The sequence below is a fragment of the Streptomyces sp. NPDC037100 genome (assembly GCF_055606225.1).
On the sequence record NZ_JBVJSX010000002.1, the window covers coordinates 566,839 to 612,430 of the forward strand.

At 71.0% G+C, this 45,592-nt stretch carries 44 protein-coding genes, 2 pseudogenes and 1 riboswitch (1 of these 47 cut by a window edge); of the genes and pseudogenes, 22 read left to right on the top strand and 24 right to left on the bottom strand.

Going from position 1 to position 45,592, the window contains the following annotated elements; all coding sequences use genetic code 11:
- Positions 1-1,234: the 5' portion of an acyl-CoA mutase large subunit family protein gene (locus ACZ7EG_RS07715; protein ID WP_471073773.1), read on the bottom strand. The gene continues 347 nt to the left of window position 1, outside the view; only the first 1,234 of its 1,581 coding nucleotides appear in the window; its start codon is at positions 1,232-1,234; its stop codon lies off the left edge, out of view.
- A gap of 140 nt (positions 1,235-1,374) precedes the next feature.
- On the opposite strand from ACZ7EG_RS07715, the gene ACZ7EG_RS07720 reads away from it, so the two are divergent.
- On the top strand, positions 1,375-2,223 hold the full coding sequence (locus ACZ7EG_RS07720; RefSeq protein ID WP_471073776.1) for a L,D-transpeptidase family protein: 849 nt from the start codon (positions 1,375-1,377) through the stop codon (positions 2,221-2,223).
- A 201-nt stretch (positions 2,224-2,424) separates the two neighbouring features.
- On the opposite strand, the gene ACZ7EG_RS07725 is transcribed toward ACZ7EG_RS07720, so the two are convergent.
- The 4 genes from ACZ7EG_RS07725 to ACZ7EG_RS07740 all read right to left on the bottom strand — a co-directional run bounded on the left by ACZ7EG_RS07725 (position 2,425) and on the right by ACZ7EG_RS07740 (position 6,198).
- Positions 2,425-3,588: a hypothetical protein gene (locus ACZ7EG_RS07725; protein WP_471073779.1), complete on the bottom strand. Its 1,164-nt coding sequence runs from the start codon at positions 3,586-3,588 to the stop codon at positions 2,425-2,427.
- Positions 3,588-4,262: an RNA polymerase sigma factor gene (locus tag ACZ7EG_RS07730; protein WP_471073782.1), complete on the bottom strand. Its 675-nt coding sequence runs from the start codon at positions 4,260-4,262 to the stop codon at positions 3,588-3,590. Before ACZ7EG_RS07730 ends, ACZ7EG_RS07725 begins: the two co-directional genes overlap by 1 nt.
- 380 nt (positions 4,263-4,642) lie before the next feature.
- Positions 4,643-5,440 (bottom strand): hypothetical protein, encoded by a 798-nt coding sequence (locus ACZ7EG_RS07735; RefSeq protein ID WP_471073785.1) that lies wholly within the window; start codon positions 5,438-5,440, stop codon positions 4,643-4,645.
- Positions 5,441-5,580: 140 nt separating this feature from the next.
- Positions 5,581-6,198 (bottom strand): RNA polymerase sigma factor, encoded by a 618-nt coding sequence (locus ACZ7EG_RS07740; RefSeq protein WP_471073788.1) that lies wholly within the window; start codon positions 6,196-6,198, stop codon positions 5,581-5,583.
- 215 nt (positions 6,199-6,413) lie between these two features.
- On the opposite strand from ACZ7EG_RS07740, the gene ACZ7EG_RS07745 reads away from it, so the two are divergent.
- The gene (locus ACZ7EG_RS07745; RefSeq protein WP_471073791.1) at positions 6,414-7,736 is read left to right on the top strand and encodes a peptidoglycan recognition protein family protein; all 1,323 of its coding nucleotides are present in this window, start codon (positions 6,414-6,416) and stop codon (positions 7,734-7,736) included.
- Between the two features lie 2 nt (positions 7,737-7,738).
- Here the strand turns inward: ACZ7EG_RS07745 and ACZ7EG_RS07750 are convergent, their stop codons facing one another.
- The 4 genes from ACZ7EG_RS07750 to ACZ7EG_RS07765 form a co-directional block, all read right to left on the bottom strand.
- The gene (locus ACZ7EG_RS07750) at positions 7,739-8,134 is read right to left on the bottom strand and encodes a hypothetical protein (RefSeq protein ID WP_104777767.1); all 396 of its coding nucleotides are present in this window, start codon (positions 8,132-8,134) and stop codon (positions 7,739-7,741) included.
- Positions 8,135-8,285: 151 nt separating this feature from the next.
- Positions 8,286-8,840: a hypothetical protein gene (locus tag ACZ7EG_RS07755; protein ID WP_471073794.1), complete on the bottom strand. Its 555-nt coding sequence runs from the start codon at positions 8,838-8,840 to the stop codon at positions 8,286-8,288.
- Positions 8,841-8,948: 108 nt separating this feature from the next.
- A complete protein-coding gene (locus ACZ7EG_RS07760) occupies positions 8,949-9,491 on the bottom strand; it encodes a hypothetical protein (RefSeq protein ID WP_471073797.1) in 543 nt (180 codons plus the stop codon).
- Positions 9,492-9,587: 96 nt separating this feature from the next.
- Positions 9,588-11,183 carry a beta-N-acetylhexosaminidase gene (locus ACZ7EG_RS07765; protein WP_471074859.1) on the bottom strand — a complete coding sequence of 532 codons (1,596 nt, stop codon included), beginning with the start codon at positions 11,181-11,183 and terminating at the stop codon, positions 9,588-9,590.
- Positions 11,184-11,473: 290 nt separating this feature from the next.
- Here ACZ7EG_RS07765 and ACZ7EG_RS07770 point away from each other — a divergent pair, with 290 nt between their 5' ends.
- The 8 genes and pseudogenes from ACZ7EG_RS07770 to ACZ7EG_RS07805 all read left to right on the top strand — a co-directional run bounded on the left by ACZ7EG_RS07770 (position 11,474) and on the right by ACZ7EG_RS07805 (position 18,168).
- A complete protein-coding gene (locus ACZ7EG_RS07770) occupies positions 11,474-11,947 on the top strand; it encodes a 2-oxo-4-hydroxy-4-carboxy-5-ureidoimidazoline decarboxylase (RefSeq protein ID WP_471073800.1) in 474 nt (157 codons plus the stop codon).
- 220 nt (positions 11,948-12,167) lie between these two features.
- Positions 12,168-12,548, top strand: coding sequence for a succinate dehydrogenase, cytochrome b556 subunit (gene sdhC, locus ACZ7EG_RS07775; protein ID WP_031107855.1), 381 nt, complete (start codon positions 12,168-12,170; stop codon positions 12,546-12,548).
- A gap of 5 nt (positions 12,549-12,553) precedes the next feature.
- Positions 12,554-13,036 (top strand): succinate dehydrogenase hydrophobic membrane anchor subunit, encoded by a 483-nt coding sequence (locus ACZ7EG_RS07780; protein ID WP_471073803.1) that lies wholly within the window; start codon positions 12,554-12,556, stop codon positions 13,034-13,036.
- A 19-nt stretch (positions 13,037-13,055) separates the two neighbouring features.
- Positions 13,056-14,810 (top strand): succinate dehydrogenase flavoprotein subunit, encoded by a 1,755-nt coding sequence (gene sdhA, locus ACZ7EG_RS07785; protein WP_471073806.1) that lies wholly within the window; start codon positions 13,056-13,058, stop codon positions 14,808-14,810.
- On the top strand, positions 14,810-15,589 hold the full coding sequence (locus ACZ7EG_RS07790; protein WP_031107859.1) for a succinate dehydrogenase iron-sulfur subunit: 780 nt from the start codon (positions 14,810-14,812) through the stop codon (positions 15,587-15,589). Before sdhA ends, ACZ7EG_RS07790 begins: the two co-directional genes overlap by 1 nt.
- A gap of 153 nt (positions 15,590-15,742) precedes the next feature.
- Complete coding sequence (locus ACZ7EG_RS07795) at positions 15,743-16,363, top strand: Uma2 family endonuclease (RefSeq protein WP_471073809.1); 621 nt, start codon at positions 15,743-15,745, stop codon at positions 16,361-16,363.
- Positions 16,364-16,966: 603 nt separating this feature from the next.
- A pseudogene (locus ACZ7EG_RS07800) lies at positions 16,967-17,359 on the top strand (tyrosine-type recombinase/integrase); the annotation flags it as partial.
- 122 nt (positions 17,360-17,481) lie between these two features.
- Positions 17,482-18,168, top strand: a complete 687-nt coding sequence (locus tag ACZ7EG_RS07805; protein WP_471073812.1) for a hypothetical protein — start codon at positions 17,482-17,484, stop codon at positions 18,166-18,168.
- A 60-nt stretch (positions 18,169-18,228) separates the two neighbouring features.
- Here the strand turns inward: ACZ7EG_RS07805 and ACZ7EG_RS07810 are convergent, their stop codons facing one another.
- On the bottom strand, positions 18,229-21,753 hold the full coding sequence (locus ACZ7EG_RS07810; RefSeq protein ID WP_471073815.1) for a polymorphic toxin-type HINT domain-containing protein: 3,525 nt from the start codon (positions 21,751-21,753) through the stop codon (positions 18,229-18,231).
- A 66-nt stretch (positions 21,754-21,819) separates the two neighbouring features.
- On the bottom strand, positions 21,820-22,479 hold the full coding sequence (locus ACZ7EG_RS07815) for a hypothetical protein (protein WP_471073818.1): 660 nt from the start codon (positions 22,477-22,479) through the stop codon (positions 21,820-21,822).
- A gap of 3 nt (positions 22,480-22,482) precedes the next feature.
- Between ACZ7EG_RS07815 and ACZ7EG_RS07820 the strand changes: the two genes are divergently transcribed.
- On the top strand, positions 22,483-22,647 hold the full coding sequence (locus ACZ7EG_RS07820) for a hypothetical protein (RefSeq protein WP_471073821.1): 165 nt from the start codon (positions 22,483-22,485) through the stop codon (positions 22,645-22,647).
- A gap of 55 nt (positions 22,648-22,702) precedes the next feature.
- Here the strand turns inward: ACZ7EG_RS07820 and ACZ7EG_RS07825 are convergent, their stop codons facing one another.
- A complete protein-coding gene (locus ACZ7EG_RS07825) occupies positions 22,703-22,861 on the bottom strand; it encodes a hypothetical protein (protein ID WP_471073823.1) in 159 nt (52 codons plus the stop codon).
- Positions 22,862-23,008: 147 nt separating this feature from the next.
- Between ACZ7EG_RS07825 and ACZ7EG_RS07830 the strand changes: the two genes are divergently transcribed.
- Genes ACZ7EG_RS07830 through ACZ7EG_RS07840 form a run of 3 tightly spaced genes read left to right on the top strand, consistent with a single transcriptional unit; the run spans position 23,009 to position 24,819 of the window.
- Positions 23,009-23,416, top strand: a complete 408-nt coding sequence (locus tag ACZ7EG_RS07830; protein WP_471073826.1) for a hypothetical protein — start codon at positions 23,009-23,011, stop codon at positions 23,414-23,416.
- 12 nt (positions 23,417-23,428) lie between these two features.
- Complete coding sequence (locus tag ACZ7EG_RS07835; RefSeq protein WP_471073829.1) at positions 23,429-24,028, top strand: thiol-disulfide oxidoreductase DCC family protein; 600 nt, start codon at positions 23,429-23,431, stop codon at positions 24,026-24,028.
- 44 nt (positions 24,029-24,072) lie between these two features.
- Positions 24,073-24,819, top strand: coding sequence for a TetR/AcrR family transcriptional regulator (locus ACZ7EG_RS07840; RefSeq protein WP_471073832.1), 747 nt, complete (start codon positions 24,073-24,075; stop codon positions 24,817-24,819).
- 15 nt (positions 24,820-24,834) lie between these two features.
- On the opposite strand, the gene ACZ7EG_RS07845 is transcribed toward ACZ7EG_RS07840, so the two are convergent.
- From ACZ7EG_RS07845 to ACZ7EG_RS07855, 3 genes are all read right to left on the bottom strand, one after another.
- Entirely contained in the window at positions 24,835-26,388 is a 1,554-nt protein-coding gene (locus tag ACZ7EG_RS07845; RefSeq protein WP_471073835.1) for an ABC transporter substrate-binding protein, read from the bottom strand.
- Positions 26,389-26,564: 176 nt separating this feature from the next.
- Entirely contained in the window at positions 26,565-28,034 is a 1,470-nt protein-coding gene (locus tag ACZ7EG_RS07850; RefSeq protein WP_471073838.1) for a metallophosphoesterase, read from the bottom strand.
- 22 nt (positions 28,035-28,056) lie between these two features.
- Positions 28,057-28,296, bottom strand: coding sequence for an SCO4848 family membrane protein (locus ACZ7EG_RS07855; protein ID WP_003992504.1), 240 nt, complete (start codon positions 28,294-28,296; stop codon positions 28,057-28,059).
- Between the two features lie 91 nt (positions 28,297-28,387).
- Here ACZ7EG_RS07855 and ACZ7EG_RS07860 point away from each other — a divergent pair, with 91 nt between their 5' ends.
- Positions 28,388-29,692: a D-alanyl-D-alanine carboxypeptidase family protein gene (locus ACZ7EG_RS07860; protein ID WP_471073841.1), complete on the top strand. Its 1,305-nt coding sequence runs from the start codon at positions 28,388-28,390 to the stop codon at positions 29,690-29,692.
- On the opposite strand, the gene ACZ7EG_RS07865 is transcribed toward ACZ7EG_RS07860, so the two are convergent.
- From ACZ7EG_RS07865 to ACZ7EG_RS07880, 4 genes are read right to left on the bottom strand one after another with little or no spacing between them, the layout of a single operon-like run.
- Positions 29,640-30,557, bottom strand: a complete 918-nt coding sequence (locus ACZ7EG_RS07865) for a YihY/virulence factor BrkB family protein (RefSeq protein WP_471073844.1) — start codon at positions 30,555-30,557, stop codon at positions 29,640-29,642. The two genes, ACZ7EG_RS07860 and ACZ7EG_RS07865, sit on opposite strands and share 53 nt — an antisense overlap.
- A complete protein-coding gene (locus ACZ7EG_RS07870) occupies positions 30,545-31,000 on the bottom strand; it encodes a GtrA family protein (RefSeq protein ID WP_471074862.1) in 456 nt (151 codons plus the stop codon). Before ACZ7EG_RS07870 ends, ACZ7EG_RS07865 begins: the two co-directional genes overlap by 13 nt.
- Entirely contained in the window at positions 30,994-31,938 is a 945-nt protein-coding gene (locus ACZ7EG_RS07875) for a decaprenyl-phosphate phosphoribosyltransferase (RefSeq protein WP_471073847.1), read from the bottom strand. The genes ACZ7EG_RS07870 and ACZ7EG_RS07875 overlap by 7 nt, the downstream gene beginning before the upstream one ends.
- Positions 31,931-32,452, bottom strand: a complete 522-nt coding sequence (locus tag ACZ7EG_RS07880; protein WP_471073850.1) for a phosphatase PAP2 family protein — start codon at positions 32,450-32,452, stop codon at positions 31,931-31,933. Before ACZ7EG_RS07880 ends, ACZ7EG_RS07875 begins: the two co-directional genes overlap by 8 nt.
- Before the next feature lie 133 nt (positions 32,453-32,585).
- Here ACZ7EG_RS07880 and ACZ7EG_RS07885 point away from each other — a divergent pair, with 133 nt between their 5' ends.
- Both ACZ7EG_RS07885 and ACZ7EG_RS07890 read left to right on the top strand, forming a co-directional pair.
- Positions 32,586-33,968: an FAD-binding oxidoreductase gene (locus ACZ7EG_RS07885; RefSeq protein ID WP_471073853.1), complete on the top strand. Its 1,383-nt coding sequence runs from the start codon at positions 32,586-32,588 to the stop codon at positions 33,966-33,968.
- Between the two features lie 22 nt (positions 33,969-33,990).
- The gene (locus ACZ7EG_RS07890) at positions 33,991-34,746 is read left to right on the top strand and encodes a decaprenylphospho-beta-D-erythro-pentofuranosid-2-ulose 2-reductase (RefSeq protein WP_104777784.1); all 756 of its coding nucleotides are present in this window, start codon (positions 33,991-33,993) and stop codon (positions 34,744-34,746) included.
- Between the two features lie 12 nt (positions 34,747-34,758).
- On the opposite strand, the gene ACZ7EG_RS07895 is transcribed toward ACZ7EG_RS07890, so the two are convergent.
- Both ACZ7EG_RS07895 and trpS read right to left on the bottom strand, forming a co-directional pair.
- Positions 34,759-35,337, bottom strand: coding sequence for a 2'-5' RNA ligase family protein (locus ACZ7EG_RS07895; RefSeq protein WP_471073856.1), 579 nt, complete (start codon positions 35,335-35,337; stop codon positions 34,759-34,761).
- A gap of 139 nt (positions 35,338-35,476) precedes the next feature.
- Positions 35,477-36,490, bottom strand: coding sequence for a tryptophan--tRNA ligase (trpS, locus tag ACZ7EG_RS07900; protein WP_471073859.1), 1,014 nt, complete (start codon positions 36,488-36,490; stop codon positions 35,477-35,479).
- Between the two features lie 419 nt (positions 36,491-36,909).
- On the opposite strand from trpS, the gene ACZ7EG_RS07905 reads away from it, so the two are divergent.
- Positions 36,910-37,041 (top strand): hypothetical protein, encoded by a 132-nt coding sequence (locus tag ACZ7EG_RS07905; protein ID WP_471073862.1) that lies wholly within the window; start codon positions 36,910-36,912, stop codon positions 37,039-37,041.
- A 14-nt stretch (positions 37,042-37,055) separates the two neighbouring features.
- On the opposite strand, the gene ACZ7EG_RS07910 is transcribed toward ACZ7EG_RS07905, so the two are convergent.
- The 3 genes from ACZ7EG_RS07910 to ACZ7EG_RS07920 all read right to left on the bottom strand — a co-directional run bounded on the left by ACZ7EG_RS07910 (position 37,056) and on the right by ACZ7EG_RS07920 (position 40,298).
- Positions 37,056-38,504, bottom strand: a complete 1,449-nt coding sequence (locus tag ACZ7EG_RS07910) for a glycine hydroxymethyltransferase (RefSeq protein ID WP_471073865.1) — start codon at positions 38,502-38,504, stop codon at positions 37,056-37,058.
- Between the two features lie 33 nt (positions 38,505-38,537).
- A riboswitch (ZMP/ZTP riboswitch) is annotated at positions 38,538-38,623 on the bottom strand.
- A gap of 123 nt (positions 38,624-38,746) precedes the next feature.
- Positions 38,747-39,928 (bottom strand): glutathionylspermidine synthase family protein, encoded by a 1,182-nt coding sequence (locus ACZ7EG_RS07915; RefSeq protein ID WP_471073868.1) that lies wholly within the window; start codon positions 39,926-39,928, stop codon positions 38,747-38,749.
- Between the two features lie 16 nt (positions 39,929-39,944).
- Positions 39,945-40,298: a hypothetical protein gene (locus ACZ7EG_RS07920; RefSeq protein ID WP_471073871.1), complete on the bottom strand. Its 354-nt coding sequence runs from the start codon at positions 40,296-40,298 to the stop codon at positions 39,945-39,947.
- A gap of 110 nt (positions 40,299-40,408) precedes the next feature.
- Here ACZ7EG_RS07920 and ACZ7EG_RS07925 point away from each other — a divergent pair, with 110 nt between their 5' ends.
- The 4 genes and pseudogenes from ACZ7EG_RS07925 (at position 40,409) to ACZ7EG_RS07940 (ending at position 45,387) form a co-directional block, all read left to right on the top strand.
- The gene (locus ACZ7EG_RS07925; RefSeq protein ID WP_471074920.1) at positions 40,409-40,852 is read left to right on the top strand and encodes a hypothetical protein; all 444 of its coding nucleotides are present in this window, start codon (positions 40,409-40,411) and stop codon (positions 40,850-40,852) included.
- Between the two features lie 32 nt (positions 40,853-40,884).
- A pseudogene (locus ACZ7EG_RS07930) lies at positions 40,885-41,461 on the top strand (antibiotic biosynthesis monooxygenase); the annotation flags it as partial.
- Between the two features lie 39 nt (positions 41,462-41,500).
- The gene (pabB, locus tag ACZ7EG_RS07935; RefSeq protein ID WP_471074865.1) at positions 41,501-43,867 is read left to right on the top strand and encodes an aminodeoxychorismate synthase component I; all 2,367 of its coding nucleotides are present in this window, start codon (positions 41,501-41,503) and stop codon (positions 43,865-43,867) included.
- The gene (locus tag ACZ7EG_RS07940) at positions 43,864-45,387 is read left to right on the top strand and encodes an AMP-binding protein (protein ID WP_471073874.1); all 1,524 of its coding nucleotides are present in this window, start codon (positions 43,864-43,866) and stop codon (positions 45,385-45,387) included. The genes pabB and ACZ7EG_RS07940 overlap by 4 nt, the downstream gene beginning before the upstream one ends.
- Positions 45,388-45,592 lie beyond the last annotated feature (205 nt).

A 45,592-nucleotide genomic window follows, 5' to 3' on the forward strand; every position in this document is an offset into this window, starting at 1 on the left:
TCTTCTGGAAGCCGTGCTCGATGGCGTCGACGGCGCCACCGAGTTCCTCGACCTTGGCCATCAGCTCCACGGCGGCGGCTTCGACGTCGTCGGTCATCTTCTCGATGACGTAGGACCCGGCGAAGGGGTCGACGGTGGCGGTCACATCGGTTTCGTGGGCGAGGACCTGCTGGGTGCGCAGCGCGAGGCGGGCGGATGTGGCGGTGGGCAGGGCGATGGCCTCGTCGAAGGAGTTGGTGTGCAGCGACTGCGTCCCGCCCAGCACCGCGGCCAGCCCCTGCACGGCGACGCGGACCAGGTTGACCTCGGGCTGCTGGGCCGTCAGCTGCACCCCGGCCGTCTGGGTGTGGAAGCGCAGCATCAGCGACTTGGGGTTCCTCGCGCCGAACTCCTCACGCATCACCCGCGCCCAGATCCGCCGCGCCGCACGGAACTTCGCCACCTCCTCCAGCAACGTCGTGCGGGCCACGAAGAAGAACGACAGGCGGGGCGCGAAGTCGTCGACGTCCATGCCGGCCGCGACCGCGGTGCGCACGTACTCGATGCCGTCGGCCAGAGTGAAGGCGATCTCCTGCGTGGGCGAGGCACCCGCCTCGGCCATGTGGTAGCCGGAGATCGAGATGGTGTTCCACTTCGGGATCTCGGCCCGGCAGTACTTGAAGATGTCCGCGATCAGCCGCAGTGACGGCTTGGGCGGGAAGATGTAGGTGCCCCGGGCGATGTACTCCTTCAGCACGTCGTTCTGGATCGTGCCCGTCAACCGGTCCGCCGGGACCCCCTGCTCCTCGGCCACCAGCTGGTACAGAAGCAGCAGCAGGGCCGCCGGGGCGTTGATCGTCATCGACGTCGAGACCTGGTCGAGCGGGATCCCGCCGAACAGCACCCGCATGTCCTCGATCGAGTCGATGGCCACCCCCACCTTGCCGACCTCGCCGTGGGCGATCGGCGCGTCGGAGTCGTGGCCCATCTGGGTGGGCAGGTCGAAGGCGACCGACAGCCCCGTCGTGCCATGGGCGATCAGCTGCCGGTAGCGGGCGTTGGACTCCGCGGCCGTGCCGAAACCGGCGTACTGGCGCATGGTCCAGGGCCGGCCGGTGTACATCGACGGATACACACCACGGGTGTACGGGTACGCCCCCGGCTCCCCGAGCTTCTCCGCCGGATCCCAGCCCTCCAGGTCCTGCGGACCGTAGAGCGGCTCGATGGGCAGTCCGGACTCCGACTCACGCGCCATGGTGGGTTGCCTCCCGCAGAGCAGTGACCTCGCTCACCACCATGCCCCCTGGTTCGCGGCGGGTCACGCCCGGGGAACATCTCAGGTGACATCCGGGCGTGCCGGTGAGACGAGCGGGGGGCCGTGTGCGTAGTACGGGCATGGGGAGAGCGTTCGTAGCGGGACTCGCCGTACTGGCCGCGCTGACCGGCTGCACGGTGCAGACGCCCGACGGCGAGGGCAAGCGCCGCTCGCCGGTGCACATCGAGCTGCCCAGCAGCACCCCGTCGCAGGGCCGTACGCCCGCCGGTGGCGGCGCCACGCCGCGTTCCGCGCCGCCGTCGGGCGACGACAAGCCCCGTGCCGCTCCCACCCCGCCCCGCGTGCTGTGGTCACGCGGCGACACCGGCCGCGGCGTCCGGGAGCTCCAGGCCCGGCTGCGCCAGGTCGCCTGGCTCTTCGAGGGCCCGACCGGGAGGTACGACGAGCCGACGCGACGGGCGGTCAGCGGCTTCCAGGGCAAGCGCGGGCTGCCGCGCACCGGGACGACCGACGCCGTCACCTGGCAGCGGCTGCTGGGCATGACGCGCGAGCCGGGCCACTGGGACCTGTACCTGATGGGCGGCCAGTCGGCCGACCCGCCGGACCCGCGCTGCCGGTCCGGCCGGGTGCTGTGCATCGACAAGACCAGCAGGACACTGCGCTGGATGATCGACGGGCGGACCGTGTCGACGATGGCGGTCCGCTTCGGCTCGCAGGGCACGCCGACCCGGGAGGGCGTCTTCTCCGTCTACTGGAAGTCCCGCGACCACGTCTCGACGCTCTACGACTCGCCCATGCCGTACGCGATGTTCTTCAGCGGCGGCCAGGCCGTGCACTTCTCGGCGGACTTCGCCGCCCGGGGCTACGCGGGCGCCTCGCACGGCTGCGTCAACGTACGGGACGAGGTGGCGATCGCACAGCTGTACGCGCAGGTCCGCAACGGCGACAAGGTCGTCGTGTCCTGGTGACGGCGGGGAGAGGAAGTTGGGGCGCGGGCGGGACCGGGGGAACGTGTCCCGCCCGCGCTCAGTGCACGAGCCGTAGGTACGGGGGGAACCCCGGCTCTGTGCGACGGCCGATGACCAGTCGGCTCACTCATTACTGCGCCAGGGCGGCCGAAAACGTCACACCCTCGGCCGGGCCATTTTCATGGAGTACGAAACCGCAGGTCACAGCGTCGCAGGAGTGGTCCCGGCCGGCCGGATCCGGTCACGGCCCGCGTCGTCACCGTCGTCCCAACCTTTTCCGGCCCGCTTCTGGGACCTCGGCTCGGCCTGCCGCTCGGCCTGCCGCTCGGCCTTCTGCTCGGCCTTGTCCTGCTTCCGGTCCTGCTGACGGTCCTGCTTCCGGTCCTGCTGACGGTCCTGCTTCCGGTCCTGCTGACGGTCCTGCTTACGGTCCTGCTGCCGGTCCTGCTGACGGTCCTGCTGCCGGTCCTGCTGACGGTCCTGCTTCCGGTCCTGCTGACGGTCCTGCTGCCGGTCGCGGTCCGCGCCCTTGCCCTGCTGCTGTCCCTGGTCCGCGCGGTCGTCGTTCCGGCGCTCCTTCGAGCGGGGGCCGGCCGAGGACAGGACGCCCTTGCAGTACCGCGACACCCGCAGGTCGCCCGCCGCGTCCCGCAGGGCTCGCCTGCGGTCGGGGTCCGGCCGCTTTCCGTCGCGCAGGTCGCGGCAGGCGGCGGTGATCTCGCTGCGGCGGTCGCCGGAGCGGTCCTTCTGCTCGTCCGGCGCCGGGGCGGCGTCGTCGCGCTGCTCGTCCCGGCCCTGCGCAGGGGCGTCGTCAGGGGTGGAACCCCCCTGGACGGCGCCGCTCGGCGACGGCGACACCAGCGGGCGCTCCGAATGAGTGACAGAGGCCGAGACGGAGGCGCCGGGCTGCGGCTCGTCGCCGCCGAACGGTGCCCTCAGGACTCCGGTTCCGGCGGCGAGGGCGACCCCGCCGGCCATGCCGACGGCCAGCGCGGCGGCCAGGGCAAGGCGTACGGGGCGGGCCCAGCGGGGCGGCCGGACGGTGCCGGTGCCGCTGTCACCGGGGGCTCCTATCCGGACCAGCCCGGCGTCGGTGACCGGGGCGACGGCCTGTCCCCCGGTGTCCGTACGGGCTGCGGCCGCGTCGGCGCGTTCCGCGCGGACCTTGCGGAAAGCGGCCACCGCGGCGGCCTCGCCAGGGAGTTCATCGCTGGTCAGCGGGGGTGTGGCGGACAGCGCGCCGAGGGTCCTGGCCAGGTGTTCGGCCTGCTCCCGGCCGGCGCCTTCGACAGCTGCGGGTGGCTCTCCGCTCAGCAAACGCTCCGCCGTTTCGCGGTCCAGCCACCTGTACTGCTCGTCGGCCATCACACATCCTTCTGCGTCCGCGCGACGCTGTGCGTCACACCGGCGGACGTCACCGCACCGCCGCGCGGTTCTCTCTGGGGCGGCAGGGCGTCGAGCACCCCGGCCGATTCCGGATCGGCCTGCGGATCGCCGCCGAGCAGCTCGGCGAGCCGCTTCAGGCCCCGGTGCGCCGCCGTGCGGACCGCGCCCGGGCGCTTTCCGAGCGTCTCGGCGGCGGTCTTCGCGTCGAGCCCCACCACCACACGCAGCACGACTGCTTCGGCCTGGTCCTGCGGCAGCCGGGATATCAGGGAGAACGCGCCGTTCGTGGCGAGCGCCTCGATGGCCTCACCGGCGGTGTCCGACTCGGCGGCGCGGCCGGTCAGCTCGGTCTCGTCGCCGCCGATCGCGGGCCGGCGACCACGCATGCGTATGTGGTCCAGGGCGCGGTTGCGGGCGATCCGGGCGGCCCAGCCGCGGAAGCGGTCCGCGTCGCCGGTGAACCGCTCCAGATCGCGGGCTATCTGGAGCCACGCCTCGGACGTCACGTCCTCGGCGTCGGGGTCGCCGACCAGCGTCCGTACGTACCCGAGCAGCCGCGGATGCACGGTGCGGTACACAGTCCGGAACGCGTTCTCGTCTCCGTCCTGTGCCGCGCGCACCGCGGCGGTCAGCTCCGCGTCGTCCCCCAGCACCGCGCGCCCTTCTGCGCCTGAACCGGCGCCGCCTTCGCGGACCGGGTTCTCGCCGTTGTCTGCTCAATTGGTGGTTGCGGTCACAAGCCCGCAGGTGGTTGCGGTGGTCGTACCGCCTTCGCCTTGGCGCGAACGGCACGTTACGACCTCAAACCACTCCCCGTCCATGTCCGTCCAGGATGCAACTAAGCCGTGACGCGGAGGGGTGTGACAGAAAACGCACACCGGGCGCTGTAGGGAGTACGGGCCGCCGCGCGGCCCGTGCCGCGCGACGGCCGGGGCCTCTCCTGTGGGGGGTGGCGGCCTCGGCCGTTGCCATGGCGGGGAGCGTGGGGGTCGCAGCAGCGCTCGGCCATGACGGCCCGCGTTCGCGGAATCCTCTACGGGCGACGGCTGTTGGGCCGTGAGCGCTTGTCCTCGCTCCGGGTCTTGCCCGCGTCGGCGTCCGCGCTCTTGTCCGATGCGTTGTCCGACTCGTTGCCCGCGCCGCTGTTCGCGGTGGGTGTGACGTCGTCCTCGACGGCACCGCCGTTCCCGGAGCCACCGCCCTTGCCCTGCGGCTCGCCCAGTTGTTCGGAGCAGTACGCCGTGACGTTGCTCTCACCGCCCGCGGCAGCCACCAGGCGCCGCCAGGCCGACGCCTCCATCGCCTTGCCCCGTTGCCGGACCTCCTCGTAGGCGCGGCACTGCGCTTCGGTGTCCTGAGCGGGGCTGGGCCGCGCGGAGTGCGCCGGGACCGATCCGGGTCCGGTGCCGGCGCCTGGGCTGTGACTGTGGCCGCCGCTGGGAGGCTGTCCCGCCGGGTCGCGCGGGGTGCTGCTCGGGGCGGGCCGGCGCTCCGGGGCGTCCTTCGTACCTTCCTGCGGCGATCCCGCCACGCCGATCGCCGCCACGGCGACGCCGCCCAGCGTGAGGCTGGCGAGCAGCACGGAGAGCGTCGTCTTCAGGGACCGCCCCAGGGGACGCCGCTCGCGGGCACGCCAGTCGTCCCGGCGGCGGGTGCGCTGGGCCCCGGCGTCGCGGGCGGCCCGGAAGGCGGCCACGGCCCGCTGCTCGGCCTCGGCGTCGACACCGTCCCGGACGAGGGAGGCGATGATCAGCGCCTCCACACCGGAGTCGAGGAGGGCATGGCGGGAACCACGGCCGGAAAGCCCGCCGTCGCTCGGCCGTTCACCCATGTCCGTTTCCGTCCCTGCTCGATCCGATCGATCCCGCTGCCACTCCGGCGCCGGGCCCCAGTACGTCCCGCCGGTCCGCCCTGTTCAGGGCGCCGGGTCCGCGCGACCCGGCCGGGCCGTCAGCGAAACCACCGATTCCGCTACGTCGACTCACCCAGCGTCCGGGGAGCCTCATCCGTCACACTCTCCGCGCCCAGCTGCCCGGCGAGGCGTTTCAGACCCCGGTGGGCGGCCGTGCGTACGGCACCCGGCCGCTTGCCCAGGACCCGCGCGGCGGCAGGGCCGTCGAGGCCGACCACGACCCGCAGCAGCACGGCCTCGGCCTGGTCCCGCGGCAACCCCCGGACCAGTTCCAGGGCGTGCGCGGTGGAAATGGCCTCCAGCGCCTGGTCGTGCGTGCTCTGCGGTCCGGGCAGGTCCAGGACGTCCTGCTCCAGCGCTGACGACCGGGGCCGTACCCGCTGCCGGCGCAGGTGGTCCAGCGCCCGGTGCCGGGCGATGGTCGCCGTCCAGCCGCGGAAGCCGGCCCCGTCGCCCCGGAACCGCCCGAGGTCCCGGGCGATCTCCAGCCAGGCGTCGGACGCCACGTCCTCCGCGTCGTCCCCGACCAGGCCGCGCAGATAGCCGAGCAGCCCGGGCTGCACGAACCGGTAGGCGGCCGCGAAGGCCGCCTCGTCACCCTGCTGGGCCCGCGCGACGGCCGCGCCCAGTTCCCCGTCGTACACCTGCCCGCGCCGGGGTTCCGCTCCCTGACCCAAGTACCGTCCTCGTCCGTGCCGAGTGCGCGCCCTCCCACGGTGATCAGCGCCGGTCCGCGCGGAAGTGTCACAGCGCGTCGGGCGCCGGGCCCGAGGACCGTTCGGGTCAACCCGGCCCGCCGTCCTCGGGAGCCCGGCCCCGCAGAGGTTTCGGCCAAGTGACGTACCGGGGAGCTCTGCTCGCGATGCCACCGCCCATGAAAGGCGAGCGCCGTATGACACACCCCCTCCTGCGCACCGCCGTCGCCACCGCTCTGGCCCTCGGTGCCCTCGGCCTGGCCCAGCCCGCCCGGGCCACCCCCTCGGACGGGGTGCACACCGTCCGGGTGCCGGACGGCGACCCCCACGACCGGTCGCTCGCCCCGCGCACCACAGAGCCGTTCAGCCTGATCGGCATCACCTGGGACGACCCGGACGCGGCCTTCGCCGGCACCGCCCAGGTGCGCACCCGCTCCCGGGAGAGCGGCGCGTGGACCGCGTGGCGGACTCTGGAGACCGACGGCCGTACGCCCGAGGCCGGCCCCGACCGCGATGGGGCCGGCGTGCGCGGCAGCACCCAGCCGCTGTGGACCGGGCCCTCGGACGGTGTCCAGGTGCGCGTGACGGGCTCGCGCCTGCCGGAGGGCCTGCGGGTCGAACTGGTCGACCCCGAGGCCGGGTCGGACGCCGTGCACACCGCGGCCGTCGAGCCGGACGCGGTCGGTCCTGCCACCGAGCCGGACGCGGTCGGTCCTGCCGCCGGTCCGGACGCGGTCGGTCCTGCCACCGAGCCGGACGCGGTCGGTCCTGCCGCCGGTCCGCTCGCGGCCCAGCGTCCCACCGTGACGTCGCGCTCCGCCTGGGGCGCCGACGAGTCCCTGGTGAAGGACCCGCCCACCCTGACGGGCGACACGAAGGCGATGTTCGTCCACCACACGGCGGGCACCAACGACTACAGCTGCTCCCAGTCGGCGTCGATCGTGCGCGGCGTGTTCCTCTACCACGTGCAGAGCAACGGCTGGAACGACATCGGCTACCACTTCCTCGTCGACAAGTGCGGCACCGTCTTCGAGGGGCGCGCGGGCGGCATCGACAACCCAGTCCTCGGCGCGCACACCTACGGGTTCAACACCGCCACCAGCAGCGTCTCGGTGCTCGGCGACTACTCCACGGCGGCCACGAACGCCGCGGTGCGCGAGTCGGTCGCGAAGGTCGCGGCGTGGAAGCTCGGCCTCTACGGCATCGACCCGACCGGGACGGTCGTACTGACCTCCGGTGCCGACAACGGCAAGTACAAGCTGGGCCAGAAGGTCACGTTCCACCGCATCTCCGGTCACCGCGACGGCTACCCGACCGAGTGCCCCGGACAGAACCTCTACGACGACCTGCCCGAGATCCGCACCCTGGCCGCGAACGCCGCAACGACGGCCGCGCCCGCTGCCGAGCCGTCCGGCGGCCCCCTCGACGTGAGCGAGGGCGCGGGCGAGGGCGAGGGCGCGGACGTGAGCGTGGGCGAGGGCGGGGACGTGGGCGAGGGCGAGCACCTCCGCGCCGGCTGACGCTAACGCCGGGGCGCGGTGCTCATCGCGTCCCGGCACAGCAGCCGCAGCGACCCATGTCCGCCGTAGCACCGGCGGGCCTCGTCGATGGGGTCCCACAGGCGCCCGTCGGGGGTGCGGATCCAGTGGTCTCCGCCGGTCGCCCACCACTCGGCGCCGGTCTGACGCGCCATCACCTCACCCGCGTACGCGCCGAAGCCGCGCAGCACCTGCTGGACCGCCGCGTCGGGTGCTCCCTCCCGACGTATCCCCTCGATCATCCGGTCGATGCTCCACAGGCTCTGCGCCGAGTAGTCGAGGCGCAGTCGTGCTCCCTCGCGCATCGTCGCCACTGTGTCCGCCGCCCATCGCAGCGGCTTCGCAGCCGCCGATGGCCTGGTCTCCGCTTGAGTCGTCACATCCCGGAAAGCGCTGCGGCGAAGCGTTTCGTCACCCGGAATCGGCGGCTTCCCCGAAGCGGCGCAGGACCACCCCACCTCACCCAAGGGACAGTCACAGGACTCTTCCAGGAAGGGGGGTTTAGGCCGGTCGGACCATCGGCAGCACCGTTCAGGTCCGCTGCCGGCTCCGGCGGGACACCACCGCGCGCAGGACCCGCCGCCCCTCGACCGACAGCTCCAGGGCCCGGCGCAGCCCGGCCGGGCCGTGTCCGGCCAGGACCTCCAGGACGGTGATCTGGCGGCGCAGTTCGGCGGCGACGAGGGGCGACATGCCCTCCGTACGGCCCTCGCGGCGGGAGTCGACGGACGAGGCCTCGTCCTCGGCGGTGTCCAAGAGCCGGTGGATCTGGAGGGAGGCGACGGAGCAGGCGTCGGCCCACACGCGGACCGCGCCCGCGGACCGCTCGGCGGGAGCGGCCTCGAGCATCCGGTGGGCGAGCGCGGTCGCCTCGTCCCCGGCGCCGGCCGCGTCCAGCTTGCCGCGCGCCTGCTCCAGCCGCTCGCCCCACTCCTCGGCACCGGCGCCGTCACTGAGACTCGCCCACACCGGCCTGAGGACCTCGTCGTCGCCGCCCAGCAGGGGCACGCACCGATCCAAACAAGCCAGCCCGCTCGCGGCCAGCCCGCGTTCGTCGGCCTGTGCGATCAACTCCACCAGGCTCATCCACGCCTCCCTCCGCGGGCCTTCTCCGGGGCCCGATCAGGCCGCTGCCAGCCCTCACCCCTTACGGAACCCGCACTTCCCCTTACTGCGTGCAACGGGCCCGGAGTGTCACAGGGGCACGACGCCCAGTCTGTCGAGGAAGCGGAACAGGAGGTTTTCAGCCTGGGGGTCCCCCCGCTCGAGCGAAGCCGAGAGCGGGGGAGGATCAGGGTCTGACGTCAGTACGTCCATCAGTGCGTCGGCGTTCACCTCACACCCGGCCTCGGCGGCCCAGCGCACGGCGTGCTCGGCGGCGTCGCCGGGTTCCAGGAAGTAGTCCTCCAGCGCGAGGCCCTCCCGGTCCGCCCCCAGGTACCCGGCCATCGCGGAGCGCGCCAGGCAGGTCGTCCACGTCCCGCTCTCCGGAGCCGCGGCCTCCAGCACGACGCACTCGCTGTTCATGACGTACCCGAAGAGCGCCGGCGCCCCGGTCTCCCGGGCGAGGGCGTTCATGTTCCCGATGTCGCCGTCGCTGCTCGGGTACTCCCACACCTGCCATCCGCCCGGCGCCGAGACGCGCTGCGTCGGACCGTCCCCGGCCCCAGCCAGCGCGTCCAGCTCCGGCAGCGGCCGCTCCCCCCGGCCCACGACGAAATACCCCCAGTAGCCCATGTCCCGGTTCCCCCCGGCATGTTCGATTGCGGTCGCGTCAGAACACCACCACAGCCCTACGGGAGTTCGCAGCCGTACGGGCCAATTCGTTCCGGGTCAGCCGAGCCTGTCCGCCAGCGCCCGGAACTCCGCCCAGGACAGCTCCGGCCCGCCCGGGTCCCAGAGCTTCTGGACGGTCGCGCGCAGCGGCATCCGTATCCCGGCCGCCACCTGCTCCTGCGTCTGGGAGTTCGCGAGGTCGCACCACACCGCGAAGGACCCGCCGAGGATCTGCCCGTCGTAGCGCGCCGGGACGGCCGCGGTGCCGCGCAGCACGCGGGGCGTCCACTGCTCGTAGATCCGCTGCCCCGTCGGGTAGACGAAGGTCTGCGGCTCGCCGAGCACGTAGTACAGGAACTCGTCGTTGTAGTTGATCACCTTGCGGCCCGCCTGCAGATACTCCAGGGGCGCCCGGGCGCCGATCTCCTTGCCCGTCCAGTAGGCGACCTGGATGTCCTCGGCGGCCTGCACGGAGGTACCGCGGAAGAAGCCGTCGTTCCAGGCGCGCGGGACGCGCTGGTGCTTGCGGACGGTGTCGGCCCGGTCGTTCAGCCAGCCGGTGGTGAGGTCGGCGACCGTCGCGCCGGAGCCGTACTTCTCCCGGGCGGCGGCAGCCAGCTGCGGGAACGACGCCTCCGGGTTCGACCGGGTCAGCGCCTGGTACTCGTCGCCGCCGAGGTGCCACGGCCCGCCGGGGAAGAGGTCCGCGTACTCGTTCAGCAGGTCGTCGACGATGCCGGCGCTCTCGGCCTTGGAGATGTCGATGGCGCCCTGCACCGCCGACCCCTGCGCGGTGCGCAGCTGCAGGTCGGGGTGGGCGTCGAGGACCGCGCCGAGGTGCCCGGGCGAGTCGATCTCGGGGACGATGGTGATGTGCCGGGTCCGCGCGAGGTCGATGATCTCGCGCACCTGCGCCTTGGTCAGATGCTGCTGCGAGACGATCTCGGGATGCGAGGACGACTCGATCCGGAAGCCCTGGTCGTCGGAGAAGTGCAGCCCCAGCTGGTTGAACTTCAGATCGCCCAGTTCGCGGACGCGGTCCTCGATCCAGCCGGCCGTGAAGTTCTTGCGCGCGATGTCCAGCATGAAGCCGCGCTGCGGTTTGGCCGGTTCGTCCTTCACGACCCCCTCGGGGGCCGTGCCGCCGTCGTGCGTCTCCTGCTTCAGCGTGCGGGTGCCGTAGAAGACCCCGGTGTCGGACGGCCCGTCGATCTCCACCCGCCCGTCGCGCACGGTCATCACGTACGACTCCGGGTTCGCCCCCTCGTCGTCGTTCAGCGCCAGCCGCAGGTCCCCGGCCCGCTTGTCGCTCTTCTCGCCGGCGTACGCCATGCCCAGCTCGCCGGCGACCAGCCGCCCCTCGTCGGCCAGTGCCGGGTCGTCCACGACCACCCGGTTGCCCTTCTCAGGACGCCAGCCCGGGCCGCGCGCCGGCTCGTGGTCGCGCACGGCGGGTATGGTGCGGGGTGCCTCGGACAGGGGATAGGAGCGGGTCGGGCTGGGGCTCGCCTCCGGCGCTCTGTCCGGGGGCGCCGCCGCTGAGGCCCCCCGCGAGGATCCCGCCTCCGAGGCCGTGGGGCCGCCGTCACCGCCCGAGGCCGCCCAGAGCCCGAGACTCACCCCGGCCGCGACCACGACCAGCGCTACAGCCATGGCCACGACCAGCACCTGCCGCTGTTTCTCCTGCTTCGCCGAAGTCCGGCGCCTGTGCTGACTCACTCAGCCAACCTAAAACCCTGGGCCGTCCGGCGCGCGTCCACCGAGCATGCCGAAACTCTCCCTCCCGGGTGAAATTCGCGCATCCCTCGGACACATCACGGTCGCACTCGATAGCGTGACGTCACATCTCTCACAACTTGCCCTGCCGACACACGTGACGCCCACGAGGACCCACGCTGCCCGCGCACCATCTCCCAGATCTCCCCGGCCGCCTCGCCATACCGGTGGAGCACTTCAACGCCGCCTCCGAGGAGGACCTGGAGCAGGCCCTCCTCTCCTGCCTGCGCAGCCTCCGCTGGGCCCGGCGCGTCGCGAACCACCGCCCCTACCCGGATCTGGACTCCCTGCTGGCCGCGGCGGACGAGGCGGCCTACGACCTGGCCTGGCCCGACCTCACGGAGGCACTGGCGGCCGAGCGCCTGCCCACACTCCCGCCGGACACCTACTCCGCGGCCCACACCGCCCTGAGCGCGGCGCACGCCGCCTACGAGGCCCGCTTCGGACACGTGTTCGTCATCTGCCTGGACGGCCTGTCCCCCTCGGAGACCCTGGACCGGCTCCTCGCGGCCATCCGGTCACGATTGACCAACGATCCCGAGGAGGAACGGACGGTCGTGGCGGACGAACTCCGGCGTCTGGCGAGCGTACGGCTGGTCAGCGCCCTGAGAGGTGCGGGGAACTGCGCGAGCAACCACTGACGACTCACACCCGGCGTCCCGGAGACACCCCCTGCCCCCTGGGTCGCACTAGCCCACCCGTACCCCTTTGCGTGCCAGTTTGATCACACCGAGGGACCCCCGCTCAGCCCAGCCGCAGCGCATCGCTACGATGCTGGGGGCCGGTGGACCGTACCCGGCCGGGCCCGACCGACACACCAAGCCGGCGCGGCCCCAATCCCCGCTCCCGGAGGAAACTTCCGTGCCGGCTGGAACGCTGTACCGCGGCCGGGAAGGAATGTGGTCCTGGGTGGCTCATCGAGTCACCGGCGTCCTCATCTTCTTCTTCCTGTTCGTCCACGTGCTGGACACCGCTCTCGTCCGTGTGTCCCCTGAGGCCTACGACACCGTCGTGGCCACGTACAAGACGCCGATCGTCGCGCTGCTGGAGTACGGCCTCGTCGCCGCCATCCTCTTCCACGCGCTCAACGGCCTGCGTGTCATCGCCGTCGACTTCTGGATCAAGGGCGCCCGGTACCAGAAGCAGATGCTCTGGACCGTCGTCGCCCTGTGGGTCGTGCTGATGCTCGGGGCGATCTACCCCGTCCTCGGCCACGCCGCTCGTGAACTGTTCGGGAGCTGACGCCAATGTCCACGACTGACAAGACCGCTGCGGGCGTCGGCCCCGTCGAGGGCGGCCCCGTCTACACCGTCGACAACCCGGCGCCCTTCATCGAGGCCCCGCGCCAGCGCACCAAGAAGACCCCGAAGAGCACCCGGGGCAACTTCGAGCTGGCGGCCTGGCTGTTCATGCGCCTGTCCGGCGTCGTGCTGGTCGTCCTCGTCCTCGGCCACCTGCTGATCCAGCTCGTGCTGGACGGCGGCGTCTCCAAGATCGGCTTCGCCTTCGTGGCGGGCCGCTGGGCGTCCCCGTTCTGGCAGGTCTGGGACCTGCTGATGCTGTGGCTCGCCATGCTGCACGGCGCCAACGGCCTGCGCACGGTCATCAACGACTACGCGGAGCGCGCGAACACCCGGCTGTGGCTCAAGGGCCTGCTCTACACCGCCACGGTGTTCACCATCCTGCTGGGCACGCTGGTGATCTTCACCTTCGACCCGAACATCCGCTAGGCACGGGGTTGCGAGAATCATGAAGATCCACAAGTACGACACCGTCATCGTCGGCGCCGGTGGCGCGGGCATGCGCGCGGCCATCGAGTCCACGAAGCGCAGCCGCACCGCCGTGCTGACCAAGCTCTACCCCACCCGCTCCCACACGGGCGCCGCGCAGGGCGGCATGGCCGCCGCGCTCGCCAACGTGGAGGAGGACAACTGGGAGTGGCACACCTTCGACACGGTCAAGGGCGGTGACTACCTGGTCGACCAGGACGCCGCCGAGATCCTGGCGAAGGAGGCCATCGACTCGGTCCTCGACCTCGAGAAGATGGGCCTGCCGTTCAACCGCACCCCGAACGGCACCATCGACCAGCGCCGCTTCGGCGGCCACAGCCGCAACCACGGCGAGGCCCCGGTCCGCCGCTCCTGCTACGCGGCCGACCGCACCGGCCACATGATCCTCCAGACGCTGTACCAGAACTGCGTCAAGCACGGCGTGGAGTTCTTCAACGAGTTCTACGTCCTGGACCAGCTGATCACCGAGGTCGACGGCGTCAAGAAGTCGGCGGGCGTCGTGGCGTACGAACTCGCCACCGGCGAGATCCACGTCTTCCAGGCGAAATCCGTGGTCTACGCGTCCGGCGGCTGCGGCAAGTTCTTCAAGGTGACGTCGAACGCGCACACGCTGACCGGTGACGGCCAGGCGGCGGTCTACCGCCGCGGTCTGCCGCTGGAGGACATGGAGTTCTTCCAGTTCCACCCGACCGGCATCTGGCGCATGGGCATCCTGCTGACGGAGGGCGCCCGCGGTGAGGGCGGCATCCTCCGCAACAAGGACGGCGAGCGCTTCATGGAGAAGTACGCGCCGGTCATGAAGGACCTCGCGTCCCGTGACGTCGTGTCCCGCTCCATCTACACGGAGATCCGTGAGGGCCGCGGCTGCGGTCCCGAGGGCGACCACGTCTACCTCGACCTCACGCACCTCCCGCCGGAGCAGCTGGACGCGAAGCTGCCCGACATCACGGAGTTCGCCCGCACCTACCTCGGCATCGAGCCCTACACGGACCCGATCCCGATCCAGCCGACCGCGCACTACGCCATGGGCGGCATCCCGACGAACGTCGAGGGTGAGGTCCTGGCGGACAACACCACGGTCGTCCCGGGCCTGTACGCGGCCGGCGAGGTCGCCTGCGTGTCCGTCCACGGCGCCAACCGCCTCGGCACGAACTCGCTGCTGGACATCAACGTCTTCGGCAAGCGAGCGGGCATCGCCGCCGCGGAGTACGCGCAGAAGGCGGAGTTCGTCGAGCTGCCGGAGAACCCGGCGGAGCTCGTGGTCGAGCAGGTGGAGCGGCTGCGCGACGCCACCGGCAACGAGCGGGTGGCGGAGCTGCGGCGCGAGCTGCAGGAGACCATGGACGCCAACGTCATGGTGTTCCGCACCGAGCAGACGATCAAGACGGCGGTCGAGAAGATCGCGGAGCTGCGCGAGCGCTACCGGAACGTGTCGATCCAGGACAAGGGCAAGCGGTTCAACACGGACCTGCTGGAGGCCATCGAGCTGGGCAACCTGCTCGACCTCGCCGAGGTCATGGCCGTCTCCGCGCTCGCCCGCAAGGAGTCCCGCGGCGGTCACTACCGCGAGGACTACCCGAACCGCGACGACGTCAACTTCATGCGGCACACCATGGCGTACCGCGAGGTCGGCGCCGACGGCTCCGAAACCGTCCGTCTCGACTACAAGCCGGTCGTCCAGACCCGCTACCAGCCGATGGAGCGTAAGTACTGATGGCTACCCCTGTTCTGGACAAGGAAGACGCGGCCGGCAAGCCCGAGCCCGGTTTCGCCGACTCCCCCTACATCACGGTCACCTTCCGCATCCGCCGCTTCAACCCGGAGGTCGCGGCGGAGGCGGTCTGGGAAGACTTCCAGGTGGAGATCGACCCCAAGGAGCGCGTCCTCGACGCCCTCCACAAGATCAAGTGGGACCTGGACGGCACGCTGACGTTCCGCCGCTCCTGCGCGCACGGCATCTGCGGCTCGGACGCCATGCGGATCAACGGCAAGAACCGTCTTGCCTGCAAGACGCTGATCAAGGACATCAACCCCGAGAAGCCGATCACGGTCGAGGCCATCAAGGGCCTCACGGTCCTGAAGGACCTCGTGGTCGACATGGAGCCGTTCTTCCAGGCGTACCGCGACGTCATGCCCTTCCTCATCACGAAGGACACGAACGAGCCGACGCGTGAGCGCTTCCAGACGGCCGAGGACCGCGAGCGCTTCGACGACACGACGAAGTGCATCCTCTGCGCGGCCTGCACCACGTCGTGCCCGGTCTTCTGGAACGACGGCCAGTACTTCGGCCCGGCCGCCATCGTCAACGCGCACCGCTTCATCTTCGACTCGCGTGACGAGGCCGGCGAGCAGCGCCTGGAGATCCTCAACGACCGCGACGGCGTGTGGCGCTGCCGCACGACCTTCAACTGCACCGACGCGTGCCCGCGCGGCATCGAGGTCACGAAGGCGATCGCGGAGGTGAAGCGGGCGCTGATCACGCGCCGCTTCTGAGGTCGACCGGCTCGACCAAGAAGGCCCTGTCACCGCTGGTGACGGGGCCTTCTGGCATATGCCACACCTTCGGGTGAAGGAGCCTGTGAAGGCCGCGCAGGCGTCGTCCGACCTACGATGATGCTCTCGACACCAGTTCCCAGGAGGCACCTGATGTCCGCAGCTTCCGTCGAGCAGCCCTTCCACGAAGAAGAGCCGGTCACCCTCACGACCATCGCCGACGAGATCATGGAGCGCCATCCGGGCTACCGCGTCGAGATCATCGGAGGCCATCTCCTCGTGACCCCGTCCCCTGACGGCGCCCATGCTCGTGCGCTGACCAAGCTCATGCGTCCCTTCATGGCAGCCGACCTGGATGGAGGCGAAACCGAGGTCCTTCAGGGCGTCGGTCTCTGGTTGCCCATGGAGCCAGAGGACTACGCCATCCCCGACCTTGCGGTCGTGGACGCCGACTTCGAGGATCACCACGTTGAGAACAACGCCTACGACCCTGTCTGCTTCCGCCTGGTGCTGGAGGTCACCTCCATCAATTGGAAGAACGACCTGAAGACGAAGGTCGCCGCCTACGCCGAGGCGAAGGTCCCGGTCTACGTCGTCGTGGACCGCAAGCACCAACGCCTCCACGTCCTGACCGACCCGGTCGGAAGCAGCTACGAGAACCACCGTCCGCATGCCTCCGGCGAGCTCGTCACCCTCCCCGACTCCATCGGCGCGAAGGTGACCCTCGACGTGGCCGAGATCCTCAACGCGGGCCGGCCGAAGACGAGCGATTGAGCCGCAGAACCCGGAACTGGCCAGATTCAGGCATGTTCCGGCCGCCTGTCGTAGGGCTCCTGGGACCGGTGCGGGGTGCCACCAGACTGGCGCCCGTGACGCCCCTGAGGAAATCCGCCGTCGCGCTCGTAGCCATGACTGCCGTGCTGCTGCCGGTGTCCCTCACTGCCTCCCCGGCAAGCCCCTCTCCCACTCCTCGCACGCGAGACCTTCGACCACCTTCCCCTCGGCCCGGTCACCAAAGGCCGCGGGTGGACCGCTGAGACGTCCAACGACACACTCACGATCGTCCGTTCGTCAGCGGGCACGGCCGTGAACGGCCGCGCCTTTGCGGCACCATATTGGTCTGCGGCGCCCGACTCCGCCGCTTCGTGCTTCCAAAACGCTTGCGCACGCCGGACGGGCGTCACCTGCATTTTCGCTGGTCAGCGAATTCCGGCCCGTGAGAGTGCATGGAGTGTCATGCTGTGCGCCCGTATTACCGTCGGCGTTGCCGTCAGACGCTCACGCGCGTGAGGGAGGTGGTGTGGGTTTTGGCCGGTATCCTGCCCGGCTTGGGGTCGGGCATGGTCAGGGGGCCGTACGCTGGCCCGGCCGTTCGGGCAACGGCAGGAGAAGGAACGCGAGACGGCAGGACAGAACTGGAGAGACAGCGGCCTTCACCAAGTCCAACGGCCGCCCCCTCGACCCGGCGAACCTCACACGCGCTTCCGCAGTTTCCTCGGCCGGGCCGGACTACGGCGAGTCCGATTCCACGACCTTCGACACTCGGCCGCAACCCTGCTCCTGGAACAGGGCGTCAAACTCGTCGTGATCAAGGAACTCCTCGGCCACGCCCACATCGGCGTCACCGCCACCGTCTACGCCCACGTCAGGCTCCGCCTTCAGCGCGACGCCATCGACGCCCTCGGCACCGCGCTCGTCGGCCGGGAGACCACCGAGACAGCACGCTCCGACAGCGACGAACGGCCGCCCTGCGCCTCACTCGTCCGCTGACGTTGCTGTCAACTACTGCCGTCATGACCCACGGGAGCCCCACCAATGGGGCTCCCGTTTTGCTTTAGCGATTTGCCGATCAGTCTCCGTCGGCGCCCGGCATGTAGCGCATAATGTCCCACATGAACTCTCTCGCCCTCACGGACAGCCCGGACCTGCTGCGATTTCTGCGGAGGTGGTACGGCGCCCCGAAATCACCCAATGTGAGACTGGGGGAATCGCCTGATGCACCCAGGGAGCTTGCCGAGTGGCATGAAATCTCCGCCCAGTGGGGCGGAGAGATCACTTCACACAACTACGCCATCCCCATCGCGGAACTCGTAGCAGAAGACGGAATGATTCCGTTCTGGGTTGAGAACCAAGGAACTCGGGTTTGGGCATTCGACCCGAAAAGTGAAGATCGCTCCGTGTATGAGCGAGAGCCGTCCGACGAACCGACCCCGTGGCGGCAGACGGGCGAGCAGCTCTCAGATTTCTTGATTCACGCCACAATCCTGGAGGCAATCCTGGGGGCTCCTGCGACGAAAGTCGCGCAAGGAGTCCCGGCAGATTGGCTCTGGGCTCGGGAAGGAAGCCATGAGCTCCCCTTCCCTGCGTGGAACTGGCCGGCCAACGATTCGCGGATCCTCCTCGGCGAGAGCTGGCTGGCTCTCGTCCACCCGAGCGACGATCCCGGCGAAGGTCATGACATCACCCTGGCAGCAAGAGCGCCAGGTGATCTCTCTTGGGCGGAGAATATGCCAGGAGTCAAGTGGCGCTCATACTCCGATGCTCAGGACTACACGACCGATGAACCACTGCCCTGGTAGGCAGTGAAACACGAATCGGCGGCCGATCCACCTGGATCGGCCGCCGATTCCTTTCCTAACTCAGTCAGGAAGTCCCGTGAATTTTTCAGTCCTACGCGGTGAGATCACCCACAGCTGAGCGCCTTCGGGCAGCATGTCAGGCAATGTACTTCTGCATGTTCCGCAGGTCCCCGTCGGGTAGTCGATATAGAGCACGGCCTTTCTGACACCCGGGTTCATACGCAAGAACGCTGCTGCGTGAGCCTCCACGTGCTCCCCGTTGGCCTTCGTACGACCTGGGAGGTTCTTGAGGAGTCCGGACTGACCGCCTGGACCACTGATCATCGGCAGTTGATCACCCCCGCCATCAAGAATTCCCACAGTGCGCCGGGGGTAGTCCTTCTGCAAATCCTTCAGGGACGGGCCACAGTTGCTGTTGTGAACGAGAACCGGAGTCTCGCCCGCCAGCACATAGTACGTATGCAGGTCATCAACTGTCAGGTTGTACGTACGTGCCCGCTTCGTGAACGGGCGGTTGCCTGTGACGATGACGGTGTCGCCGTCGTCGGTGCGCAGGGTCATGCCCGGTTTCAGATCGCCTGCTTCGATCCAGTCCCGTTCCGAAGGCGACCAGAAAGGGTGCTCGTAGGTGGCGGTGAGTTTCTCGACGCCGTCCTCAGTGGCAATGGACAGTTCATTGAAGAACTTGTCACCCTCGGTCCGGATGAGCCTGGTCACTTTTCGGGGGCCGGTCTCACCCGTTTCAGGGTCAGTGGCTTGGACCAGGTCACCGACTGCAATGTCTTCGATGTCCTTGCTGGTGCCGTCCGCCATGAGGACGTCGGTACCTGCAAGGAAACACTTGGCGCAGCCGCCCAGCGCTCCTCCCTTGGCGGCCCTGCCTCCGGGGATGAAGGCGTACGGGAGGGTTTCCCACCGCTTACCCCGCTCGTAGGACTCGGCGTCGTCCTGGCATCTCTTGAAGTTCTGGAGGCAGTAGTTGGCGGCTATGCGCTTGGCCTCTGCGACGTCGTCGCTCTTCAGCAGGAACCTGTACGCCAGGCGGCAGCCTTCCCGCCCGAAGCACACGTTGTTCGTGCCGCTCTCCTCGATGATGGGCGTTTGCCAATACGTTCCGTCCGGGAAGCGGCCGTTCGGGCTGTAGCCGTCGAAGAGGTCCAACAGCCGCTGGCGACTGTTCGTGACCGGAGTGTGTGTTTGCACCCAACCGGGCTTTTGCTTACAGCTGTAGTAGCAGCCCCCCGGACCCGTGCCGCCCCTGGGCACGCCGGGCCCCCTCGGGTTCTGCGGGCCCGTGGGACCACCGTCGCGGCGCGGCTCGCTGTGGCCCGTTCCGTCGTCGATCCACAACCCTGTGGGGTCGGAATGGGAAACCGGACTGTTGTTGGCGTAGGCGTACCCGTTCATCTGCAGCGGGTCCGCTATGTCGATGACCGGGTCGGCTGAAAGGAAGCGGCCCGAGGTCTGGTCGTATTCGCGGGCGCCTATGTGTGTCAGACCCGTGGCCGTGTCGTCGATGCCGACACCCAAGTAGCCGCGCTTGTTGGGCCACGTGGACGGCTTCGCGCCGCGGGTCTCGCCGTACGGCTTGAACGCGCGGCGGGTGACCGGCTGGCCGGCGGCGAGGTCGACCGAGGTGTTCGCCGTTCCGAGGTGGTCCGTGATCAGCGTGCTGACCTTGTGGCCTGTCGTAGAGCCGTTGGTCGTCGTGCGGACCACCGAGGGCGCGCCGGACTGCGCGTAGGAGCGGGACGCGCGGGTGATCGTGCCTGATGCGTTCGTCGTCAGTTCGGCTTCGCCCAGGTAGAGCGTCGAGCCCGACGCTGAATTCTCCAGCAGGCGGTTGCCGTCGGCGTCGTAGACGTACGTCGTCTTCTTGCCGTCGTCCGTGATGGAGTCGAGCTTGTTCTCCGGCGTCCAGTCCAGGGTCTGCGTGGTGTTGTACAGGTCTCGGGCAGTGGTGTTGCCCGTGGCGTCGTAGGTGTAGGCGCTGTCCTTGCCGGTGGGCGTGGAGCTGATCCACGTCATCGTGTGCGGCTGGGACCTGTACGACGTCGTGCCGCTGCCTGCGACCGTCTTGCCGTAGCCGTAGGAGTAGGTGACGTTCTTCGTCGCTTCGGCCGGATCGTGCTCCGTGAGCGTCGCGCGGTTGCCGAGCCAGTCGAAGGTGGTCGACTGGTGGTAGGCCGTCGTGCCCGTGGCCACCGTGTCCGGGGCCGGGGCCGCCGCGGCGAGTGTCGAGGCGAGGGAGTCGTCGGGGGACGAGGCGTCCGACTCCGCGTCCGCGGCGTCGGCGACCGGGCCCGAGGAGGTCGCGTAGGTGGTGCGGTGACCCCAAGCGGTACCGTTCGCCGCCTTGCAGCCCGTACCGCCGCCGGTCGGCTCGATCTTCGACGTCCAGGCGTGGGCCAGTTCGCCCAACACGTCGTACGTGAAGCACTGGGTGTCCCACGTGCTGCCCGTCGCCTCGCTGAGCTTGCGTGCGTTGGAGGTGATGGTGCCGGTCGCGTCGTAGGAGTAGTAGCTGTCCGTGATGCGGTGCGGGCCCGCCGTCTCGCGGTCCGCCACCGTGCGCTGGAGGCGGCCGGTGTGCGGGTCCACGAAGTTGGTGGTCCAGACGCGGTTCGGCTGTGCACCCGAGACCGTGCGCAGCACCTCGCCGTAGGGCGAGTACGTGACGTCGGCGGTGTACCAGGTCAGGCCCGAGGTCGACTCCGGCATGCCGTCGCCGTTGTACCGCGTGACGACCTTCTCCTTGGCCAGGCCACCGACGGCCGGAAGGGTCACCGACTGGGGCTTGCCGGTGGGCGTGTACGTGTAGGCGTACGCGTAGGTGCCGGCGAGGCCCGCGGTCATGGAGTTGGCCGGGACGACCGTCTCACTGGCTGTGACTCGGTACTCGGAGTCGTATCCCGTGACGCGGTTGACGTAGTCGCCGTTGGCGGTGTGCCGCTTGCTCGTCGCCGGTTGGCCGAGGCCTCCGGGCGCATCGTCGTAGGTGTACTCCTTGACAGGGGTGGCGCTCGCCGAACCCTGCCGGACGTATCTGGGCCTGCCGAGGATGTCGTACTCGGTGTAGGTCTCCTGACCGCGCGCGTTGCGGACGCGGGTCGGCCGGTCCGCAGCGTCGTACCAGGTGTCCGTGGTCCCCGTGTCGGGGTCGGTGGCGGACGTCACCCGGCCGCGGGCGTCGTAGGTGTAGGACCAGACGTTGCCTGCCGGATCTGTGACCTTGTCGCGGTTGCCTCGTGCGTCGTAGCTGTAAGTGGTGGTGCGCCCCGCGGTCGCACTGGAGGCGTCCTGGGTGAAGTGCTTGACGGAGGTGGTCCGGCCGAGGGCGTCGAAATAGGTGCGTGTGCGAGGGGCCGTGGAGCCGGGCGGGTTCACCGTCTTGCTGATGGCGTCGTAGAACGTGAAGGTCGCGTACTTGTATCCGCCGTCCTGGTACACGGAGGCACGGGCCTCACGCTCCAGGCCGTCGTAGCGGTACTGGGTCCAGGAAGGGATCAGCGACGTGGACCTGGGCCTGAAGAGCGCCGTGTCCGGTTCACCCTTGGCCAGGTAGGCGCCGGTCTTCTCGGCCACCAGGCCGTGGTCGTTGTACTTGGTGTCGACGATGATCCGGCCTGGGCCGTGGGCCTCGACCTGCTTCTAGACTTCACGCGCCAGGCCGTCGTAGAGCGTGACCTCCTGGCTGTAGGAGCCGTCGTCCTTGAGGGTTCCCACCGTCACTGCGGCAGGCCTGTTCGCGCTGGATGTGGCGATTGCCGGCTGATACGAGACGACGACGTTCGGCGACTTGCCACCGGAGGCGCGGGAAGCCGTCCAGCCCTTCACGAGACGGCCGAGCGCGTCGTACTCGCTGCGTGTCGAGCGGCCGTTGGCGTCCGTGACCGTCAGCGGCAGGTTTCGGCCGGGGTCGTAGGTCGTGGTGACGGTGTGACCCTTGGCGTTGATCGTCTTTGTCGTGGTGACCGGGCCACCGGTCTCCGGCGTGTATTTCGTCTCCGAGGTGCCCGCGCCGGGCCTGGCGACCGTACGAACGCGCCCGAGGTCGTCGTACGTGGTCTCGGTGGCGACCGAGTAGGAGGTGCCCGTGCCGTCGGTCTCGGCCACGGTGGTGGGCGATCCCTTGGTCGGCGTTGCCCCGTAGGCCAGCTTGTCGTAGCTGCACTGCCGGGCCGACTTCAGCTGGGTCGCGGGATCGGCGGAGGCGTATCCGGCGCAGGACGTGCCGGTGGTGCGCTGCTCCTTGGGAAGGCCGATGAGCCAGGCGGCGCATCCGGCTGGGCGAGCAGCGCCAAGCCCCATCTGATGGGCACGCCGAGCGCCAACGGCGACACCGTTCCCGACATCTGGGCCGTTCTGGCCGATGGATCCGTGCGATTCCATGCGGGCGGCAAGGCCGCGCTCAGCGGCTCGGGCACGGAGGTCATCGCCCGGGCCGACTACTGGAAGACCCGTATCGGTATCGGGTGACATAGCTGCGTCATGAGCCGGGGTCGACTTCTCAGAAGTCGACCCCGTTCCTCGTTCACAGCTTGGCCTGACGGTCCCCCACCAGCACCAGCCAGCCGCTCCACGCGAAGGCCCGCTCGACCAGGGCCACCTGGGTCTCGGGGGCGATCCGGCGGGGATGCGTACCGCCCAGCAGTTCAAGACGCGCTCGGTGTCCTCGGGCTGCACGAGCCACTGGAAGACCTCGCGTCACGACTCCCGTGCCGAGGACCGTGCGAGACGCCACCGACCATCATCGCGCGGGCTTGTGTTGAACATGTTCAAAAGTAGGTCTACAGTCATCCCCGACAGCGTTTTGAACGTGTTCAAGAAGGGTGGGGCTATGGACCGCACGGTCATCGCCTACGTCATCTACCTGCTGGTCAGCATCGGTCTGACCGTCTGGGTGGCCCGCACGCTCAGCCGTAACGGAAGGGTCTTCCTCGCCGACGTGCTGCACGGCAACGAGAAGCTCGCCGACGCCGTCAACCACCTGCTGGTGGTCGGCTTCTACCTCGTCAACCTCGGGTTCGTCGCGCTGTACCTGAGCGGCGACGGGACCATCACCGACGCCCGCGGCGTCTTCGAGGCCCTGTCGACCAAGCTCGGCGTGGTGCTGCTGGTGCTCGGCGTGATGCACCTGGCCAACGTCTACGTGCTCAACCGGATCCGGCGCCGGGGCGCCATGGAGCGGGAGCAGGTGCCGCCGGTCCCGCCGCAGGGCTGGGTCGCCCCGCAGCCGCAGGCCTGAGCGGAGGCCCACGTGGACGCGACGGGCATGAACGCGACGGGCATGAACGCGACCGGCACGAAGCCGACCGGCGGCAACGCCACCGGCCCGAACACCACCGGCACGAACACCACCGGCACGGACGCGGCCACCCCGGTCCGTCGGCTCACCGTCCTGTACGACGCCGAGTGCTCCCTGTGCACGTTCCTGCGGGACTGGCTCCGGCGGCAGCCCAAGCTGGTGCCGCTGGAGCTGGTCCCGGCCGCCTCCGAGGAGGCCCGGCGGCGCTTTCCCGGCCTCGACCACGGCGTCACCCTCGACGAGATCACCGTCGTCGGCGACGCCGGGCAGGTCTACCAGGGCCCGGCCGCCTGGGTGGTCACCCTGTGGGCGCTGCGCGAGCACCGGCCGCTCGCCCACCGGCTGAGCACTCCGGCCGGCGCCCGGCTGGCCAAGGGCGCGGTGCTCGCCGCCGCCAAGTGGCGCGGGGCGCAGGCGCACCGGGGGCAGCGCGGCGCCGCGCAGTGGGGCGGGCGGGTGTACCGGCGCGCGGACGGCTGGTCGTACGCCCCCGGCAGCGGATGGAGCTACACCGCGCCGGGCTGCGCCGACGGCACCTGCGCCCCCCGGTAACCGCACCGGTAACCGCACCGGTGCTGACGTTAGGCTCTCTTCCCGTGCCCGCGAAGAACGACGGCCCCGACGACGGCGCCACCCCCACCAAGTCCGAGCAGACCCGCGCCCTGATCCTGGAGACGGCCATGCGGCTGTTCCAGGAGCGCGGCTACGACAAGACGACGATGCGGGCCATCGCCACGGAGGCCGGGGTCTCCGTCGGCAACGCGTACTACTACTTCGCGGGCAAGGAGCACCTGATCCAGGGCTTCTACGACCGGATCGCCGCCGAGCACCAGGTGGCGGTCCGGGAGATCCTGGACCGGGAGCGCGAACTGGAGGCCCGCCTCGCGGGGGTGCTGCGGGCCTGGCTCGACATCGCCGCGCCCTACCACGAGTTCGCCGTGCAGTTCTTCAAGAACGCCGCCGACCCGGACAGCCCGCTCAGCCCCTTCTCCCCCGAGTCGGAGCACGCGCGCGAGGAGGCCATCAGCGTGCACCGGGAGGTGCTCGCCGGGGCCACGAAGACCAAGGTGCCCGAGGAACTGCGGGACATCCTTCCCGAGTTGATGTGGCTGTCCCAGATGGGACTCGTCCTGTACTGGATCTTCGACCGCACCGAGGGGCGCGAGCGCAGCTACCGGCTCGCCGAGCGCGGTGCCCGGCTCACCGCGCGGGGCGTCGCCCTGGCCCGCTTCCGGGTGCTGCGGCCGCTCGTGCGCGAGGTGCACGAGCTGTTCACGGAGTTCCTGCCGGGGATGACGAACGCCATCCCGGATCCGGCGGCGCGGCGGCGCACCGACTCCTGACAGCGAGGCGGGCCGTCAGAGCAAGGTGAGGCTCCACAGGCGGAACACGCCCGTGCCGTCCGAGAGGTACTGGCCGCCGCCGACGTCCTCGGTGGTGACGACGTACTCCTTGGCCTGCCACAGCGGCAGCACCGGGACGTCCTCGGCGACGGTCTCCTGCACCGAGCGGAAGTCCAACTCGGCATCGGTCCGCTCGGCGAAGCGCCGGCTGTCCTTGATGAGCCGGTCGACGGTCTTGCTGCTGTAGCCGGTGTTCATGGCGCTGCCGGTGCCGACGAGCGCGGCGCCGAAGGTGTCCGGGTCGGGGAAGTCGGCGACCCAGCCGACGGCGTACGCGTCGAGCTCGCCGGTCGCCCACTGCTTCTGGAAGGCGGTCCACTCGTAGCCCTTGAGGGTGACCTGGAACAGGCCGCTCGCCTCCAGCTCCTTCTTGATCTCGGCCGCCTCCTGCTCACCGGCGCCGCGCCCTGTGGCGTAGCCGTAGGTGAAGTGCACCGGCAGGCTCACGCCGGCCTTCGTGAGGAGCTGCCGGGCCTTGTCGGGGTCGGGCTTCGGGTAGTCGTCGAAGAACGAGGCGGTGTGCCCGGTCAGACCTGCCGGGATCAGGGAGTACAGCGGGTCGACGGTGCCGTCGTAGACGGTGGCGGCCAGCTCCTCGCGGTCGATCAGCCAGGCCATGGCCTGCCGGACCTTCGGGTCGTGCAGCGGTTTGCCGGCGCGGGTGTTGACGTACAGGTTCCGGGTCTTTGAGCCGTCCGCCTCGTAGACGTGCTGGGCGGGGTCGCTCGGGTTGAGTCCGGCGAGGACGCCGGGCGGCAGCTGGTCGGTGGCGACGTCGACCTGCTTGTCCTTCCAGGCGGCGTCCAGGGCCTGCGGGGTCGCGTAGTAGCGCAGCTCGACGGGCCGGCCGGCGCCGCTGACGGCACCCCGGTAGTGCGGGTTGGGCGCGAGGACCGCGTCGTGGTCCTTCGTGTACGAGGTGAGGGTGTACGGGCCCGTCCCGTCTGCACCGGCGTCGCCGCGGAGCTTGCCGGCCGGGTACGCGGTGTGGTCGACGATCGAGCCGGCACCGGTGGCCACCTTGAAGGGGAACGTCGCGTCCGGCGAGGTCAGGTGGAAGGTGACGGTCATGCCCTCGGCGTCCACGGAGCCGAGCGTGCCGAGCAGGGACGCCGGGCCGACGGGGGCCTTGATCCTCAGGATCCGGTCGAAGGAGTACTTCACGTCCTCGGCGTTCATCGCCCGGCCGCCGGGGAAGGTGAGGCCCTCGCGCAACGCGCAGCGGTACGTGGTGAGGTCGCCGCGGACGAACGCGCAGGTCTTCGCCGCGTCCGGTACGGGGGCGGTGCCGCCCGGCGCGAAGGTCAGCAGCGACTGGAAGACGTTGCTGAACAGCGCCCAGGAGCCCGCGTCGTAGGCACCGGCCGGGTCGAGCGAGGTGACACCGTCCGTCGTGCCGACTGTGATGGTCCTCCCGTCGTCCTTCGACGGCAGGAACTGCCAGGCGCCCACACCCGCGGCGGCCAGGACCAGCAGCGCCGCGAGTATCCGTATGCGAACCGATCGCATCGGCTTTGCCCTCCCCGGGCCCGCTTGGGCCCTTGTGCGAATGCCACACCCCTTCGTGGCGGGCTCACCCAATCACAGGAGTTCGCGCGGAGGGGAAGGGAGATCGTATGAGTTGGGAAAGAACTTACCGATGGGCCTTTCGGTCCGGTTTCACAGGGTTCTCACAGGGGGTGCGCTCAGGCCTGCTTCGACGCCAGCTCGATCAGGGTGATGTCCGACGGTGCGCCCACGCGGGTGGGCGGGCCCCAGGCGCCGGCGCCGCGTGAGACGTAGAGCTGGGTGTCGCCGTAACGGTCCAGGCCCGCGAGGGTGGGGTTGGCGCCGGAGGCGATGAGGTTGCCGGGCCAGAGCTGGCCGCCGTGGGTGTGGCCGGAGAGCTGGAGGTCGACGCCGTGCTCGACGGCGTCGTGGATCTGGACGGGCTGGTGGGCGAGCAGGACACACGCACGGGCGGTGTCCCGGTCGCCGAGCGCCTTCGCGAAGTCGGGGCCCTGGCCCTCGTCCTCGCCCGCGACGTCGTTGACTCCGGCGAGGTCGAAGTACGGCATCTCCCTGCGGGCGTTCTCCAGGGGGTCGATGCCCAGGCGGCGCACCTCCTCGACCCACTGCTCGGCGCCGGAGAAGTACTCGTGGTTGCCGGTCACGAAGTAGGAGCCGTGACGGGCCCTGAGCTGGGCGAGCGGGGCCGCCGCGGGACCGAGGTCCTTCACGCTGCCGTCGACCAGGTCGCCGACGACCGCGATCAGGTCGGGCTGGGTCGCGTTGATCGTGTCGACGACCTTCTGCGCGAAGCCGCGTCCCAGGACCGGGCCGAGGTGCACGTCACTGACCACGGCGATCCGGTACCCGTGCGCGGCGCGCGGCAGCTTGGCCAGGGGCACGGTGACCCGCTTGACCTTCGGCCCGCGCAGCACACCGTACGTCCCGTACCCCACGGTCCCGACGGCAGCGGCCGCGGCGGCCCCGGCGACGACCCGGGAGACGAAGAGACGGCGGGAGGGGCCGGCGGGGGCTGGGGCGGGGGCCGCCGTGGTGAGCCGCCGGGGAACGCCGTCGGTGCCGGGTGCGCCCTCGGTGCCGGGTGCGCCGTCGGTGCCGGGTACGCCCTGGGTGACGGGTGCGCCGTCGGTGCCGAGTTCGCCGTCGGTGCTGGTTGCGCCCTCGGTACCGGGTGCCGGGTCGGTCCGCGGGTGAGGGGGCGTCTGAGGGGCGCCGTGGTCGCGCCGGGACGCGGCTGCGGAGGCCGTCACGGGTTCGGGTGCGGGCGTCGTGGCGGTGAGTGCGCCGGTGCCGCTCCCCTGCGGGCCGCGGTCCGTCCGTCTCGCCCGGTGTTCGAGGAAGCGGCGCAGGAGCGGGCGGACGACTTCACCGGCCACCACTGCCAGCAGCAGGTACATCGACAGGGCCAGCCACAGGAAGCCCGGCCAGGCCAGCACCTGCTGGAGCCAGAAGGGGGCGCCGGAGCGTTCGGCGACCAGGGCGGTGATCGCGAGGACCCAGCCGCCCGCGATGAGGACCGCGCCCGCCCGGCGGACGACACCCGGGCCACTTGTCGTGTCGCGGAACAGGCGGCGCCACACGTACCAGTTGGCCGTCACGACGACGGCCAGGACCAGCACTGCGACGGCTACGAAAACGATGACCACGGTGTCGTGTCTCCCGATCGCCCTATGACGTCCGGCGCAGTGCGCGCAGACCACGCAACCCGATGGCCCCGATGACCGTCCCCAATACGAAGGAAACGACGGCGAGCAGCAGGTGCACCCAGAAGTAGGCCGTGGGACGACCGTCGTCGAAGGCGAGCCCGCTGCCGTCCTTGACCAGGTTCTTGACGAAAGTGATCCAGATGACCCAGCTCCACACCCCGAAGGCGAGCAGGAACCAGGAGACGGGGCGGCTGAGCTTCATGCACCCAGTATCGCCAGGCCGTGTCCGGTTCCGTTCGCGGGGTGGGGCCGCGGGCGGGACTTCCCCCGGCACGGCATGTACGTTTCCGACCGTGTCCGCTCCGAAGAAGACCACCGGGCGATCCCTGTTGGTCACCTCCGCCGTCCTGTCGTCCCTCGCCCTGGCCGCACCCGCCGCCGTCGCCGCCCCGAAGCCCTCGGACAGCCCGTCGGCGAGCGCGAGCCCCTCGGCCACTCCCCCGGCGTCGATGTCGGGCGTGGGCGGCGCCCGGCTCGGGAAGCCGGGCACGCAGGTGAACCTGGCGAGCGGCGTGCCGGTGCTGCCGAAGGACCTGAGCGCCCGCTCCTGGATCGTCGCGGACGCCGAGTCCGGTGACGTGCTGGCCGCGCACAACGCGCACTGGCGCCTCGCCCCGGCGAGCACGCTGAAGATGCTGTTCGCGGACACGCTGCTGCCGAAGTTCCCGAGGGACACCGAGCACAAGGTCGTGCCCGCGGACCTGGCCGGCATCGGCTCGGGCTCCAGCATGGTCGGGATAAAGGAGGACGAGACGTACACGGTCCACGACCTGTGGCTGGGCGTCTTCCTTCAGTCCGGCAACGACGCCGTGCACGTGCTGTCCGCGATGAACAAGGGCGTCGAGAACACCGTCCAGGAGATGAACGAGCACGCCGAGGAGCTCCAGGCCCTCGACACGCACGTCGTCAGCCCGGACGGCTACGACGCGCAGGGGCAGGTCTCCTCGGCCTACGACCTGACGCTGATCGCCCGCTCCGGAATGCAGAAGAAGGACTTCCGCGAGTACGCCTCGACGGTCACCGCGAAGTTCCCCGGCGAGACGAAGAAGGGCAAGAAGGGCAAGCCGGTTCGCAAGTCCTTCGAGATCCGGAACACCAACCGGCTGCTGTCCGGCGACTCGGACGTGCCCGTCTACCAGGGCATCGCGGGCGTGAAGAACGGCAACACCACCAACGCGGGTGCCACCTTCACCGGCGTCGCCGAGCGCGGCGGCAAGGTGCTGCTGGTGACGGTGATGAACCCGGAGAAGCCCGAGCACAACGAGGTCTACAAGGAGACGGCCCGGCTGTTCGACTGGGGCTTCAAGGCGGCCGGGAAGGTGCAGCCGGTGGGCGAGCTGGTGCCGCCCAAGGGCGCCGAGCAGGCCAAGCCCGGTGCGAACCCCTCCGGTGAGGCGGGCGGTTCCGGGGACGGCGGCGGCGTGGCCGGGACCGGTTCGAAGCCGGTGGCCAGCGCCCCGGCCGCGGACGGCTCCAGCGGCATCGGGACCGCGCTCGGCATCACGGGTGGGGTGCTGGTGCTGCTCGCGGGCGGCGCGTTCCTGATCAACCGCCGCTGGCCGCTGCCGGATCTGGTGCGCCGCCGGACCCGCCCGTGATCTCGGGGACCTCGTCCTCCTTGCTCTGCGTCGCCGTCCAGGAGGCGCAGAACAGCACCAGCTTCGAGGTGAAGTTGATCCACAGCAGCAGCGCGACGGGCACCCCGAAGGCGCCGTACATGCTCTTCGCGGCCACGCCCTGCAGATAGCCGCTGAGCAGCAGTTTCAGCAGTTCGAAGCCGATCGCGCCGGTCAGCGCCGCCACGAACAGGCGGTGGCGGGTCGGCTCGACGCCGGGCAGCAGCGTCAGGACGTAGAGCAGGAGCAGGAAGTTCGCCAGCACGGCGATCAGGAACGCGGCGGCGTGCAGCAGGACCCCGCTCCAGCCGCCCTCGTCGATGCCGAGTTCCCGGGTGATCCAGCCGATCATCGCGGAGGCGACGGCGGAGGCGGCGATGGTGACGAGGAGCGCGCCGCCGAGGCCCAGCAGGACCCCCGCGTCCTTGGCGTAGCGCAGGGCGGGGTTCTCCTCGTCGTCGTCGAGGTCCCACACCGCCCGCAGGCATTCGCGCATCGAGCCGGCCCAGCTGACGCCCGTGATGAACAGCAGCGCGCCCGCGATGAGGCCGATCGTTCCGGCGTTGTCCACGAGGCCGGCGATATCCAGTTGGTCGGAGATGCCGGGGACCTGCTCGGCGAGCTTGTCCTGCAGCTTCGCCTCCTGCCCCGTGCTGAGCGTGGCGGCGGCGATGGTGGCGGACACCGTCAGCAGCGGGAACAGTGCCACGAAACTCGTGAAGGTCATCGCCGCGGCCAGCCGCGTCCACTTCACGCGGTCCAGCCGCTCGTACGACCGCCATGCGTGCGTGATCATCAGCCGTTCCGCCCACGGCCCGATCAGCGGTAGCTTTTTCAGCCAGTCCATGATCCGACTCTGCCCTCCGCCCGGAACACCCATGTACGGGTACCCCAGAACCGCAGGACCGTGGCCAGTGTCATACCGACGACCGCGCCGGAGACGGTGTCCGCGCGTTGCGAGGTGAGGCCGAGGCCGTAGTGGCTGACGGCCAGGCAGAGCAGTTGTACGGCGGCTCCTGCCAGGTTCACCGCGAAGAACACGGCGTAGGCCCGCAGACCCGGTGCGCGCGCGGCCCGGTAGGTGCCGAGGGCGTTGCCCGCGTAGGCGACCGTGCAGGCGGCCAGGAACGACAGGGACTTGGCGGTGATCGGGTCGAGTCCGGCGGGGCCGCGCAGGGCGGTGAACAGGGCGAGGTCGACGGCGTAGGCGAGGAGACCGACGGTGGCGAAGCCGAGCAGTTCCCGACGGTCCGGGAGCGTGGGGCTCCGCCGCGTGCGCCTGGTCACCAGTTCGCCACGGCCAGGCCGTACATCGCCACCCAGGCGATGCCGATGAGTGCGAGGGCGCGGTCGCCCAGGACGACGTCCTCGGGTTCGCCGGCCGTGCCGCGGTCGGCGAAGACGGCGTACCTGAGGATCGCCAGGATGAAGGCGACCATGGACAGTTGGCGCCACGGCAGCACGCTGGTGTGCGGGACGCCGCCCTCCTCCATGGCCCACAGGCAGTAGCCGAGGACGGCGACGCCGGCCGCGAGCTGCCAGACGAAGCGGAGGTAGCCGGTGGTGTACTCGGTGAGCAACGCGCGGGTGGCGCCCGAGTTTCCGGCCATCTGGACGGCTTCCGAGTAGCGCTTGGCCGACACCATGAACAGTGCGCCGAAACCGGTCGTGATCAGGAACCAGCGCGACAGCGGGATGCCGAGGGCGAGTCCGCCGACCATGGCCCGCATCAGGAAGCCGGTGGTCACGACGGCGAGGTCGACGACCAGGACGTGCTTGAGGCTGATGCAGTAGGCCAGTTGCATGGCGAGGTAGGCGGTCAGCAGGGTGGCGACGGCGGGGCCGCACCACCAGGCCGCGGCGGCGGGCGCGAGGGCGCCGAGGCAGCCGCCGACGGCGTAGGCGACGGGTACCGGGACCTGCCCGGCGGCGACCGGGCGGTGCCGTTTGGTGGGGTGGGCGCGGTCGGCGTCGGCGTCGCGGGCGTCGTTGACGAGGTAGACGGCGGCGGCGCAGGCGGTGAAGAGGCAGAAGACGAGGGCCAGTTGCAGCAGCGCGTGCCGGGAGAAGAGCTCGCCGGCGGCGGCCGGGGCGGCGACCACGAGGACGTTCTTGACCCACTGCTTGGGGCGCGCGGTCCTGAGGAGACCGGCCAGGAGAGCACCCTTGCGGGGTGGTGCGGGCCGCTCCTCGTGGGTGCGCTGCCGCAGGACGGCCGTCTCAGCCATGGTGGGCGCCTTCCCGCATCCAGCGGGCGCCGAGCCGGGCCGTGAGGGCGCCGATGGCCGCGCCGGCGGCGATGTCCGTGGGGAAGTGGACTCCGGCGACCAGGCGTGAGACGCACACCAGGCCGGCGAGCGGCGGGACCGCGTGGGCGCCCAGGGCGCCGAAGGCGACGGCTGCGGCCGCCGCGGAGGCGGCGTGCGAGCTGGGGAAGGAGTGCCGGCCGGCGGTACGCACCAGGGGCACGACATGCGCGGGGCGCGGCCTGCGCACGACCCGTTTCACACCCATGCTGACCAGGTGCGCCCCCGCGGTCAGTGCGGTGCCGCGCAGCCAGACGCCGCGTCGCCCGCCGTCGACGGCGGCTCCGGCGAGCCCCGCCGCCAGCCACAGCGCCGCGTGCTCCCCCGCCCAGGACAGGGCACGAGCGGCGCCTGCCACGCGCGGGTCGGTGCCGCACTCCCTGAGCGCCGAAACGATCCGGTGATCCATGTCGTGCAGGTCGTCGAGGTCGTCCATGTGCACTCACTGTTCACGCCCTTCAGGCCTGAACTCCGGCAATATTGAGCGACATCCCATTAATCACCCATTTCGGGGAGGGATGCCATGTTCGCGAACTATTCACTCACAGTAGGGCGATACGGTCACGGACATGTCTGCCGACACCGATTCCGACCCGGACGTCATGGGCCTGGACCGCACCACCGTCACGGGCTGGGGCCGCACCGCCCCCACCGCCGCCCGGCTGATCCGCCCACGGACGTACGAGGAGGCCGCGGCGGCCGTCCGGGGCTGCGGGGCGCGCGGCGGGATCCCCCGGGGCCTGGGACGGGCGTACGGGGACGCGGCGCAGAACGCGGGCGGGTCCGTGCTCGACATGACGGCTCTGGACCGGGTGCACGCGATCGACGCCGACGGCGGCACCGTGCTGTGCGACGCGGGTGTCTCCCTGCACCGGCTGATGGAGGTGCTGTTGCCGCTCGGCTGGTTCGTGCCGGTCACCCCCGGCACCCGCTACGTCACCGTCGGCGGGGCGATCGGCGCCGACATCCACGGCAAGAACCACCACGTCTCGGGCTCCTTCGCGCGGCACGTGCTCGCTCTCGAACTGCTCACCGCCGACGGCGAGATCCGCACGGTGATCCCCGGCACGCCGCTGTTCGACGCGACGGCCGGCGGCATGGGCCTGACCGGTGTGATCCTCACCGCGACGATCCGGCTCCAGCCCGTCGAGACGTCGCTGATGGCGGTCGACACCGAGCGGGCGACGGACCTGGACGACCTGCTGGCCCGGCTGGCGGCCACCGACCACCGCTACCGCTACTCGGTCGCCTGGATCGACCTGCTGGCCCGGGGCGCCGCCACCGGCCGCGCGGTTCTCACCCGCGGCGACCACGCCCCGCTGGACGCGCTCCCCGCACGCCTGCGCCGGGACCCGCTCGCCTTCCGCACCCCCCGCCTCCCGGCCACCCCCGCGATCCTCCCCGAGGGCCTGCTCAGCCGCACGACCGTGGGCGTCTTCAACGAGCTCTGGTATCGCAAGGCCCCCCGCTCGCGGACCGGCCGACTCCAGCGGATCTCCGGCTTCTTCCACCCCCTGGACGGCGTTCCCCACTGGAACCGCGTCTACGGCCGCGGCGGCTTCGTGCAGTACCAGTTCGTAGTCGGCCACGGCCGGGAGGACGCCGTGCGCCGCATCGTGCGCCGGATCTCCGAACGCCGCTGCCCGTCCTTCCTGGCCGTCCTCAAGCGCTTCGGGGAGTCCGACCCGGGCTGGCTGTCCTTCCCCGTGCCGGGCTGGACGCTGGCGCTGGACATCCCGGCGGGCCTGCCCGGCCTCGGCGCGTTCCTCGACGAGTTGGACGAGGAGGTCGCCGCCGCGGGCGGTCGCGTCTACCTCGCCAAGGACGCCCGGCTGCGCCCGGAGCTGCTCGCGGCGATGTACCCGCGTCTCGGCGACTTCCGCGAGCTGCGCGCCCAACTCGACCCGCGCGGGGTGTTCGTGTCCGACCTGGCCCGCCGCCTCAGTCTGTGAGCAACCTCTAGGAGCTGCTGTCATGAAGGACGCCTTCGGCCTCCCCCAGTCCCTGCTCGTCCTCGGCGGCACGTCGGAGATCGCGCTGGCCACCGCCCGCCGCCTGATCGCCCGCCGCACCCGCACGGTCTGGCTGGCGGGCCGCCCGTCCCCCGCCCTGGAGGAGGCCGCCGGGCAGCTGCGCGGGCTCGGGGCCGACGTGCACACGGTCGCCTTCGACGCCCTCGATCCGGCCTCCCACGAGGCCGTGCTCGGCAAGGTCTTCGCCGAGGGCGACGTCGACATGGTGCTGCTCGCCTTCGGGCTGCTCGGTGACCAGGCCCGCGACGAGCGGGAGCCCGAGGCGGCGGTGCGGGTCGCGCAGACCAACTACACCGGCGCGGTCTCGGCGGGTCTGGTGTGCGCCCGCTCGCTCCAGTCCCAGGGGCACGGCTCGCTGGTCGTGATGTCCTCCGTCGCGGGCGAGCGGGCCCGCCGCGCGAACTTCATCTACGGCTCCAGCAAGGCCGGCCTCGACGCCTTCGCGCAGGGTCTGGGCGACGCGCTGCACGGCACCGGCGTGCACGTCATGGTCGTACGCCCCGGCTTCGTGCGGACGCGGATGACCGCCGGGCTGCCCGAGGCACCGCTGGCGACCACGCCCGAGGCGGTCGCGACGGCCGTGGAGCTGGGGCTGCGGCGCCGCTCGGAGACGGTGTGGGTGCCGGGGACGCTGCGGGTGGTGATGGCGGCGCTGCGGCACCTGCCGCGCGGGGTGTTCCGGCGGCTGCCGGTCTGACCCGCGGGCGGCTCAGCGGGTGGGGACCGAGCCGCGCTCCACCCGCCCGGCCTGCGGGGGGACCACCGAGCCGCCGAAGGGGAAGTCGCGGAGTTTGCGCCAGACGGCGTCGGCGCCCTGCTCGTAGAGGGCGAAGCCGGTGCAGGGCCACTCGGCGTCGTAGCCGGAGAGTTCCTCGAAGGCGCGGTCCATGGCCGCCTCGTCGATGCCGTGCGCCACGGTGACGTGCGGGTGGTACGGGAACTGCAGTTCGCGTGCGGTCGGCCCGGCGGGATCGCGGACCTGCTGCTGGAGCAGCGTGCAGGCCTCGGCGCCCTCGGCGACCCGGACGAACACCACCGGCGACAGCGGGCGGAAGGTGCCGGTGCCGGACAGCCGCATGGGGAACGCGCGGCCGGCCGCGGCGACCTCGGCCAGATGCGCCTCGACGGCCGGCAGGGCGCTCTCGTCGACCTCCGTCGGCGGCAGCAGGGTGATATGCGTGGGGATGCCGTGAGCAGAGGCGTCGCCGAAGCCCGCGCGCAGCTGCTGGAGCTCGCTGCCGTGAGGCTCCGGGACCGCGATCGAGACACCGATCGTTACGGTCCCCACGTCGTCTCCTGTCGTGTCAGTGTGGCCGCTGATACGACCACCCGGTTATCGACTGTACGGCCACGACCGGGTTACGGGCAGGCGCAACCGGAGTGATGTACAGCGCTGTTCGGCGGTACGGCTGTGCGCGGGAGCCGGTTCAGTGCTTGGCGGGCAGGAAGCCGACCTTGTCGTAGGCCTGGGCCAGGGTCTCCGCGGCGACCGCGCGGGCCTTCTCGGCGCCCTTGGCCAGGACCGAGTCGAGCGTCTCGGGGTCGTCCAGGTACTGCTGGGTGCGCTCCCGGAACGGCGTGACGAAGTCGACCATGACCTCGGCGAGGTCCGTCTTGAGCGCGCCGTACATCTTGCCGGTGTACTTCTCCTCCAGCTCGCCGATGCTCTCGCCGGTGAGGGTCGAGTAGATCGTGAGCAGGTTGCTGACGCCCGGCTTATTCTCGGCGTCGTAGCGGATCACCGTCTCGGTGTCGGTGACGGCGCTCTTGACCTTCTTGGCCGTGGCCTTCGGCTCGTCGAGGAGGTTGATGAGGCCCTTCGGCGTGGACGCCGACTTGCTCATCTTGATCGACGGGTCCTGGAGGTCGTAGATCTTCGCCGTCTCCTTGAGGATGTACGGCTTCGGCAGGGTGAAGGTCTCGCCGAAACGGCCGTTGAAGCGCGTGGCGAGGTCGCGGGTGAGCTCGATGTGCTGGCGCTGGTCCTCGCCGACCGGGACCTCGTGGGCCTGGTAGAGCAGGATGTCCGCGACCTGCAGGATCGGGTACGTGAACAGGCCGACCGAGGCGCGCTCTGCGCCCTGCTTGGCGGACTTGTCCTTGAACTGGGTCATCCGGCCGGCCTCACCGAAGCCGGTGAGGCAGTTCATGATCCAGGCGAGCTGCGCGTGCTCGGGGACGTGGCTCTGCACGAAGAGCGTGCAGCGGTCCGGGTCGAGCCCCGCCGCGAGGAGCTGGGCCGCGGCCAGGCGCGTGTTCGCGCGCAGGTCCTTCGGGTCCTGCGGGATGGTGATCGCGTGCAGGTCGACGACCATGTAGAACGCGTCGTGAGTCTCCTGCAGGGCCACCCACTGGCGGACGGCACCGAGGTAGTTGCCGAGGTGGAACGAGCCGGCGGTGGGCTGGATCCCGGAGAGCACGCGAGGTCGGTCAGAGGCCATGCTCACCATTCTCTCAGGTCCCGGGGGCCGGTCCGGAACCGGCCGGAAACAGACGGGATCCCGTTCGGCCCCGGTTCTGGGCGGGTGTGGGGCGGTGACGTCCGCCGTGGCCCTCCCGGTGCGGCCGCGGGACGTGCCGGACGTGGCGATGGTCGTCGCGCCCGGTACGGCCGCGGACGTGCCGGACGTCGTGATGGTCGTCGCGCCCGGTACGGCCGCGGACGTGCCGGACGTCGTGATGGTCGTCGCGCCCGGTACGGCCGCGGACGTGCCGGACGTGGCGATGGTCGTCGCGGGCGGCACGGGGCGGACGACGGCGGTCCGCTCGGGACAGCCGGCCTTCGCTGGAGGGCGGGCCCGTCGGAAGTACGGCCGCCGCCGACCTGCCCGGGCCGATTCCCGGTGCTGTCCGCTGGGCGGTGACGGCAGGGGCGCTGGGGCTCGCGGCCGGTGCCGGCGGCACGCTGCTGATACGCCGCGCGGCGGCCCGGCGGGAAGCCGGACCGCCGCGGGAGGAGCCGCGTCAGGTGTTGATCGACCTGGACGACTGACGAGCCGCGGGGCGTCAGCCCAGGTCGATCTCCGGGTACAGCGGGAAACCGGCCACGAGGTCGGTGGCACGGCGGGAGATCTCGTCGGCGATCTTCGCGTCGAGGACATGGGACGCCTTGGAGGGCGCGCCCGACTTGGTCGTCCCCGGCTCCGTGGTGGTGAGGACGCGGTCGATGAGGCCGGCGACCTCGTCCATCTCGGCGGTGCCCAGGCCGCGGGTGGTCAGGGCGGGGGTGCCGATGCGGATGCCGGAGGTGTACCAGGCGCCGTTCGGGTCGGCGGGGATGGCGTTGCGGTTGGTGACGATGCCCGACTCCAGCAGGGCGGCCTCGGCCTGGCGGCCGGTGAGGCCGTAGGAGGAGGCGACGTCGATCAGGTTCAGGTGGTTGTCCGTGCCGCCGGTCACCAGGGTCGCGCCGCGCCGCATCAGGCCTTCGGCGAGGGCACGGGAGTTGTCGACGATGCGCTGGGCGTAGTCGCGGAAGGACTCCTGGCGGGCCTCCGCGAGGGCCACGGCCTTGGCGGCCATGACGTGCGGGAGCGGGCCGCCGAGGACCATCGGGCAGCCGCGGTCGACCTGGTCCTTGAGGGAGTCGTCGCACAGGACCATGCCGCCGCGGGGGCCGCGCAGCGACTTGTGGGTCGTCGTCGTCACGATCTGGGCGTGCGGGACCGGGTCGAAGTCGCCGGTGAGGACCTTGCCCGCGACCAGGCCGGCGAAGTGCGCCATGTCGACCATGAGCGTCGCGCCGACCTCGTCGGCGATCTCCCGCATGATCCGGAAGTTCACCAGACGGGGGTAGGCGGAGTAGCCGGCGACGATGATCAGCGGCTTGAACTCGCGGGCGGAGGTGCGCAGCGCCTCGTAGTCGATGAGGCCCGTGGCCGGGTCGGTGCCGTAGGAGCGCTGGTCGAACATCTTGCCGGAGATGTTCGGGCGGAAGCCGTGGGTGAGGTGGCCGCCGGCGTCCAGGGACATGCCGAGCATGCGCTGGTTGCCGAAGGCGCGGCGCAGCTCGGCCCAGTCGGCCTCCGAGAGGTCGTTGACCTGGCGGACACCGGCCTTCTCCAGGGCGGGGACCTCGACGCGCTGGGCGAGGACCGACCAGAAGGCGACGAGGTTGGCGTCGATGCCGGAGTGCGGCTGGACGTAGGCGTGGCGGGCGCCGAAGAGTTCCTTGGCGTGCTCGGCGGCGAGGGTCTCGACGGTGTCGACGTTGCGGCAGCCGGCGTAGAAGCGGCGGCCGATGGTGCCCTCGGCGTACTTGTCGCTGAACCAGTTGCCCATCGCGAGGAGGGTGGCCGGCGAGGCGTAGTTCTCGGAGGCGATCAGCTTGAGCATCTCGCGCTGGTCGGCGACCTCCTGGCCGATGGCGTCCGCTACGCGGGGTTCGACGGCGCGGATGACGTCGAGGGCGGCGCGGTAGGCGGTGGAAGCGGTGGAGAGGGGCTCGGCTGACATGTGTGGACCTCCGGACGTTGCGTTCAGCGTTCACGGTACGGCCCAGGCGCACGGCACTCTCTGCTCGGGCCGCTCCCCGATGGTTCGTCCATCCCAGCGCGCCAGTCACGGCCCACGGTCAGCGTACCGGGTGGGGTGGGCGGGGAGCGTCTGCCGGGTTGTTCCTCGGTGCCGGGTGCGGGTGTGTGGGGGCTTGTCGCGCGGTTCCCCGCGCCCCCGAGGGGCGAAGCGCTGCGCCCCGCTCAGAGGATCACGTGGGGCAGGAAACGGGCGTACTCGTCGGTGATCAGGCCCGAGGACTCCCGGATGCCGAGGCCCGCCGATTCGTTCTCCACCACCCAGGCGCCCAGGACGACGCGGTTGCCGTCGAAGTCGGGCAGGGGGGCCAGCTGCTGGTAGCAGCAGGGCTCGTCGCGGAGGGTGGGGGTGGATCCGGGCTCGTGGATCGTGACGCCCGCGCCCTCGCGGCCCAGGAGGGGCTTGGCGGCCCAGCCCTTCGCGGGCAGGTCACGGGGGCCGTCCAGGTAGGCGGGGAGGAGGTTCGGATGGTCCGGATACAGCTCCCAGAGGATCGCCAGGAGCGCCTTGTTGCTGAGGAGCATCTTCCAGGCCGGTTCTATCCACAGGGTGGAGCCCGTGCCGCCGCCGTTGTCGAGGGTGTCCAGGACGTGGTCCGCGAAGCGGTCGGTGGTGAGCCACTCCCAGGGGTAGAGCTTGAAGATGCTGCGGATGAAGCGGAGGCGGTTGTCGACGAAGCGGCCGGAGAGGCGGTCCCAGCCGATCTCCTCCATGGCGATCCAGTCGGTGGCCATGCCCGCCTGCTCGGCCGTCTCCTTGAGGTAGGCGACCGTCATCATGTCCTCGCCGAGTTCGTCGGCGGAGGAGTACGCGAAGTACAGGGGGCTGCCGGGCGGGAGGAGGGCGGCCTGCTTCTTCCACGCGTCGATGAGGCGTTCGTGCAGGGAGTTCCACTGGTCGGCGCCGGGGAAGCGGTCCTCCATCCAGAACCACTGGGGTGACGCGGCCTCGACCAGCGAGGTGGGGGTGTCGGCGTTGTACTCCAGGAGCTTGGCCGGGCCGGTGCCGTCGTAGCGCAGGTCGAAGCGGCCGTAGACCGAGGGGAGTTCGGCTCGGCGCTGCCAGGCCTCGGCGACCGAGCGGGCCACGCGGGGGTCGGTGATGCCGAGGTCGGCGAAGCGGTCCTCGGTGACGATGTGGTCGGCCGCCGCCAGGCACATGCGGTGGAGGTCCTCGACGACCTCTTCGAGCGCCTCGATCTCCGCCAGCGAGAAGACGTAGTACGCGCTCTCGTCCCAGTAGGGGCGCAGGGAGTCGTCGGGGTAGCGGGTCAGGGGGTAGATCAGGCCCTGTTCCTCGACGGTCTGCTGCCAGCCGGGGCGGGGTTCGACGGTTCTGCGTTCCATCTGCCGTGTCCGCCCGTCAGCCGCCGCCGCTGCCGGAGCCCGAGCAGCCGAAGCCGCCCCGGTCGACGGCCTCGCTGCGGCTGAAGGTGCCGTGGTCGGCGTAGCCGCCGCTGACGTCGGCGTCGTAGTACCAGTCGGCGTCGGTGCTCTTGGTCTTGCCGGTCTTCTTGCGGCCCTTGCCCGAGGAGGACGTGCCGGACGAGCAGTTCTTGTCGGCGACGATCTTGAAGCCGTTGATGTAGTCGTAGCTGTCCCGGTCCACGCAGCGGCGGTCCGGGTCGGAGCCGCAGGCGGACAGAGCCGCCGCGAGGACGCCCATGCCGCCCAGCACCACCGTGCTCGAGCGCAGCCGTCGCCGTGTTTCAGCCATGTGCGTGTCTCCCCGTGTCTCCCCGTGCACTGACAGACGGTCAGCCTAGAGATCGGTGAGGACGGACGCGCATCGCCCCCCGTTCGCGCACGCTCCCCTACCGTCGATTTGTGACCTTTGGAATGGTGTGCGCCCTTGGTGCGGCCGTCTGCTTCGGTACGGCGACGGTGTTGCAGGCCATCGCCGCACGGTCGGCGGCGACCGGGCCGGGCGGGGACGTGGCGCTGCTGTGGCGGGCGCTGCGGCAGTGGCGGTACCTGGCCGGCCTCGCGCTGGACGGGCTCGGCTTCGCGCCGCGGGCGGCCGGGCGGCTGCCGGAGCGGGGGCGGGCCCTGACCCTCGAGCTGGGGGCGGGGCCGGGGCGGCCGGCGATCCTCGGTTTCGCGGTGGCGGTGGCGGGGGCGCCGGCGTTGTCGCGGTTCGGGGAGGCGCCGGTGGAGGCGGCGGAGAGCGCCGTCGTACCGCGGTGCGGGACGGCACTTTCCGGCTGCCGAAAGTCCGAACCTTCGGGGGTGATCTTGCGAACGGCCGGAAAATTGTTTGTTTCATCTTGAACGCAGGGTGAGCGCTTTCCGTAAAGGACGGCGTGACCAGTAATCCCGTCACGGTCACCGTGGCCTATCGCGTGTCGCCGGGCCGTGCGGCCGACTTCCACTCCAGGGGGTGGGCCATGCTGGGCGCGACCGCGCGGCAGCCGGGATTTCTGGGGGGTGGGTACTTGTCGACGGAGGGGCGGAGTGGCATGTCGTCCATCGCTTCGCCAGCGAGGGTTCGGCCCTGGCCTGGGAGAAATCAGACTCTCGGGACCGGTGGGACGCCCGGCTGGAGGGGTCGCCCGGCAGGCGGAGCGCCGGAGGGTGCCGGGCGCCCGGGCCTGGTTCGACGCCCATACGCTGACACCCGCGCCACCCGCGCCACCCGCGCCGCCGTCGAAATGGAAACTGTGGTTCGTGAATATGAGCGCGGTTTTCCCGCCGGTGCTCCTGTTCAATCTGACGGTTCTCCCCTATCTCGGTGACCTCAATGCACTGTTTCGCACGCTGTTGCTGTGTCTGTGTGTGACGGCCCTTGTCACCTGGATTCTCATGTTTCGGCTCCAGCGTTTCTTCAGGAAATGGCTGTACCCGTCGCTCCAGGCACTGCGAGGCCGGCACAAACGCCGGGCCACATGGGCCCGCGAACGAACAGAGGGAGGTGGGCGGGTGAAGACCCTGCTCATCGACAATGACGACTCGTACACGTACAACCTGTTCCAGCTGATCGCCGAGGTCAACGGCGAGGAGCCGGTGGTGGTCCGGAACGACGCGCCCGTCGAGGGGCTCCCCGACCTCCGGGCGTTCGACAACCTCGTGGTGTCCCCCGGCCCCGGGCACCCGGGCGAGGCGCGTGACTTCGGCATCGGGGGCAGGCTGCTCGCGACCTCCCCGGTCCCGGTGCTCGGGGTGTGTCTGGGGCACCAGGGCATCGCGCTCGGCGAGGCCGGTCTGGTGGGGCCCGCTCCGGAGCCGCGGCACGGGCATCTGTCCACGGTCCGGCACGACGGACGGGACCTGTTCCACGGGCTGCCGCAGCACTTCACCGCCGTCCGCTACCACTCCCTGGCCGTGCGCGAGCCGCTGCCGGAGACGCTGGAGGCCACCGCCTGGGCGGAGGACGGCGTCCTGATGGGGCTCCGGCACCGCAGCCGGCCGCTGTGGGGGGTGCAGTTCCATCCGGAGTCGGTCCTCACGGAGTACGGGCACCGCATGCTCGTGAACTTCCGGAACCTCACCGCCCAGCGGGCCGGCAAGCTGCGCACCAAGAACACGGCCGTGCCGTCGCACGAGGGGGTCCGGCGCCGGCCCGGCGTCCCGGAGTGCGACAGGGGGGTGTGGCGGGCTGGAACGGCCCCCTCGGACACCGGGCGCCCCCGCAAGCCCGCGACGGCGGCCGTCTTCCAGGTCGCCGCGGTCTCCCAGGCGGCCGTCGTCCCCCTCGGCGCGGCGAAACCGTCGGGCGCGTCCGTCGGTGGCGGTGGGTCCGCCGCCGTGCATGCGCCCTCCGTCGACTTCCCCAGGCCCCGTCGTCCCGAGAGGGTCGGGTATCGGCTGCATACCCGGCGGATCGGCGGTGCCGTCGATGCGGAGGCGGTCTTCGGGCGGATGTTCGCGGGGTCGCCGCGGTCCTTCTGGCTGGACAGTTCGCTGGTCGAGCCGGGGCGGTCGCGGTTCTCGTTCCTCGGGGACGACCAGGGGCCGCTCGCCGAGTTCGTGCGGTACGACGTCGCCGCCGGGCAGTGCGAGATCGAGCGGGCGGGCCGGCCGGTGCGGCGGGTCAGGGCAAGTGTCTTCGACTACCTCAAACGGCAGTTGTCCACCCGCCGGGTGGACGCGACCGGGCTGCCGTTCGACTTCACCGGCGGCTACGTCGGCTACTTCGGCTACGAGGTGAAGGCCGACTGCGGGTCGTCCAACCGGCACCGCTCCCCCGCCCCGGACGCCGCCTGGCTGTTCGCCGACCGGGTGATCGCGGTGGACCACGAGGAGGGCTTCACCTACGTGGTGTGCCTGGCGGAGGACACCCCACAGGCCGCACGGGAGGCCGCCGACTGGCTGGACGGTGTGCTGGCCGGCCTCTCCTGCGTGGCGACGGAGCGGCCGCCGCTGCCCGGGCCGCCGGCCCCTGCCGACCCCGGCGCCGCCGAGCCGTGGCTGGTGCGCGACCGGGCGACGTACCTCGCGGACGTCGAGGCGTGCCGACAGGCGTTGCGGGCGGGCACCAGCTACGAGATCTGCCTGACGAACGCCGCCCGGCTGCCCGCCCCGCCCGACGCGCTGGAGTTCTACCGGACGCTGCGCCGCGACGACCCGGCCCCGTACGCGGCGTTCCTGAGGTTCGGGGAGCTGGAGGTGGCCGGTTCCTCGCCCGAGCGGTTCCTGCGGATCGGCCGGGACGGCACCGCCGAGGCCCGGCCCATCAAGGGCACCGCGCCCCGGGGCGACGGGCCGGAGGAGGACGCCCGGCTGCGCGACGCGCTCGCGGCGGACGCCAAGACCCGGGCCGAGAACCTGATGATCGTCGACCTGCTGCGCAACGACCTGGGGCGGGTCTGCCGGACCGGGACCGTACGGGTCTCCCGGCTGATGGCCACGGAGACGTACGCCACCGTGCACCAGCTGGTGTCGACCGTGGAGGGCAGACTGCGGCCCGGTACGGACGCGGTGGACTGTGTACGGGCCTGCTTCCCGGGCGGGTCGACGACCGGCGCGCCGAAGCTGCGCACGCTGGAGATCATCGACACGCTGGAGACCGAGGCCCGCGGCGTCTACTCCGGCGCCCTGGGCTACTTCGGGTGCGGCGGCGGAGCGGACCTCGGCATCGTGATCCGCACCGCCGTCTTCGCCGCGGGCCAGGTGCATCTGGGGGCGGGCGGCGCGATCGTGCTCGGCTCCGATCCGCAGGCCGAGTACGAGGAGATGCTGCTGAAGACGGCGGCCCCCATGCGGGCCCTGCGCCGGCACACGGCGGACCCGACGCACCGACGGCCCCCGGGGCAGAAGGCCGGTGCGGCCGGGGAGGCCCGGCGATGACCAGTCCGCAGGCCACGTTGAGCCCGGCCGGGACCCGGGCGCCCGGTAATCTCGCGGCCCACCTGGCGGAACTCGCCGAGCGGCGCGGATGGACCGGGCGGACCGCCTTCCACCAGGGGCACCGCGCCTGGACCCACGGTGAGGTGCACGACCTCGCCGCCCGCGCCGCCACGGTGCTGGCCGGCCACGGAGTGCGCCCCGGCGACCGTGTGCTGATCGCGCTGCCGGACTCCCTCGCCTGGGTGACGGCCTTCCTCGCCACCGCCCGACTCGGGGCCGTCGCGGTCCTGGTCGACCCCGAACTCCCCGCCGCCGACCACGCGTTCCTGGCCGAGGACGCCGACGCCGGGCTGTGTGTGACAGGGCCGGGCATGGAGGAGCGGTTCCCCGGCCGGGCGGGGCTCGGTGCCGACCAGCTCATGACCCTCGCCCCCGCCGCCGAGCCCGCCCCGGCCCGTCAGGTCGACGCGCACACCCCGCTCTACGTGCAGTACACCTCCGGCACCACGGGCCGCCCCAAGGGCGTCGTCCACACGCACGCCGATCCACGGACGTACCACGACCTGGTCGGGCGGCGGGTACTGCGGATCACCGCCGAGGACGTCACCCTGTCGGTGTCGAAGCTGTTCTTCGCCTACGGCTTCGGCAACGCGTTCGTCTTCCCGCTGTTCTCCGGCTCGTCCGCCGTCCTGGTGGACCGGCGGCCTTCTCCGGCCGTCATCGACGAACTCGTCGCCCGGCACCGGGTGACGCTGCTGTACTCCGTGCCGTCCGCGTACGCCGCGCTGGTCGCCGAGCGGGGTCACGGGCACGAGGGCTGCTTCGACTCGGTGCGGGCGGCGGTGTCGGCCGGTGAGGGGCTGCCGGAGGGGCTGGCCCGGCAGGTGACCGCGCTGCTGGGCGCTCCGGTGCTGGAGCAGATCGGCTCCACCGAGGCCGGTCACGCGTTCTGCGCCAACGGCTTCGCCCACCACCACCCGGGCACCGTGGGGCTTCCCGTCCCCGGCTTCGAGGTGGAACTGCGCGACCGCGACGGACATCCGGTGCCGGACGGCGACGAGGGTGAGATGTGGGTGCGCGGGCCGACGGTGACGCCCGGCTATCTGGACCGGCCCGAGGAGACCGCCCGGACCCTGGTGGGCGGCTGGCTGGCGACACGGGACCTGGCGTGCCGCGAACCGGACGGCACCTACCGGCATCTGGGCCGCGTCGACGACATGGAGACGGTCGGCGGCATCACCGTCTCCCCGCTGGAGGTGGAGGCCGTGCTGCGCGGCCATCCGGCGGTGCGGGAAGTGGCGGTCGCGGCCGTTCCCGACGGGCGCGGCGCGAGCCGGCTGCGGGCCTTCGTGGTCCCCGCAGCGCCCGTGCACGGCGCTCTGGCCGACGAGTTGACCGGCCTGGCGCGCGAGAGCCTCGCCGCGTTCAAGGTCCCCCGCAGCGTCAGCTTCGTCCCGTCGCTGCCCCGCACCCCGACCGGCAAGCTCCGCCGCCATCTGGTCCGCAAGGGTGCCTGGTGAACACCACGGAGGGGAACGACCCCATGGGGTGACCGCATCCTTCGGGCGGCGTTCCGGAAGGGAATCGGCGCGATTATCCAGCTCCGCCGCCATCTGGTCCGCAAAGGCGCCTGGTGAACACCACGGAGGGGAACGACCCCATGGGGTGACCGCATCCTTCGGGCGGCGTTCCGGAAGGGAATCGGCGCGATTATCCAGCTCCGCC

What these genes read in the sequence shown, in the direction of transcription:
- ACZ7EG_RS07720 (WP_471073776.1), top strand. Translation starts at nt 1,375, where the DNA reads ATGGGGAGAGCGTTCGTAGCGGGACTCGCCGTACTGGCCGCGCTGACC.
- ACZ7EG_RS07725 (WP_471073779.1), bottom strand. Translation starts at nt 3,588, where the DNA reads ATGGCCGACGAGCAGTACAGGTGGCTGGACCGCGAAACGGCGGAGCGT.
- ACZ7EG_RS07735 (WP_471073785.1), bottom strand. Translation starts at nt 5,440, where the DNA reads ATGGGTGAACGGCCGAGCGACGGCGGGCTTTCCGGCCGTGGTTCCCGC.
- ACZ7EG_RS07745 (WP_471073791.1), top strand. Translation starts at nt 6,414, where the DNA reads ATGACACACCCCCTCCTGCGCACCGCCGTCGCCACCGCTCTGGCCCTC.
- ACZ7EG_RS07755 (WP_471073794.1), bottom strand. Translation starts at nt 8,840, where the DNA reads ATGAGCCTGGTGGAGTTGATCGCACAGGCCGACGAACGCGGGCTGGCC.
- ACZ7EG_RS07760 (WP_471073797.1), bottom strand. Translation starts at nt 9,491, where the DNA reads ATGGGCTACTGGGGGTATTTCGTCGTGGGCCGGGGGGAGCGGCCGCTG.
- ACZ7EG_RS07765 (WP_471074859.1), bottom strand. Translation starts at nt 11,183, where the DNA reads ATGGCTGTAGCGCTGGTCGTGGTCGCGGCCGGGGTGAGTCTCGGGCTC.
- ACZ7EG_RS07780 (WP_471073803.1), top strand. Translation starts at nt 12,554, where the DNA reads ATGTCCACGACTGACAAGACCGCTGCGGGCGTCGGCCCCGTCGAGGGC.
- sdhA (WP_471073806.1), top strand. Translation starts at nt 13,056, where the DNA reads ATGAAGATCCACAAGTACGACACCGTCATCGTCGGCGCCGGTGGCGCG.
- ACZ7EG_RS07790 (WP_031107859.1), top strand. Translation starts at nt 14,810, where the DNA reads ATGGCTACCCCTGTTCTGGACAAGGAAGACGCGGCCGGCAAGCCCGAG.
- ACZ7EG_RS07795 (WP_471073809.1), top strand. Translation starts at nt 15,743, where the DNA reads ATGTCCGCAGCTTCCGTCGAGCAGCCCTTCCACGAAGAAGAGCCGGTC.
- ACZ7EG_RS07805 (WP_471073812.1), top strand. Translation starts at nt 17,482, where the DNA reads ATGAACTCTCTCGCCCTCACGGACAGCCCGGACCTGCTGCGATTTCTG.
- ACZ7EG_RS07815 (WP_471073818.1), bottom strand. Translation starts at nt 22,479, where the DNA reads ATGGGGCTTGGCGCTGCTCGCCCAGCCGGATGCGCCGCCTGGCTCATC.
- ACZ7EG_RS07820 (WP_471073821.1), top strand. Translation starts at nt 22,483, where the DNA reads ATGGGCACGCCGAGCGCCAACGGCGACACCGTTCCCGACATCTGGGCC.
- ACZ7EG_RS07830 (WP_471073826.1), top strand. Translation starts at nt 23,009, where the DNA reads ATGGACCGCACGGTCATCGCCTACGTCATCTACCTGCTGGTCAGCATC.
- ACZ7EG_RS07845 (WP_471073835.1), bottom strand. Translation starts at nt 26,388, where the DNA reads ATGCGATCGGTTCGCATACGGATACTCGCGGCGCTGCTGGTCCTGGCC.
- ACZ7EG_RS07855 (WP_003992504.1), bottom strand. Translation starts at nt 28,296, where the DNA reads ATGAAGCTCAGCCGCCCCGTCTCCTGGTTCCTGCTCGCCTTCGGGGTG.
- ACZ7EG_RS07865 (WP_471073844.1), bottom strand. Translation starts at nt 30,557, where the DNA reads ATGGACTGGCTGAAAAAGCTACCGCTGATCGGGCCGTGGGCGGAACGG.
- ACZ7EG_RS07875 (WP_471073847.1), bottom strand. Translation starts at nt 31,938, where the DNA reads ATGGCTGAGACGGCCGTCCTGCGGCAGCGCACCCACGAGGAGCGGCCC.
- ACZ7EG_RS07880 (WP_471073850.1), bottom strand. Translation starts at nt 32,452, where the DNA reads ATGGACGACCTCGACGACCTGCACGACATGGATCACCGGATCGTTTCG.
- ACZ7EG_RS07885 (WP_471073853.1), top strand. Translation starts at nt 32,586, where the DNA reads ATGTCTGCCGACACCGATTCCGACCCGGACGTCATGGGCCTGGACCGC.
- ACZ7EG_RS07890 (WP_104777784.1), top strand. Translation starts at nt 33,991, where the DNA reads ATGAAGGACGCCTTCGGCCTCCCCCAGTCCCTGCTCGTCCTCGGCGGC.
- trpS (WP_471073859.1), bottom strand. Translation starts at nt 36,490, where the DNA reads ATGGCCTCTGACCGACCTCGCGTGCTCTCCGGGATCCAGCCCACCGCC.
- ACZ7EG_RS07910 (WP_471073865.1), bottom strand. Translation starts at nt 38,504, where the DNA reads ATGTCAGCCGAGCCCCTCTCCACCGCTTCCACCGCCTACCGCGCCGCC.
- ACZ7EG_RS07915 (WP_471073868.1), bottom strand. Translation starts at nt 39,928, where the DNA reads ATGGAACGCAGAACCGTCGAACCCCGCCCCGGCTGGCAGCAGACCGTC.
- ACZ7EG_RS07920 (WP_471073871.1), bottom strand. Translation starts at nt 40,298, where the DNA reads ATGGCTGAAACACGGCGACGGCTGCGCTCGAGCACGGTGGTGCTGGGC.
- ACZ7EG_RS07940 (WP_471073874.1), top strand. Translation starts at nt 43,864, where the DNA reads ATGACCAGTCCGCAGGCCACGTTGAGCCCGGCCGGGACCCGGGCGCCC.